This is a genomic window from Nitrosomonas sp. Nm33 (assembly GCF_900107265.1).
In the GTDB taxonomy this organism is placed as follows: domain Bacteria; phylum Pseudomonadota; class Gammaproteobacteria; order Burkholderiales; family Nitrosomonadaceae; genus Nitrosomonas.
The window spans coordinates 57,672-102,704 of record NZ_FNPJ01000002.1 but is presented as its reverse complement, the minus strand read 5'-3'; the positions used below and the strand labels follow the sequence as shown (position 1 = coordinate 102,704).

Here is a 45,033-nt window from a genome sequence, read left to right as displayed (position 1 = left end):
CACCAAAGAATCAATCGGGTTGCCTGAACCTGATTAACTTTATATGTCAGAGCTTAACTTTCTTTCAGGTTGTCCAGTTACAGGGAGCCACATCAACCTGTTTGGAAGAGCTGGATCATTTTAAAGTAGGAAATGAAACAAAAAACTTTGAAGCAAGAGAAGCGATTCGATTTCTGGATAAACTTTCAGGGGATTTTGGTCTTAACAACTGGATTCCGCTGGGAACCAAAAAAGGAAAGCTGAAAATTGTAATGTCCAATCTGGTTAACGGAATGGATGCAGAAGAGATCTATGGGAAAGGAAAGAATGATCATAAGATCATTAATGCTGCGCTGACACTGTCACATTCCGAAAAGTCTGCCAAGGTTGTTTTGGTCACCAAGGATATTAATCTGCGCCTGAAAGCCAAGGCCATAGGGCTGCCTTCAGAAGACTATGAAACTGGCAAAGTAAAAAACGTCAAAAATATTTCAACCAGTTTCCCGGTAATTGAAGGTGTTCCTCCAAATACGATCAATGAACTTTTTAGAAAAGGCAGCATTCAAGAAATAGAGCTCCTCGGTAACCATAAAATTGCCAATGGTTATTACATCTTTAAAAATGGGAGTGACTCAGTTCTGGCGCGATACAATGAAGCCTTGGATACTATAGAACGGGTCGAGAAAACTTATGTTTATAATGTCAAACCCAGAAATGCCGAACAGGCTTTTGCTGTAAATGCATTATTGAATGACAATATCAAGCTCGTCGCTCTTCAAGGTGTGGCCGGGACCGGAAAAACCCTATTGGCACTCGCATCCGCACTAGAACAAAAAAATAAATACAACCAGATCATTCTCGCCCGACCTATTATTCCGTTAAGCAATCGCGAGATCGGATTCTTGCCAGGTAGCGCTGAGGATAAGATTTCTCCCTACATGCAACCATTGTGGGATAACCTGAAATTCATCAAAAGTCAATTCCGTGCTACTGAAAAGAAATCCAAGGTTTTGGACGAAATGGAAGAAAGCGGCAAACTTTCAATCACTGCGCTGGCTTTTATCCGTGGACGAAGCTTATCCAATGTAATGTTTATCATTGATGAAGCGCAGAATCTGACGCCACATGAAGTTAAAACGATTATCACTCGTGCTGGCGAGGGAACAAAAGTAGTATTCACGGGCGATATACACCAGATCGATACACCCTACATGGACGAACAATCAAATGGTCTCACTTACCTGATCGATCGTTTGAAAGGACACCCTTTGTTCGCACATATCCGGCTTGAAAAAGGAGAACGTTCAGCATTGGCGAATCTCGCAAACGAGCTGCTGTAATTGTCATGAAGTAAGAATTAGTTAGGCAAGGGGCTTTTAACCTAATACTAAATTAAACCTGATTTTGTCAGCTTCTCCTTGCCGTATTATTTATACTGTCTGCGGCTCGCCTTCGCATCATGTTTGATTTAGAAATGGAATAAGAACCGCAGTTTGGCGGGATGGGACATGTGGTTATCCAGGCGCGAAGTGGCGTTGCTCTTCATTGCAGGGGATGGCCCTGCGGCCTCATCGCGCCTTGTCTCGCAATATGTATACCACCAAAAACAAGTTTTTATGGGTACGCGCTTAAACTAATAAATCCAAATATTTAGTCAATCATAAAATTATTTATTATGCAGAGTTCAGATTTTCAATAACCTTTGCATGACTTTCAATATAGCGTTGGTATTTTTTTTCCTTAATGCTATCGATATGTACAAGAATCAAAGCATCCACACAATTAGAAAAATCAGGATCAATATTAAAACCTAGAAATTCGCAGCCTCCTGGGTGACATAGTTCTACATATTGCTTATATAGGATAGGTATCTTTACACCTAAATCATCCAGTCGTTCTTTAAGAATGGCAAATGCACTCTTGTATTCAATTTCGTCTGATACATTCTTAAATGCTATAAAGTCCTTAATCTGTGTAAAGTTGAATGGAAGTCTGGGTATGGAAAGCATTTTGTCATTGCCAAAAAGCTCTGTGTAAAAACTTGCAATGACTTTTTGTGCGGATTCAGGCATTGAGGTGCTCAATGAAACAGGCCCAATCATATAATGTATCTCTGGATGCAGATAAAGATAAGCGCCAATCCCATACCAGAGATAATCCAGACTACGTTTTCCCTGATATCTGGGCTGGATAAAACTACGCCCCAGTTCTATAGCATTTTCAAGGTAAGGAATGAATGACTGATCAAATTTGAACAAGCTGTTAGTATACAGACCTGTTTCCCCATATTTCCTGAGAATCTTGGCCGCCTCCCCTATACGGTAGGAACCAATAATTTCCAGCTCATCTTCATCCCATAAAATAAGGTGTCGGTAATATCGATCATAATTATCGATATCTAAAGAATTGCCCGTGCCTTCCTGCACCTGCCGGAAGGATAATTCGCGCAGACGCCCAATTTCACGCATTACACTGGAATTGGAAGCATAATCGAATAGATAAATATGCTTGCCATCCTGTGTTTTGCCTATTAATTGTGAAGCTTTGAGTTCTTTACGGATTAGCTTAGTTTTAACCGGATGGATAATATTCTCAATTGGCTTAAATAGTTCCTTTTTCTTCTTTTTACCTAATAAGTAAACCTGTTTGCGCATTAATTTCGCAATGTTTTTTTTAGGTATATCCATTGCTGCTATGGATTCCCACGGTATAGGTTTGCCAATCCTGAATGAAATTTCACAGCCTTTTTGATTGAACATTTCGTTGACCAACATCATTGTGCCCAACGGTTTGTAGATACTCGAAAGACCATAAAAAAGCATTGAATTTTTGCCGCCAATATACACAGGAACAATCGGTGCATTTGTTTTTTTAGCCAGAGATAAAAAACCAGTTTTCCACTTGCCATCACGAATTCCAAGGGGAGATATACGTGAGACTTCTCCGGTTGGAAACATGATGACAGCTTGTTCTGCTTCCAGTGCTTCAACAATTTGAAGCATACTATCGCGATGCTTCACTGTTTTTGATAAATTATCAATCGAGAGAAATAAGCCTTGCAGGGGATCAATACAGTCCAGCAATGTAGTTGCAACAATTTTAACGTCGGTTCTGATCTCCGATATCAATTTAAGAAGTGCCAATCCATCCAGAGAGCCAAGCGGGTGATTGGCAACGATCAGTACACGACGCTGATCAGGTATATACGCCCGGTCTTTGCTAGAAACTTGAAATGTAAAATTAAAATGTTCAAGAACGGCATCATTGAATTCTAATCCTTCCAGGTATTTGTGAGTTTCAATAAAAAAGTTAATTTCATCCTGATGGAAAAGTTTTTTTAATACAGAAGAAGCGACCTTCATCAGAGGTTTATCAATGTTTTCATCCACATTCTGAAAATAATCTTTCAGCAAGGCATCAACATCAAGCATATATCTGCTCCCCATTAACATAAATTAATGCTAGATAAGATATATGATCAATATGACGAAGAAATGACGCAGAAATTACTCTAAGAAAATGAGCTTGAAGGATTGAACCCAGATCCTCAGTTGGTCGCTCATGTTGGCATTAACATTATGAATGTTATAGCCTTTTCTGTGATTTTTTACTCTCACCTTCCGAGTGTTTACGCTCCGGTGCGGATTGTACGATTTTGCAAGTACATGATTATGTTGCAATTCCTTAGAATGGAACAACTATTCCGCGCCGTAGCACCTTGCCCTGCACTCGCGAAACCGCATACGCCTCCCGTCAGCACAGAATAATTGCGCCATGAGAGTTGAATTGATTGATTGATTTATTTATATTTCAGCAGCTGAAGAAAGATCAGGGTTAAACCATTGCTTGATGACATTTGCCAGCCACTCCGGTTCATCCAGTGGCAAATCATGGCCTGCCGTATCATGTTGCACATAGTCTGTTTGCCAAGCCTGCGCCAGTTTCAGGCTACAGCGATAATCAACCAGGCGATCAGCTTGACTGGCTACAATGAGTACTGGTTGCTTCGGTTTGGAAGTTACCGAAAATTTTAACGCAGCCAGGAATTGATTCCTGGCACTGACAGTTGACACTGGGTTTTCTCGTTGCCATTGCTGCCAGGACTCAAGCAGTTTGCTGTTGTGGCTGTGACGGTTTGAAGTCAGGGTCAGAATATCTGACTCCTTCTGCAAAGCTGACCGAAAAATCATTTTTATAGCATGGGGATAAATCGTCCAGCATAAACGGTGGTAAAACGGAGACAGCGGTCTTGCGCTGGTATTGATTAAAACTGCTGCTTCCACTTCATCCGGATAGCGCATCATCCAATCAATAGCAATCATTCCTCCCATGGAAAGTGCGATCAGTCTGAGTGGCTGACGTATGAGCACTTGTTCGCGCAATGCTTCTGTCATGCCTGCAATCGTTTCTGGGCTAGTGGCACGATGCAATCGGCCATTACCAGGAATATCCAGCATAATAATATTAGCATTGGGAAACTGTTGCTGCAGATACTCAGTAAATCCTCCCCAGTGTCTTGTTTCACGCAACAACCCTCGAATCAATACAAAGTGCTCGCAATACTTCATGTGTACCACAGCGTTCGCGCCTGTTGCTCTAATTCCAGTGAGTCACTCTTAACAAGCCAGTTTTTATAAGATAAAGTTGCGTGCAACAAAAATTCCATCAGTATTAAATGGCCTCTCAGCACCCGATTAAGACGGTGTGGCTTTATCGGGTGATAAAGACCCTGTAATTGACGTAACTGCAGCGGATTCTTGCGAATCCATCGCCAAGAACCCATTTCTAGAGTTAATGGCAGAAAAATATTATCACTTGCCAACGATTTCAGATAAAGAAAATCCCAGAGATCACCATGTACCAGGTAATGTTGTGATTGTGGCTCAAAAAGATAATCTTGATAGGGATAAGTCTGCATAAAAAGCTTACGCAGATAAAAAACTTCTTTTAAATGCTTAATAGGTTCAAGCCGGCTTCTGGCATAAGGAAACCAGATCTGATTACGAGAACCAAAACCGGAATGGCAATCCAAAACCAGGCTGAATGGTGCAGGGAAAACTTTCTGTACAATAAAATCACATAACGCTTGCGCTTCAAGTTGCATCGCCTCAGAGGCTTTCCCACGGTACCATGGCAAATAAGATGAAATCCGATGCCCCCCTGCCAGCCAGACTGTCTTTTCATGACTATCTACTGGTGCATTACGCATCAAGTCGACACCTCGCCCATTCGCGCGGGTATAGTTCAACATGCCAACCGGGTTGATGAGCGGTAAAAAATTGATGCATACCCGTTCCAGAATATCAGCCAGGACCTGATCCCACTTTAAACGTTCTAACAGACCTTCCAGAAAAGCAATGACAACTTGTGTCCCAATGCGCTCTAGTCCGTGGATACCTGCAACATAGGTAATGCAAGGAATATCTCGTGCCCTATTACCGAGTGTTATGGCATAAATTGGCAACATACCCTCATCACAGGATACATGAGAAAGCACTTGACTACATAAACCTGTTTTATTACCCAAATGAATAATTGCTTCAATTTGTTGTAGTTCAGGTAATAATTGTTTCAAGGTAGATGTGCCGTGCATTGGATATAAGGTACTGTGATACTAGAGAGTTACTATTAATAAAATAAATATTACACCAGATCATTAAGATCTTGTCTGTCATCGATGTTACATAAGTCTTTAATAGTCATTAAAGGTTCATTAACCTGTCAATTATTCCTTTCGTGATACATCATCTTTCTTTTTTCTAATAAAGATTTCATCAATATTTAACAAATAATTCAAAGAAGTTTAATAAGTTATCTTTAAGCTTTATTTCCATTCCTAGTTTACTTAAAAAGACACTTATAGGGTGATAGTGAAGAACATAGTTCTCCTTCAAACATTTAGCTGCGCTGAAGAATTCAGCAGGTATGAGTTCAAAAATACACCACCCTTGCAGCTAATAACCTATTTCTCATGCGTAACATAAATCCAGGAGAGAGCTGTTGTGCAACCAAAATATGTTTTGAGTTTGGATGGAGGCGGTAGTCATTTGTTAATTCAACTTAGCGTATTAGCTTGTCTGGAAGAGGATAGCGGTTCTTCAACTTACGATTTATTTGACATGGTTGCCGGCTCATCATCTGGGGGACTGATTGCATGTCTAATTCTGGGTCGAACAATGACTGCCAGGGAGATCATTCATACTGTTTTACAAGAAAAATTACTAGAAAAAATGATGACAGAACATAGGATGAGCAGGTTGCTAAATATCCTGCAAATTCGCCCTAAATATAGAGGTACTACAAAAAGCCTGGTATTAAAAAAAGAATTAGGAAACTTAAGGCTTTCATCACTTAGCAAACAAATATTGATTCCTAGTTTCAATCTTAACCGGGATCAATTAGAAATTTTCACCAATGAGAGTCAACCGGATTTTCTTCTTAGCGAAGTGGCAGATGCTTGCACTGCTGCACCAGCATATTATCCTCCAGTACAAATGGAAGATGGAAACTGGCGAATCGATGGAGGTATAGGTATGAATAATCCAGGCCTTAGTGTCTATCTTCGTGCTAAGAAGTTTTGGAAGGAATGCGAGATAAAAGTGCTTTCCATTGGATCAGGTTGGCGCAGTTTCGCGATAAATGGCACTAAAGCCTGTGGATATGGTGGGGTTCAATGGTCGGTAAAAGGGGTAGCTTCATTAATTCTCAGGGAGAAAATGATTACAAATGTCAAAATTACTGAAGAGATGTTGGGCAATCGTGTGTTATATATCAATCATTATCTAAAAGACTTTGATATGCCAGGTGATATGGATTCTGCAAACAATCCAGTATTCCAGCAAAAGGCATTAGAAATCGGCAGAATCTGGTATGCGCAACATCGGGAACAGATTCAACAATGGCTGCAAATCTGATTGATCGCAAAAACCATAATCCTAAAAGCGGTTTTTAGGATAAATATTCTTCACTTGATTTTAGCAATATCTTGGGCTGTCACCTCATCGTTTGATGCTAATTGGACACAAATGACCATTCTCCCTGCAAGAATCAAATCCCGCTCGTTTTATCCAATATGTTTGATGCGCCCAGTTGATGTTCGGGTAAGTCAGCGATCATGACATCGGCAGTAAGGATCAGACTAGCAATCGAAGCGGCATTCTGTAAGGCACAACGTGTCACCTTGGTGGGATCGAGAATTCCCATTTCCAGGAGATCACCATATACCTCGGCTGCGGCGTTATAGCCAAAGTTACCGGTATTTTCCAATACCTTGGCAAGCACGATTGATGGCTCACCTCCCGCATTGGTGACGATTTGCCGTAAAGGTTCCTCTAAAGCCCGCACTACAATCCGGATACCGGCATCCTGTTCATGGTTGCTGCCCTTCAGTACACCGATGGCCGTTCTGGCCCGTAATAATGCGACACCGCCACCCGGCACGATGCCCTCTTCCACAGCAGCGCGGGTCGCACGCATCGCGTCTTCAATCCGGCTCCTTTTCTCTTTCATCTCTGTTTCGGTAGCGGCACCAACTTTGATGACTGCCACCCCGCCAGCGAGCTTGGCAGCACGCTCCTGTAGTTTTTCCTTGTCGTAACCGCTTGAAGCTGTTTCAATCTGTTTGCGGATTTCTTTGACACGGCTCTGGATCTTTTTGATCTCTCCTGCCCCGCCAACGAGAGTCGTATTTTCCTTATCCACTTCAACACGTTTTGTCTGACCGAGATCATTCAGCGTAATCTTCTGGAGGGAAAAACCGGTTTCTTCGGCGATCACGGCACCACCAGTGAGAATAGCAATATCTTCCAGCACAGCCTTGCGTCGGTCACCAAATCCTGGCGATTTAACGGCTATGGATTTAAGAATGCCGCGGATGTTATTGATCACCAGCGTCGCCAGTGCTTCTCCCTCAACATCCTCTGCAATGATAAGTAACGGCCGATTAGCCTTGGAGACTTGCTCCAGCAACGGTAATAGATCATGGATATTGCTGATCTTCTTTTCAGACAGAAGGATATAGGGATCATTCAGTTCCGCCGTTTGCTTGTCCGGGTTGTTGATAAAGTAGGGAGACAGGTAACCACGGTCAAACTGCATTCCCTCTACTATCTCCAACTCGTTCTCCAGGCTCTGGCCATCTTCGATCATAATGACACCTTCCTTGCCTACTTTCTCTATGGCTTCAGCAATGATCTCGCCCACCACGGTATCGGCATTGGCGGAAATAGCACCCACCTGAGCAATCTCTTTCCGGGATATGCAGGGTCTGGATACTTCCTTGAGCGCCTCCACTATAGCCGCAACCGCTATGTCAATGCCGCGCTTCAAATCCATAGGATTCATTCCTGCTGCAACAAACTTCATTCCCTCGCGGACAATCGCCTGCGCCAGTATTGTCGCGGTGGTGGTGCCATCTCCTGCCACATTGGATGTCTTGCTGGCAACCTCTCTCACCATCAGCGCGCCCATGTTTTCGAATTTATCTTCAAGCTCGATTTCCTTCGCCACCACAACACCAGAATTAGCGACCAAGGGTGGACCATAAGCACGTTCGAGAATGACATTGCGGCCTCTCGGGCCAAGTGTGACCTTGACGGCATTGGCTAGAATATTTACCCCCCTGAGAATCTTGGTGTAAACAGCATCATGAAACAGGATTTGCTTTGCTGGCATTGGAGCCTCCTGAATGAACGCTTTGTAATCTTGGCAGGAAAATTTCCTTAATTACATGATCTCAAGCTGCTTGATAGCTTTCACATGTTTTTTTGGCATTGTCAATCTTAGTACACCATTTTCATACTTGGCTTGAGCTTTGTTCACATCTATTTCCGCGTCCAGCCTGATAGAACGGGAGATAGATTCCAGAGAACGTTCTCTAGAAACGATTCTTTCACCCTCTTTTTGTTCCACCCCTTTCTTTTTCTCGACACTGATGGAAACACGGTTACTTTCTAAATCAACTTTTATGTCCTCTTTATTTACACCGGGAATATCTGCAAGAATAATATACGCAGTATCACTTTCTGATAAATCGACTTTTATCACGGGTATTTCTCCTATACGACGTATGCCTAAATTACAGAGCCAATCTTCAACAGTAGCAAGGAGATCAGATGGAGTAACAATACCAGGCTGAATTGAAGATGGTTGCGTAGTATTTGATTCACTAGAAGAAGGTGTAGATGCTTGTCCGGTACTTGTTTCACTATGCAGAAATGAAGGTGATTGCGGGACATTTTTCATGATAGTTCTCCTTATCTAAAGCAGCGAAATTTCTTGAAAACTTGGTCAACCAGTTTCCAGAACTCTAGCGACTGGTGAAACCTGCATAACTCAATCGCTGTCCTATCAGTTAGCAGCGTAATCTTGACTGAGTCCCTTGTTATCTACTTTCTCTCTCACCTGCTTCATACGATATGCACTGCATGGTGATAGATGCAAGAAAGATCAATAACCTACGGAGTAATTTATCCTAGGCTATCAATAAGAAAAAATAAATAAGTAGAAGCACGTATTTCTGATTAAAAAATACTGAAACTTCTTTTCATTTCAATTTATCGTTAATACATGAGACTTTAATAATTCTGTCATTTGTTTGTCATCATCAGCTGTTAGCGTTCCGACAGCAATTTCCTGGAATCAACATACCAAATCTTCAATGCAACATAGTATCCATCATGCGAAGCAATTAAACCTAGATTCCTCAGTTGGGCAGGATGGAGTGTGTGATTTTGCGAGTGCAGGGCAAGGCGCAACGATGCGGAATGGTCGTTCCATTCCAAAGAGTTGCAACGCAGCCATGCGCTTGCAAAATTGCGCAATCCGTCCTGCAGCGGAAACACCCAGAGGGTGAAAATGAAATATATAGGAAAAATTATTATATTCATAGTGTTAACATCAGAACGAGCGATCAACTGAGGAATCTAGGTTAAAATATTTGCCATGCTCAATCTGACAAAATGGGAATAATTCTTATCAATGGTTTAAACGGAATAAGATCTCGCCATGATTGATTCACTCATTAACTTATTAAAAAACTAAACTAACAAAGTTTTTAACTCATTAGATCATTATTAATTTTTCGTGAAAAATGAAAGCTCATTTCAGCAAAAGGGAACATGATTAACATTCCCTCACCCCAAAAAGTATTGATTATTTTCAATCCTATCTCTAGTGCGGGAAATACAGAATCGTTAGCCCATGAATATGGGGAATTCCTTGCTAATCATGGGATTGCTGTGGAAGTTAGCGAGTCAAAGAAAAAAATGAAATCTTACAAGCTTCTCGAGACAGACATCACAGGACATGATCTTTTAGTGGTGATCGGGGGGGATGGAACAGTTAGAAAACTCCTTCCTTTGCTTAGTAAAACAGATACTCCCGTTTACATGGTTCCCGGTGGAAACGAATCCTTATTTGCCCGTTCCTATGGAATGAGTGCAAACACAGAGGATTTGCTTCAAGCTATTACCAATGGAAGATGCCTGGAGCAATTTTATGGTCTGATCAGCGGTAACGGGATTCAGGGAGAAAAACCATTCTTTATTATGGCCTCGATGGGTTTTGATTCGCTCACAGTCAAGCAGATTGGCAAACGAATAGGGCCGATCAATGATTCGACGTACGTTCGGTGTGGATTTAATGCCTTAGTTTCTTTGCACCATCCTACCGTGACAGCTTATATCGATGGACAAACTGTCATTGATCGCAAATCAGGCTATGTCATTGTGGCTAATAGCTCAGCTTATGCAAGAAATTTACAACTTGTTCCTACTGCTAACCCATCAGTAAAAAAGCTTGTCCTTGGTTTTTTACCTGGGGCAAAGCATCAACATGAATTGATCAAAGCATTGAGAATGCTTCAACACAAACCTGCAGGGCTTCCCCTGCAGTATTTTTCAGGAGAGAGTATATCGCTTACATTACACGATCCATCTTATCCTCTGCAGGTAGACGGTGATTATTTTCGTAACCGCGATATTGAAGCAGGAAGCACAATAAAATTCAGTATCAGTCAAAAACCAATCAGAGTATTGATTTAAGCAGCTCTGCTTCCATGCGCTTAGCCAGCCTGTTAGGGGCAAGCAATCAGAATAGACTTAATATTCCCAAGAGAGAAACAACCTCCTTTTCATCAAATCCTTACCTTCCCTTATCTTCCCCTTACTTTCCCCTTATCTTTCCTTGTAATGGCTTCCTTGCACCAAAATCTTGATTAACCCGGATATTTCAACGGTACAAATTGGGCTTGCGTAAATTTGTCCAGAAGCGCTTGTTCATTAGCGTTTACTTTATGGTACAGGTCCGCCTGGTGAAATATCCGGGTTAACTACCTTACCTTAACTACCTTACCCTTAGATAGCCGTATCATAATAATCAATCGCTTATTCAAATGGTTTCCATTTGAAATTAAACCTGGATTCCTCGGTTGGGCAGGATGGAGTGTGTGATTTTGCGAGTGCAGGGCGCAACGATGCGGAATGGTCGTTCCATTCCAAAGAGTTGCAACGCAGCCATGCGCTTGCAAAATTGCGCAATCCGTCCTGTAGCGGAAACACCCACAGGGTGAAAATCAAATATGTAGGAAAAATTATTATATTCATAATGTTAACATCAGAACGAGCGATCAACTGAGGAATCCAGGTTTAATAATCATGGAAGCTGAGTTAGAAATTGACTGAAATTAATCAACTCGTCATATGAATTTCATAAAAGCGACATAATAAATTCATGAAATTCCTAAAGAATGCTAGGTAATTAGTGCGCTAAAACCCAATAACCTAACATTGAAGAGGAGTCAAACATGAATACGTCACTTAATATCCAGCCATATATTTCCCCACAGAAACCACTTCAAGCTCCCAAGTCTGCTTTGCTCATTCCTACTGATAGAGTGAAGAAATCAAATATCGTGATCACATGGGCAAAACGTCAAAGTGAAATTCGTGAAGCACAAAAACTGCGATATGAAGTTTTTGCTGATGAAATGGGTGCAATTCTTCCAACCTATATTCCTGGTTTTGATATAGATGATTTTGATGATTATTGTGAGCACTTACTAGTGCGAGATCGTGAAACTTGGCAAGTAATTGGAACTTGCCGTGTGTTGACGCCGGGACAAGCCCAGCTTGCAGGAAGAACATACATCGAAGGTGAATTTGATCTATCTTCTTTGCAATCGTTGCGAGAGCATATGGTTGAATTAGGCCGAAGTTGTGTGCACAAAAACTATCGTAATGGAGTTGTTATTAAAGCATTATTGAAAGCATTGATAAACTTTATGGTGCTTAAGAAGTTAAGCTATCTGATAGGTTGCGTTAGCATACCGATGAATATGAGCTCTAGTGGCAATAAGCGTATATGTTCGGGGGATGCTGCTGCAAGTATTTGGCGCCAAGTTCGGGATAAGTATATGGTGGATACTCACTATCAAGTTAGACCACGTTTTCCTCTGCCAGTTGATTGCTTAGATCAAACTTTAAAAATTAATCCCCCTTCCCTGCTTAAAGGTTATTTACGCCTGGGGGCAAAAATATTGGGAGGGCCTGCATGGGATCCTAACTTTAATACTGCTGATTTGCCCATGCTATTGCAAATTAAAGATCTACCAAACCGCTACTGCAAATATTTTCTGGGGTAATCATGAATAAGCTCAATGATTATTTATATGCTAATCCTGCTTTAAAAGCTTCAATTTTAAAAAACGAAGATTCCTCAGAAATAAATACTAAGCTAAGAGTTCGTACGGTTTTTATTTCTGATATCCATCTCGGTACTCCAGGTTGTCAGGCACAAGCCTTATTGGATTTTCTAAGAGCTTATCCAAGCGAACAGCTTTATCTGGTAGGAGATATTATCGATGGTTGGCAGTTACGCACACGTTGGCATTGGCCACAGGCTCACAATGATGTCATACAAAAGTTACTACGTCGTGTCCGAAAAGGTTGCAAGGTAGTGTACGTGCCAGGTAATCACGATGAATTTGCTCGTCAGTTTTTAGGTCACTCTTTTGGTGGTATAGAAGTAGTAGAGGAAGTTATCTATGAGACCGTTGACGGTCGTAAATTCTGGATAATGCATGGCGATTATTTTGATGGAGTAATACAGTGTGCTAAATGGCTTGCTTATGTCGGTGATAATCTTTACGAATTTACCTTAAAGCTTAATCGTTATTTGAGCTCGCTCCGTGCTCGATTAGGTTTACCTTATTGGTCACTCTCCCGATATCTCAAGCACAAAGTCAAAACAGCAGTTAGCTATGTAACTTCTTTTGAGCAAGCCGTTGCTACGGAAACACGTCGTCGTGGACTCGATGGTGTCATCTGTGGACATATACATCACGCAGAGATACGCGATATCGATGGTATTACATACTGTAACGATGGAGACTGGGTCGAGAGTCTTTCTGCATTAGTAGAACACTTCGATGGACGAATCGAGCTGATTCATTGGCCTCAGTGTCAACTAGAGCTGGAAAATCAATGTTCGACCAGGGTGGATGATGCGTTGGTTGCTGATAATATACCTGCTACGGCAAGAGTCGAAAAAAAAGACGAGGCACTGGCATGAGACTTGCTTTAATAACTGATGCATGGCACCCCCAAGTTAATGGTGTTGTAACTACTCTGGTAGAGTTGGTTAAAGAACTCAAAAAACTCAATCATTATGTAGAAATCATTCACCCAAATCTTTTCAGTACTCGTCCTTGTCCGGGTTATCCAGGAATTGATCTGGCTATTCGCCCTAAAAAGCAAATGTCACAAATTCTGGAGGCACTTGATCCTGACGCCATCCATATTGCTACTGAAGGTCCGCTGGGTTGGGCAGCTCGTTCCTTATGCTTGCAATCTGGCTGGTCTTTTACCTCTGCATTTCACACAAAATTTCCAGAGATCTTTAATGCATCGGTCAAAGTTCCTGTTTCTTGGGGATATGCCCTGCTTAAACATTTTCACCAACCTTCATCAGGTGTGATGGTTCCTACACAATCTGTTTTATCTGGTTTGCAAAAGCGAGGCTTCCAGAATCTCAGACCTTGGACGCATGGAGTGGATACTGATCTTTTTAGGTATCATGATCAACCTGTTTTTTTCCCAACTTTAGGTACTTTACCAAGACCTGTCGCATTATTTGTGGGTCGTATTTCATATGAAAAAAATATTGAAGCATTCCTGGAAATGGATTTTCCAGGAAGTAAGATAGTTTGCGGTGTAGGACCATTGGAGAAGCAGCTCAGGCAACGCTTTCCTGAGGTATATTGGTTGGGAATATTGCCACGCGATGAATTGGTTATGTTATATGCCAGCGCTGATGTTTTTGTATTTCCCAGTAAAGCGGACACCTTTGGGTTGGTTTTACTTGAGGCGATGGCAACAGGCACACCCGTAGCTTGTTATCCTGTTGATGGTCCGTTAGAGGTCATTGGTAATAGTGGAGGAGGGATCATGTCAAATGATCTGGAAGATGCTGTTTTAAAAGCCCTTAAAATTTCTCGGCAGGAAGCACGAGCAAGAGCTGAAGCCTTTAGTTGGTATGCAGCTGCGAAGAATTTTGTTGATTATTTACAACCTATTCGGTAGTAGGTAAGTGCAAGAATTTTTACGTTGAACCTTATCAAAAAAGAAAGCTGCGTTACCACAGCTTTCTTTTTATCGCGCGACCAGACATCTCAACAAAATAGAGCTTCCCAAAAAAAGGAAGTTTTGCAAAGGCCTCTGAATAGTTACGATTAAAAAAATCTGAAGGTCATATGCCATGAAAATCAGCATACCTCTTTCGCTATCCAGTGGATTATCACAGAACCCTCAATCTGTGACCAAAGCAACGATGAATTAATAAAACTTTAATTTATCGTTAATGAAAGCGTAATGTTCTTAAATCAGAATTCGCAGCGGCCAGATGAATTTAATCAGGTGCTTTCTAATTTATCCGACAAAATTTAATTTATTCTGCTAGGAATACAGTTATGAAAAATAAATCCTCTTTTATATTTGTGGTCGCTGCTTTGGTTGCCGGTTCTTCAATGAATACTGTTGCCGAAGGTGTTACCGGACCTTCTAGCTCTGCCTCCCCTTATCTGACACCCTTAACCAGCGGTGTAGAATTTTCTTCTATTCTGACGGTGGGCGACAGCGTCAAGCTCAAGCATAAAGGCAACGAGACCTATCGCATGGTCGGCATTCCGGATGGATTGGGTGCCTACGACAATGGCGACGGCACCATCACCGTGCTGATGAATCATGAATTGCGCAACACAGCCGGGGTGGTACGCAACCATGGCAGCAAAGGCGCGTTCGTGTCCAAGTGGCAAATCCGAAAGAGAGATCTCAAAGTACTTAATGGCGAAGATTTGATCGAGAAACTTGAACTGATTGATCCAGACCAGACTGCCATCAGCCGTCTATGCTCCGCCGATCTGCCAATGCCAAGTGCTTTTTTCAACAGCAACACCGGAAAAGGCTTTAGCGAGGGGCGCATCTTCATGAGTGGCGAAGAAGTTGATGCTGCAGGCCGTGCCTTTGCTCATATAGCGGAAGGCCGTCAGCATGGCACCTCTTATGAATTGCCCGCTTTGGGTAAAGCGGCTTGGGAAAACGTGGTGGCCAGCCCCTATGAGCAGGATAAAACCATTGTTGCCGGATTGGATGACGGCAACCGTCTCGCCAGCAAGATCTACTTCTATGTCGGTAATAAGCAAGAGAGCGGTAATCCGGTTGAAATGGCCGGTTTGACCAACGGTATCAGCTATCAGCTTCTGATTGGTTCTCATGTGACCGAGGCTACCATCCCGAATGGCCATACTGATCAATTTAGCTTGGTCGCATCCGGCGGTACCGGCACCGGTCTCAATCGCGTCGAAGACGGTGCATGGGACACAAAAAATCCAAATCGTTTCTATTTTGTAACCACTGACCAGTTTGATGGTAATAGCCGTCTGTGGAGCGCTACATTCCAAGACATCACTAAACCAGAATTAGGCGGTGAAATCAAGGTGCTGATCGACGGAGCCGTGAGTGGTCCACAAATGATGGATAACATGACGGTCGATGGTGCCGGCAATGTCTGGATTCAGGAAGACGTTGGCAATCAGGTTCACCTCGGCAAAATCTGGAAATTCGAGCCGACTACCGGTAACCTGACAACCATTGCTCAACATGACGCTGAGCGCTTCATCTCTGGCGCTTCAGCCGACATCGATGGTTCGGGCAATAAGCAATCTGACGAAGAGTCCTCCGGCATCATAGAAGTTACCGAGATGTTCAACGGCGTTGCTGGCTACGACACAGAGAATAGCCGTTACTTCCTGTTCGATGTGCAAGCACACTACAGTACCGTCAATGGCGTCGCACTCGATCCGGAACTGGTAGAGGGTGGTCAACTATTGATGATGAAAGCGCCCAAGTAAAAGATGGCAGCCATGTCAGGAAGGCTGTTCCCTGACATGGTATCTTATAGAATCCAATATTTCATAAAATATGAATATTAAATGAGAGGTAAAGATCGAGAGTTATCAAAAAGAAATCAATAAATTCCCGCCCCTGAAAAAACCATCATGATTCTGATAAATATTGCCATTGAAGGATACGGAATTTTCAGAAATCAATCTCCAAGCCTGCCAGTAAATTGATCTGGCACCAGAAAACAGTGCAGTCCGTCTTATCCATCAACAAGCACTCACGAATAAGTTAGCGGCGCAAACAGTCGATTTCCAGATGGAAACGCTCAATCTGGCTGCACAAGCCGCAATTGAAGAATGGCAGCAACTTGTGCAAGAAACTGGCAAGAAAAAGCAAAGCTGAATCAAGCATCATTTTGTTGGAAGAAAACCATTAATACTATATCTTTGTAGGTGGGCAAATGCTGAATTTACTGCTGACCCTGAGCGTCGCCTATGTGATGTTCTATAAAGTGTTTCCAGAAATTACGGCAAGAATTTGATTTATTTTCGTTTTCTTAGGAAATAATATGAAAAAATACTTATTTGCTTTGCTGTTCTTATTTCTGTCTGCAGCCAGCGTCATCGCTACAGAAAATATCGCACCTGAAGAAGTAATTGGGGCGGTTACCGTGGACACAGTGACCGCCAAGCGGCTATATGATCAAGGCTATATTTTTATCGATGTGCGTAAATTGGAATATTTCAATTATGAACATATCCGAGGGGCCAAGCATCTGGATGTCAATAGTGAGCTTTTCACTCCCGGCGATTTGAATGTCTTTGCCAATAAGGATCAACCGATCGTTTTCTATTGTAATGGAGCTCATTGCCTGGGCAGCTCCAGAGCCAGCAAAAAAGCAGTAGAATGGGGATGGCATAAAATCCATTATTATCGGGAAGGACTCCCGAAATGGAAAGAAGCTGGCTATCCTACCGCATCTTTCGAATTGAATTGATTTAGTATCACGTAACCTGGCTTCGATCTGGATAAGAAGAATTTGTTACGCCTACCCCTTGAGCAGCCCTGGCAGAGAACTGCTCAATTGACGGTTGAGTTGGCTACTTTGACGTTTGCTGGAGTGCTTGTTCGATCGTTGCCACGATTTCCGGATCAAACGGTTTCGTATGAGGACTAAATTGCTTAATCAGCTTGCCATCCCGGCCAATCAAAAATTTATGAAAATTCCAGGTGGGATAGGTACCTGAAACTTCCGCCAGTTGCTGAAAGAATGGATGAGCCTCTGCTTTCTTTACCGTTGTTTTCTCAAACATGGGAAATTTCACGCCATAAGTTAACCGGCAAAAATCCTGTATTTCCTCTTCTGTACCAGGCTCCTGTTCCATAAAATCATTAGATGGGAAGCCAAGCACAGCAAACCCCTGTTTCTCATACGTTTCGTGCAATTTCTCCAAACCATCGTATTGAGGCGTATAACCACATTTACTGGCAGTATTCACCACGAGCAGTACCTTACCGGAATAGGCATTACACAGATTCACCACCTCAGTGCCTGCCAGTTTTCTAAAATTCTGATCGAGTAAGCTATCCCGACAGCTGAAAACAGGTTGAACAAAAAAAATTAACATGAACAGCAGAACAATACGCATGGGTTTCTCCTTTTGTTAACAGTCAATCCACAAGGGAAGATCTGAATAAGCTCAGCATGACGCACTCCTCACCACAAATGATTGCGATCCTCATCCCTATCTTTCAGCGGGCCCAAACCGCCTGCGCTCTGTCTTAGGGTGTTGGGTAAGCTGGCAAGCAAGTCGGTAAGTACGAAGTGCTTTTTGCGCATACCCCAGCACACTGTCATGAGGATAGTAAATCACCTCGTTCAGATTGTCTTCAGCGGTAATACCAGCCGGAAAATCAGTCAGCAACTCAATGCCTTCACTCATATATTCTGCAGTATAAATATGAAATAAGCCATGAGAAACTGCTTCGATCACATGATGTGACAGCATGAGATGCCTGCGGTTGCGATGGGGAATCAATACGCCATGCGTGCCATCCAAGCCCGCTTTCTCACAAACATTAAAAAAACCTTCTATCTTTTCATTAATGCCCCCTACCGGCAGGACTTCACCATACTGATTAATTGCACCTGTCACTGCAATTCCCTGTCTAAGTGGCACCCCCGATAATGCAGAAAGCAAGGCGTATAATTCTGCACACGAGGCAGAATCTCCTTCAATGCCATTGTATTCCTGTTCAAACACGATGGAAGCATTGAGTGCAAGCGGTGCGATATGAGCAAACAAAGCTGATAGGTAATTCTGCAATATAAACATGCCTTTGTCGTGGATCGGTCCGGAAAGCCCTACCTCGCGCTCAATATTCAGCACCCCATTTTCACCTGCAAACGTATGTGCGGTGATGCGCACCGGCGCGCCAAAACAGTGATCACCCAAATCTATTTGCGTCAGCCCATTAATCTGCCCAACCTTTTCTCCTTTGATTACAATCGAGACATCACCATCTGCGATCGATTCCTGCAAGCATTGATCCGGATAATTATGACGATGGATGCGCGCCTGCAATGCATTTTCAACATCGGCCACATCAACCAGGCAGCCGGTATGGACTTTGCACTGGGCTGCGCTCTCTAATACCAGTGTTTCAGTACGGCTGAAAATGGCACTCTGACGGGATTGATCGTTAGCCGCCCGATGACAATCCTCCAGCAAACGCGCAGCAGCAGCTGCGGTAAAATGGGGCAAACCCGCTTCATGACAGGCGTGTGCTACAAAAATGGAGGAAGCATGACGACTTTGCTCATTGGATACAAAGCTATCGGCAAAATCAACCTTGACGCGGAAACGCCTGGCAAGTTCTGGATTCTCTTCCTGTAAGAGATAGTATTGTTCCCGCGAACCGATCAAAATGATCTTAACCCGAATCCGTACTGCTTCCGGTTCAAGCGAAACAGCTGGAATCTGGGTCAAGGCCGTTCCAGGTTCCTCAATCTGCAACAGATTACTGCGCAGCAGGCGGCATAATTTCTCCCATAGCAGGCTATCCACTAATAAGTCATCAAGATGGAGCATGAGAAAGCCGCCATGTGCCTTGAGCAGACTACCAGCACGGATACGCGTAAAATCTGTCTCCAGCACCCCTTCCACTGATTGGTACTCGATACTGCCAAACATTGATCGAATAGATGGACTTTCTTCAATAATGACCGGTGCACCCTTCAAATCATGATTATCTACTGCCAGATTAATCTGATAGCGCGCCAATAAGGATTTGATCTCCTCCTTGCGTTTTTCTTCGTCTGAAACGGAGATTCTGAACAATGCAATATTGTTAAGAATATCCTCTTCCATCTTTGCCAGATAATGATTGAATTTGTTCCCATCCTCTGCAGATAATTTCAGCGCACCGGGGATTGCCTTTAATTCGCTTTCCAACAGAAATTTAACCTTATTGCGCTCTAACGTCATCAGAGCTTCATCTTTTATCCGCTCCAGTGGGCGCACCTTCTCAAAATAGCGTGCGATCTCAGCTTGCAAAGCCTGCTCGGCTTGCTCAATTTCGGCTCTTCGCTCCTTAGGTAGCGCTAGTACTTCTGGCTCAGTTAAAATTTTTCCTGATTTATCCAGCAGTGTAAAAACCATACGGCCAGCTTCCCGTTGAATGGCGAAATGGCGCTTCTCAGCAAACACGTCAAGCTCTGCAAAGGCTTTGGCCTCTTCCAGTTTAAAATTTTTTTCAATCCACTTACTTTCCGCTTTGAAATCAGGTTCCTCAAGACAACGGGGTATTTCTGCTTGCAAATATTTTGCTAGCTCTGTCAGCTTTTGACGTAACAGACGTCCCTGTCCTGCTGGTAGACGCAAGGCAAGTGGCTTTTCTGGCACTTCAAAGTGATGCAGAAAGCACAAATCAGGTGGAACAGGCTTGTTCAGGGCCACTTTCGCCATCGCCTGCCGTAGCAATGAAGATCGCCCGCTACCTACTTCCCCAAGCACAAACAAATTATAGTCAGGCTGTTCCATTTCCAGTCCGAAGTAAGCGGCCTTCTCGGCACGCTCCTGCCCGATCCAGGAAAGTGGCTGACCGACCAGTTCTGAAGTATCGGTAAATCCAAGTGAATCAGGATCAATCGTCAGGCGAAGCTCGTGCGGAGTCAGTTCAATAATTAGCATTTATCAGTATTTCTATTGTTGGAAAAAAATATAGAATTGTAACCGTTTAACCTGGATTCCTCAGTTGGGCGGGATGGAGTGTGTGGTTTTGCGAGTCCAGGGCAAGGCGCAACGATGCGGAATGGTGGCTCCATTCCAAGGAGTTGCAACGCAGCCATGTGCTTGCAAAATCGCGCAATCCGTCCCGAAGCGGAAACACCCAGAAGGTGAGAATGAAATTTATAGGAATGGTTATTATATTCATAATGTTAACATCAAAATGAGCGATCAACTGAGGAATCCAGGTTTAATCACTGTTCCTAACAGGAACAAAGGTGACAACAACGATATCAATAACGCGTTGTGCTATTTCGGGTTTTGCATGGATCACACTGAGTGCATTGGTAATTCATTGATCTTCTCGATTACTTTTTAATAAATGGCTTAAAGTATTGAGTCTTGATAATACCTGGCCAAAGGTTATTATTGCCATCAAGAAAAACCAGTTTCATTTCACAAAGATGATGCAGGTCACGCTGGCGTGTCTTGTCGCTCAGCTTCAAATAAAGGCTGGTGTACCACGGTATTTGACGAATTTCCTCAAGTGTCATTGAGCGCCCTCTCCCCAACAGCTGAGAAACAATGGTGTATTGACGAACATTGATTCGTTTCTCCTCAAGCATCCGGCGAAGTTTACTTTCAAACAACAACAGTGCTGTGATCTGGTTTACCCGGTCTTGCAAGGTGTTGATCGTCTGGCGCATGCCTTCCACATGAAACTCGACAAATGCGTGATTAGGCCACGACTGCTTTTTCTCCGCAGCCTTACGGCAGGTATTAAACAACGTGAAATAGCTATCGATATTGGCGAGATAATAGCGCGCCAAGGCAAAGGACGCATAGCGATAACCAGCAGCCTGCAGAAGTGTTGCTTCGATCACCCGGCCCACACGGCCGTTACCATCCCAGAAAGGATGAATCTGCTCATAATAGAGATGTACCAGCGGTGCCCGGATCAACGCTGGAACAGCTGCTGCTTCCAGTACTGCATGCCAATCGATGAGTGCATCCAGCAGGCGATCAATATCCTTACCATACTGAGGTGGCTTGTAACGACCACCGTGCGCTTCGTCACCCACATAAGTAACATGATGCTTGAGATTATTGCGAAGCTTACCAGGTTGATTATTGGTATGAGGAATTTCCTGCGTAATGAGACGATGCACTTCGAGAATGAACTCCCGATTCAGCGACCAACCTGCGGTCCGAGCGGCCTGTTGCGATAAGTCATAAGCAATCTTGATATTCACTGCGCGCCGCTGTTCAATTTCCTTGACCAGATCTGGGTCAAGCATCAAAGTATCTGCAATTTCATCCTCACTCAGTTTGCCTCCTTCAATGGTATTGGTACCGAACACACTGCTGACCACCACTTCTCGCTCCAGCTGATTGGCAACTTGAGAAAAAGGCGAAGCAATAAAACGGTCATGCGCATCTTCAGCACGTTGAAGGGTTAGTTTGATCTGAGCAGCTTCAACCCCTATCTCGAAAACAAACGGACCGAAACGATCAGTGTCAATACGGCGCGTAAAACGTTCCAGATCTGAAGCCAAATCGATGTCAGGCATGATGTCCTATATTCGGTTACCGTAAAGAATCAGGCGCCAGAATCAGGGATGGTTTATTAAACCTGTGACGGATAGAGTTAATCGCTTTCAATATACTCGGTTGGCTAACAATTCTAGCTTCCAACTCACGTTTTTTGGGAAAATCCAGCAGAGAAATGCCAATCAGCATGGTCAACACCCCCTGCCCTGGCAAAAAAAGCATTATAAAACCAGCCAGTAGGAATACGCACCCGACCAGGTTTTTGATGATTAAGCCAATTACTCGTAATGCCGGATGATGGTTTTTCATCCAATGGCGTGGAATGCGCAGATCAAAATAATCCGCTGGTAAACGGACCAGAATAATTGGAATGGCAATCACGGAACCGATCAAGCCAATAACCGAAGCTATGGTGATACCGATCAGGATATCGACTGGAATCCATTGTTGAATTATTTCAAGTACTTCATTCATGACATGCACATTTTAGCATTCCTTCGGGCTGGAATTAAAGGGAGCCAGCAAACCGGGCAGCGTCATCCGTGAAGACGTGCTGCAGTACTCATTTCATTTCCAAATCAGACATAACGCAAAGGCAAGCTGCAGACAGTATAAATAATACGGCGGAGAAGCCGACAAAACCAGGTTTGTTTTAAAAATGGAATAACACCATTGTGTGTTGTAGTTGCGATCAAAACAAGTAGATTGTTCCCGGTAAACTCTTTATCGCTCGCGGTGAGCCTGTCGAACCGTTCGCAATGAAGCAGTAAGCTTGCCGAACCGTCGAACCGCTAAAAAACTGATATCGACCTTCGACCTAGATATCTACCTTTATTTCTTTAATAGTGACCGCTTCCAAAGCATCGAATTTGATGGGATTCATCATTTCTTCCAATAATTTCTTGATGTCTTCCAGATTCGCTTTAGATAGATTGATGTCTAATTCAACTGTTACTTCAATTTTCATTAATAGCTTCCTTTAACAATTTCTCTGCATCTGCAATGGTACTTTAAAGCTTTGATTAACTATATACCAGACACATCCTGCAGCAGTGTCATGCCTGAATCACTTCTTCATGAACAAAATGCAAGCGAATAACTTCTGGCGTTTCACCTTCATCAAAATGACAATGCCCAGCATCACACACCTGTTGATGCAGATCCATTACTTGGCAGACTGACTGGTTCTAGCCATCAGTCAAGCTTTTCGTCTTGAACTGTTAGCGGATCGCCGATGGCGTAGAAATGCCCTCCCGCAATATAGTGGAGGCTTCGCCATGCCGGATCGGCGTTCTCGAAGTTCCAATGGCCGTTCTTGAAAACACGGGTATCAGACCATGCCCCGACAACCTCGCCGATGAATAAGTCATAGATTTCCTGATTGTGACGCTCCGGGATAAGCTTGCAGGCGAGCCAGGCCGAGCATCCCGCGACGAACGGCAGATCGTAGCCATCAATACGGAAAAGTTTTACGTCGGACCGCTCCAGCTTGTTCGGTTCGTTGAATAGACTCCTGGTACCCGCCTCGTGTGTTAGCCGTAGCTGTGCCGCCGTAGGCACCTGGATAACGAAATAGCCACTCTTCTCGATGAGCACGCGCGTCTTTGCGGTCTTGTCCAGGACTACGGTCAACTTGGGCGGCGAGAAATCCAGCGCACATGCCCAAGCCGCCGCCATGACATTGTCCACACCATCATGACGGGCGGACACCAGCACTGTGGGACCGTGGTTGATCAGTCGGCAAGCCTTCTTCAGCTCGACCGGGAAAATATGATTATCCATTCAACCTGGATTCCTCAGTTGGACGGGATGGAGTGCGTAGTTTTGCGAGTGCAGGGCAAGGCGCAACGATGCGGAATGGTCGTTCCATTCCAAGGAGTTGCAACGCAGCCATGTGCTTGCAAAATTGCGCAATCCGTCCCGGGACGGAAACACCCAGAAGACAAGAATGAAATTTATATAAAAGATTATTATATTCATAATGTTAATACCAGAATGAGCGATCAGCTAAGGAGTCCAGGTTCAGACTCCTCGAATCAAAAAACCGCACAAAACAACGCACCCTGCCTCAGACCAGGCGATCGAATGCAACGACGTAAATCCCCTCCTCAGGGTTGGTCACGGCCTCGATTAAAGCGCGCGAGCAGCGGTGGTCGGCGCGCTCGCTGGGGTGTGGAATTTCACGACCTCGTCAAGATATACTTCAAGGATTCCAGACAATACCTCTGTGCCGTTAAACAAGCATTCTTTGATAGTCTCGCCTTCCGTAAACGCTTCTTCAATATCGACAAATTGCACAGCAAAGCCGGGGGGAATTGCAGGATAGAGCGTATTCATTTCAATTTCACCCTTGTTTGTTTCTCGATTGCTGATAACGTGTCTTTTTAATACCTCTAGAACCATAAACAGGAACACTCACAGAAATACCATCTTTATGCATGATGTGATAGCTGCCATTGATTCTATCGAGTCTTCAGTTTCCAGTTTTCTGATGATTTATTTTCCATTCATGTTTTAACATGATATACCGACATTGATATATTGTTTTCTAAGCTGCCTGTGCGGCAGCGAACGGAACACACGCCCCTAGTTCATCCCCACGCTCGTGGGGAACAATTCGAGACGGTCACCCCAACGACAGGTCCGACCGGTTCATCCCCACGCCTGTGGGGAACAGATGGTTTTACTCTGAGTAACGCTCGCACCAGTCCGGTTCATCCCCACACTCGTGGGGAACAGATAACCGTTCCGTTTGCGGCGGAATCAACCCAGCGGTTCATTCCCACGCTCGTGGGGAACAGCCATCAACCTGGCGCGTGCAGGCCATCGCGTGCGGTTCATCCCCACGCCCGTGGGGAACAGCGGTCAGGATTTTCCCTGGCCCATTTGGGGATCGGTTCATCCCCACGCCCGTGGGGAACAGTCGCGCCAGATAGCGCAGCCAGACAAACCCGGCGGTTCATCCCCACGCCCGTGGGGAACAGAAAGATGGAACCAACCCTTTGCCGGCGGGAAGCGGTTCATCCCCACGCCCGTGGGGAACAGATGTAGTAGGTGATTGACCAACTGGCATATCCTGGTTCATCCCCACGCCCGTGGGGAACAGTAGAATTGAAAAAAATATCAGGGACTCCGAGTCGGTTCATCCCCACGCCCGTGGGGAACAGTCCTAAACAGAGCGGCCGATTCCTCAGCATCCCGGTTCATCCCCACGCCCGTGGGGAACAGCCGCTCAGAACAAAACGGATTTAGAATGAATGCGGTTCATCCCCACGCCCGTGGGGAACAGTAATCTTTCTGGATCTGGCTATTCGATTACTGCGGTTCATCCCCACGCCCGTGGGGAACAGTGATTCGCTTTCTTGAGCCCGACTCGAAGCGCCGGTTCATCCCCACGCCCGTGGGGAACAGGGCAACTGAGCGGGGTCTCTTATCAGTCATTACGGTTCATCCCCACGCCCGTGGGGAACAGGTCTCAAGAGTGGCGTGACGCAACAGGGGATTCGGTTCATCCCCACGCCCGTGGGAAACAGTTGAAGCCTATCAGGTTCTATCGAATCAACGCCGGTTCATCCCCACGCCCGTGGGGAACAGTGTAGTTGTTGAAAAAATCGGGCAAATAGATGCGGTTCATCCCCACGCCCGTGGGGAACAGTAAGAGTTCTCGGCTAGATGCTGTAAAAAGACCGGTTCATCCCCACGCCCGTGGGGAACAGGTGCAATTCACGTTTTGTACGTGTAGTTCCGGTCGGTTCATCCCCACGCCCGTGGGGAACAGATTTCCCTCGAAGAACAGACGATTACTGCAAACGGTTCATCCCCACGCCCGTGGGGAACAGAGGTTTTCCTCGATCTTGCCAACCTGCAGATTCGGTTCATCCCCACGCCCGTGGGGAACAGGGCGAAACAAACCAGGAGATTATTTATCGCATTGGTTCATCCCCACGCCCGTGGGGAACAGGACAAACATTTAGAATCTTTCCGTAAGTTACACGGTTCATCCCCACGCCCGTGGGGAACAGATGGCACTCTCTAAATACTAGCACTATGTTTTCGGTTCATCCCCACGCCCGTGGGGAACAGTCATCAGAATGACGCCACAGGATATCCAATTTCGGTTCATCCCCACGCCCGTGGGGAACAGGGAGGAATCAAGAACTAATCTGCTGATCAGGGCGGTTCATCCCCACGCCCGTGGGGAACAGCACGCGCGTACTGAATTGGTCGGTGGACATGCCGGTTCATCCCCACGCCCGTGGGGAACAGCGATAACCTGCCTGGATACTTTTGCCAGCTCACGGTTCATCCCCACGCCCGTGGGGAACAGACAGCAAAACCAAGCTGTAAAGGAGGGGCAAACGGTTCATCCCCACGCCCGTGGGGAACAGGGACTATGGGCAAGGAGCTTACTAAATCACATCGGTTCATCCCCACGCCCGTGGGGAACAGAAATAGCAGCTAGCCAGGATAATCACTCGATCCGGTTCATCCCCACGCCCGTGGGGAACAGGCAAGTCTGTAAACCCGCATAACTAGCGCGACCGGTTCATCCCCACGCCCGTGGGGAACAGTTGTCCTATTGTTAATAGTAGCGGTAGTCATTCGGTTCATCCCCACGCCCGTGGGGAACAGGGTTATGACCACTGTTTTAAGTCAGGCATTGTCGGTTCATCCCCACGCCCGTGGGGAACAGACTTCCCCTATCCCGCTGATTTTTCAGCGGTAAAAAGGAAGGCAAAATTCTACCAAATTTTTAAGGAGCTTCTCCTGTTTCTTCAGGCAAAAAAGAAACCAACTTTGCACCATCTATTTCATTCGGTATCCTTCGATTAGCACCTAATGTCACAAAATCAAAGCCGGCTTCATTATTGGTACGCCATGCCATCACGGCATTGCCATCTTCAATTCCTTTTTCGACCTGACTCCAGATATAGTCACGTACTTTTGCTGAATAGTTTCCAACGTAAACACCTGCACGAATTTCCAGCAACCAAATAGCCAGTCGTCCACGCAAGCGGGGCGGAGCGTTTTCAAGCACGATGACCAGCATCGCCTAGACTCTCAGGATTTGGTATGGCTGGCTGCACAGCGTTATCCGGCGCAGCAGGGGGTTGAATCTCACCAGCAGAAAGCATCTCCTCGATGCCTGGTATGATTTTTTCAAGCAATTTGCTTTCACGAAATACATCCCGACAGCCAAGCCTTACTTGCTGTTCTGGATTACTCGGGCGTTTTGCAGCAATTTTAAATGCAAGCGGAACAACAGTATTAAATTTATAGATATCAGCCACATCGTAAACAAAAGATAACGGCTTGCCGGTATGAATAAAACCCACCGCCGGAGCATAACCCGCTGCTAGTACAGCAGCTTCTGTTACACCATAAAGACAGGCAGTAGCCGCACTTAGGCAACGATTGGCAATATCTCCTTTGTCCCAATCATCTGTATCATAATTTCTGGCTTTCCATTCCACCCCATACTTTTTGGCAATCAGTTTATACGTTTCCCGCACCCGAGCACCTTCAATACCACGTAATTGTTCAACGCTACGCCGAGCGGGAGGTTCCTCTCCGAAACGCATCGCGTACATCTTACGTACCACTTTCAATCGCAACGTTTCATCCAAAGCCAATTTAGCCTGATACAACAACCGGTCTGAACGTGCACCTCCTGGCTGCCCTGAAGAATAAAGCCGCACTCCTGCCTCACCAATCCATACCAGAAGCGTACCTACACGTGCCGCAAGAGCAGCCGCCGCATGAGAAACCCGTGTACCCGGTTCCAGCATCAAGCAAACAATACCACCTATTGGAACATGTGTGCGCACGCCTGTTTTGTCAACTACAACAAAAGCCCCATCCAGTACATCAAGATGACCTTTCTCAATAAACAGGATAGACAGCCGTTCTTTTATTGCCAAGGGTTTGAGAGGAGGAAGTAGCTCTGACATGGCTATATTACTTTAGAGGATGCTGATTTTCTGGAACGGATGGCGCATCGTAATTGCAAGAGTATCAAAACCATCAGATCTAAACTCCTTAAATGAAGCAAGCGGGATATTCTCATTTGCAAGCAACAGCAAGAGCTCAAGGAACCATCTCTAACGGCAAAAATTCTTCATCTTTAATCAGCGCACCGGCAAAAGCATAAACTGCATGCAAATCATCCGCCGTCAACTGCAGATAGTTCTCAAGAATTTGTTCATCAGACCAACCCGCAGCCTTAAATCCTAAAAAAAACTCAACGGACAATCTCGCCCCTTTTACGACAGGTTTGCCGACGAGCACACTGGGACCGGTTACGATACAATCTTTACAGCTCATCTATTTCTCCTTAAATGCATATTCTAAATTTTTAAGGAATTTTGTAGTCTGCGTACTAACAACAAGCCACATCCAAAGGCTTTGGCCGGACCGATGCCATTTTCCATAAGTGTTATAAGAATATCCGGATTAAGCACACACATAACTCCTTCAAAGGTAGCTGTTACCAATTTGCCGCCTCGATTACCCTTGCGAAAATAAACAGGTGCATGGGGCAAAACATTGGCCGCTTCAATTTCGCCTGCACCAGCAAGTTTGCGCGCAATCCATTCGCGCTGGTCTTCTTCCTTGATTAATGGCACACGGCATTTCTCGGATTTTTTGCTCGACTTGGCATCGCGTTGCACATCGGTAATAGTCTTGACCGGGTTGGCGGTAAGAAGAAATGCCAGCTGCTGGCCTGCTATAGGCTGGGGTTGAATTTCTCGCGTACCGATTAACACAACACCAGATGCAGCTTCTGGCGCACGCCGTGATTGCACCAGCAAGCGCGCTGGGCGCCCCATCGGGTTGTCCTCGATACGAAACAGAAAACCCTGCCGCAATTCATCACCATTGCTGCGAGTTTCTTTTTCCTCACCGGGAAACAGTCGCCAAAGTTGACGGTGCAGATTATAAGAGTTGCGGGCAAATTCCCACGGGATTTCGACACGACTCAAGAACATGGCGTCTCCTTATGCACATACACTTGCCGGGTGCCAAACTGACGGTTGTGCCCATGCATTGGTACGTCACGAATACGCAGTGGCTGTGTGGATTCCAGATCACCCTCGGCATAAATCAGCCCACCAACAGGTAACACGCTTGCCAGCGCGGTCTTGGCATCGCTGGCTTCAATCGGCGCACCCTCCAACAAAGGCCGTGTTATAGGACAAGAACGCCGCCCCAGGACAGGCGTAAAACATGGACGACGTAGGGCTTCGGCAATCACTTCCAGCGTAACGGGCGCAACTGGTTTTGCGCCAACCGCTACGGTAAAAGCAGCATCAAACAAGTATTCACGCCGTGAAACCACAGGGTTTTTATTGACCGATCCATCCACTTTGCGTGCTGCAAGCACTGTGTGGAAATCAGGAAGCTTTATAGCAGCTTTCGCCATAGGTTGTTCAGCATTCGGACGTAACACCACACGATCCGCGCGTACTGTAAACTCAACACTGGCAGCAAGTTGTTCCAGTTCTGCGTGATTATGCCTGTCTATGCCCAGACAAGCCCCAAGTAAACCCAACAAACCGCTCCGGGTAGGAAACAGATTGGAGGGACGAAAATCCTCAAAGGTATGTGTTCCCCATGCCTGCATGGGGCCATCCAGCCGTAAAATAAGGTAGTGCGGCATGAGAGACTCCTTATGCTTGCCCACCGTTAGCAATCCAATCTTCCATTGCCTTAAGCGAGTCTAGTGCAGGCTTATTGTTTAACTTTATGCCATCTTCCACCGCAAAGGCAAGCGCCTGTTCTTCCAGACCATAAGCACGGTGGATACGCGCCCAATAGTCAGACAGCGCGTTGATGGACGGCTTGAGAAATCCGGCTTCTTTGTAATCACACTTCACCGGCTGCTCGAAGGCATTAGCAAGCGAAATGGGTTGATCGGAAAAGCTGACAATGGCGAAATCCGTTAGATTATGTGCGGCAAAAGATTGCTGTTTGGCTGAAGGTACAACAGTAGCAAGTAGATGGAATATATGCCGGGCGATATCCAATGCACGTTGGCGCGATTCAGCAGTTTCTGCCGCCTTGATGTTATCGATCAATCCCAAGTTCACTTGTAACTGTTTCAGGTTCAGGCTGGCATAGCGATAGAATACGCCGGAGGAAAATTGCTGGGTATCCAAATGTCCCGCTCCGGTTTCGCCTGCGTCAATCGTCAAATCATCCACGGCGGTGAACCAATCGACGTCTTGCGGTTCGACAGCGTGTGTAGTGATGGCATGAGCGACAGCGAGTGCGCCATCAACTGATGTCATCAGCCCTGAAGTTGCCATGCGTCCGGATAGGACAATATCTAATGCAGAGGCCATCGCTCTACGAACTGAATCTATTTTTTCCTGAACTGCTTTAACACGTTTCTTTGTTAAGGCATCGTCAATGAATTCCTGCTCGGATTTCTTTTTCTTGCCTTTACCCTTTGGTTCTTTCTGCTTTGCTGCTTTTTCCTTGGCTTTGCTTACTTCCTCTTCGGTCAAGGAAGTATCCTTGACGATACCACAAAGAACTTTAATTTCTTCCAGTACCCAAGGAGCAACCGCAAGTTTTTTGCTCTTGCCATCATCACTGGCACCCTCCCCTTGTTCATCTGTGTCATCACTTTCATCATCTGCGATTTTTGTTCTAACAAACAATTCCATTGTTTTTTCGATCAAATCATGATCAAACTCATCACGTAGCTTTTCAACGAACAACGGAATCAGTTTCTCGAGTTCGCGAGTACGTATGGATGCAGGACCGAAATTATCTTCATAGTAGCTGCTTTTGCGCATCCAATGTTTCTGTGATTGACTGGAAACCCTCACCCGGTTTACTCCGCCAAACACAGCTGTTTTCTGCATGTTCATGTCGTCGCGATTCAAACAGGACGGGCTGTGGGAAATCAATACATGGAAGTTGACGAAATTCTTGGCGATCATTTTTTATCTCCTTTAGCGGGGTTAAAGCGGGCAATGTAATAATCTTCGATAAGTTGACGTTTGGCTCTATCATTCCTATACCAATACCAGACCATGCGACCAAACTCTGACCAATCCACTGTAGGTTCCACATGCGCCAGAAGCCGTCGCAACTGCACCATATCGAGCGGCGCATGAGCGCGAGCCACTTGTAAAACACGCGCTTCGGCGACATTAGCTTCAGCTAATTGCGCGCCCAGTGATTTGGCTTTGGCCGCGTGTTTACAGCATGGCAACAAGAAAGCCAGACACAAGTGGCGATCATCCGGCTTTTGTCCAGGGAAAAGCCGGTAGAGCGCAGGCGTAAGTGCAATATCATCTGGCTCGGCGGTACGACGTAGCTCGGCGCGCGCGCCTGTTGGAAAACTTTCATTGTCGTAACGCATTTTCAACGCGACAAAATCTGGCAATTCGGCACTCATGCTTCCTCCATTAGTTTTTTAAGATCGTTATTTAGGCTACGCCTTGCCCATGCGATGACCGGAATCAATTCTGGCCTCATCAAGTAAGGATTAGTGAGTTCTTCGAAAATGGCACAGCAATGTTCTGCAAGTCGCTTCGCGAAAATCGAGTAAGCGGTTGCCCATTCTCTAAATGTAAGATCGTTAGAAAATGTCTCGTGAATTAAACTTTCTGTTCGTGCGTAGAACATCTTTTCAGCGATTTCATGGATGGCTACACCAATGCCCTTCAGCCTTTTTTCCTTGCTCCCCTGAGCTGCAGAGTAGAGTTTGCCACGTAAAGCTTTCTTTGCTTCATTGCCAATTTCAACCAGTTTAGATAAGCGGCCTTGGTCATGCCAACCTTGCGCCAAACTTATCATTTCATGGCGACGTTCCAGCACCGATGCCTGCTTGGTTCGATAGCCACCTATCAGCAAATGCAATTCGCTATCACCAAGCTCATTGGCTTGGGTAATTGGTCCGGCTGGAACAGATCCTTCTTTGACGTTCTCGTCGTTTATGCTTCTGGGTACAAGAAACTCGGACAACTGTGTCCATGCTGGAGCAGTCGTAGTAAAGCTAGCAAATTTTTCCTCCCGCTTTTTCTCAGATTCACCTTTTTCTGGATCTCCCTTTTTAATTGAAATTGCCATTGCTCCATGTGGATGCGGCCAGACGCCTTTAACAGTAAAGCTGAACTTCTCACAACGAAAACCGGTGTACACTGGAGCAGCCTCACCACCAAGCACATCACAGGGGACAACCATTTTTGATTTCACCAACTCTATCTGGGCCGGCTGCCAGAATAACCCGCGCATAAGGCCTATTTCGTTCCAAGGAATAGTTGAACCCTCCAAGATTGGTTTAATCCAGGTGGGCTGATCGTACTCAAAACCCGGTATAGCTATTTGTCGTTTTGCTATATGAGGCCGCGTCAGTACATTGCGCCAAACCATTTCACGTAAATTATTTCCATACACCAGCGTGGTAATGGGTGCCCCCCCGCGCAAACTACCTTTGAATCCACCGCCGAAACTTGGGCAATTAGAAGCCTGATTAAATAACGTGATTGCAGCAAGTGTTCCGGATAAGTTGCGCACTTCGCCCGCTTCGTTGAAGAAAGCATGGTTGTTGCCTTCCGGTAATCCAATCAGCAATTTCTGAATAGGAGTATTTTCAGCAGCCTTTACTCCTCGTGACTGCATGAACGGCTGGGTTGAGTGGTCGAGGTCGAACCAGTCATGGCAGGGCTTAATACCGGCAGCAAATTCATCTGGCGATAGCGGACTCTTCAGTCGCTTTTGCCATGTTGGGTTATCCTCTGGCAGAAACATGACTTGCGTCATGCACACCAACAATTGCACACAGGCCAGTTCTAGGTCGTCACGCGGCAGGTTGACTTGCCAGTTGCCCGGCTCGCACAAAAGCTGCTGATAGGTCAGCAAATGAAAAGCTCCTGTACCACCATTGGCACGTACAGGAATCCATGGGTCTTTAAGTAGATTCATCGTTAATCCCCTCCAATCCAAAATCTTCCGAATAGCGAAATTTTCCACCTGTCGCCAACCAGCCGCCATGCTCGTCAGCGCACATTTCTAATTGCCGGTAGCCCGCCAAGTTGCCTTCCTTTTCAAGGCGGCAGTCTTTTAGCCACTTCTCCCAACTGGCAGGTACGGGCGTAGCGTGCAGGTTAAGCGTTTCCGCGAGATCACGCTCGTTTAATGCACTTAACACTTGTCCATTCAACAAACGCTTATCAGGTTGGATAGGCAAAACCGTTAAGCTCATTTCGCCGTCACGGGTAAGTCCAGTAACTTGTGCTTCCTCATCGCGGAATGCTTTTGCTGTCATCGTGATAAGCTGCAATGCATTCGCCTCGCGAGTACGCTGCATCACACTGAATTCGTCGTACCCTAATGCAATTTTTTCTGGTTCGTTAATCCAATCATCGCGCTGATAGACTTGCTCGATCCAATCTCTATAAGCCTCTGGGAAAACAATCTTGCTCGCGCCAGCAAGCAATTGCTCGGTGCGCCACAGCACTCGAGTATTACCGTAAATGAGTTTGTGTAGCCCATAATCTTCACCCTCTACTGACAGCACAGTACATCTAGGTAACTCAAATCCGGCAGGGCGGCTTTCACGCCGGTGACGATGCAAACGGCCAAGCCGCTGGAACAGTAAATCCACCGGACAGATCTGCGTAAGCATCCAGTCGAAATCCAGATCAAGACTTTGCTCAACCACTTGCGTGGCTACAAGGATGCGACCTTTGTCACGCTCGGCATTGCGTCCGTAGTGTGCAAGCGTAGCAGTTTCCTTTTTCTGCCTGTCCATGAAGCGGTAGCGCGCATGGAACACATCCACATCAATTGTGGTTTTGCCGCGCAGTTTGCGGGCAAGTTGCTGGGCATCATCCACCAAATTCATCACCACAGCCACCTTTGCGCCGGACTCAGCAGCGGCGATGATGCGCCCCATCACATCATCATTCGGGATTGCGCCGGGAAGTTTGATGCACTCGGTTATCACCTCACGCCGTTCCGGGCGGTGTTCGTCAGGCACAGTGGTACATAATGCATTATTTTGTGTGGCGTGCCACAATGCAGGATATGACGCTTTTTCCACCCCGCAGGATTCCCATGCCTCCAGCAATTTTGTACGTATACTTACAGGTAATGTGGCAGACAGCAGGATTGCACTTCCGCCAGTAGATCTTTGACGGCGCAATACTTCGCCGAGCAATCCATTCATGTAAGCATCATAGGCATGAACTTCATCCACAATGAGCACAGATTTATTTAAGCCAAAGCCACGCACAAATTTGTGCCGCACTGGCAGCACAGACAACAACACTTGATCCACCGTGCAGACACCTATTTGACCGAGAAATACACGCTTGCGGCTACTGGCAAGCCAAGCAGCACATTGAACAGATGCTTCTTCTTTACCTTGAGCAGTTCTCCGCTGTCCGGCAATCACCATGCGGCCAAATTCAGAATTCAATTTGCTTTTGCCATGGGCCAGTACCACATTGGCATTACCAAACACCTTTTCAGCAAAAACCTCGACACGGGTAAGCATGGCGTTGGCTGTAGCTTGTGTCGGCAGCGCAAATACGATTGAATTTGCCATACCTTGATCCAGTAACCGCCAAGCATAAGCCAGTGCAGCTTCGGTTTTACCGCTACCGGTAGGTGCCTCAATTAGTGTTAAGCCGGGAATGGTTGGTAAATTATCCACTTGCACCTGAACGCCACGCGGTGATTCTTCTGGCATGAGCAAATCACTTACGCCTTTGTAGCCCACTACTTTTACAACTAGGCCAAAGTGATGCAACACATCGCCTGCTTGGATTTTTTCTACCCTTGCGACAAAGTAATCGGTCAATACAGTAACAGGCTTTTGATACTCGAATACATCGGTATTGGAGCCTATCCAGTCGCACACAGCACAGAAACCGGCCAGCAAATGTTGTGCGCTCGGTGAGGTAAATGGAAGCGAATCCTGAAAACCAAGTCCCTCAGGTGTGAGAAAAATATTGGCCAATGCAAAAATAAATCCCTGGCGCGCATTGCGGTCATGAGCAATGATCGCGGCATCAGCCTCTGGCGCATAAATTTTCGTCGGCTCGCAAAAATCTCCGTGATGTCCAGTTACAGCAGCCAGCCAAGGTTTCCATATCTCCCAAATTTCGCAGTCTGCATTATCATGGCTGACCCACTGCCGATATTCCTGATTCGCCCAAGCCATGCCCGCCCAACCATGATCGAAACCTGTGATGTCTCTTGCTGAAACTCCGTGATCTTCCTTACCGAGCGGTCGCCATGCGGCAGCAAGCGCATTCGGAGCCTTTAGCTGAAATCGCAGGTCAAATTTTCCAAGATCGTGCAAAGCTATAAAAAAGAGAATCCATGCACGTAACTTGTTTTGCTGAATTTGAGTGCAACCAAAAGCAGCAAGAAAAGTTCGTTGTATGGTCGGATCAGTATCCCACCATGCTGCAGCAACCGAAGCTACATCCAAGCAGTGATAAGGTAGCGGATGCCACTTCTGTTCATCCGGATAATTAGGATCTGCCTTACCCCAGTAATTAAAAATCGTATTTCCTGACTGTTCCATTATTTTTAAATCGAAGTGTAATCGGATTTTCTAGGATTATAGATTTATGACAGGCTCAAAACCTGACCTTACCCTCACTGTATTTTTCCATCGCTGCTTGCAGCCGCTTAATAACTTCCTGCCGTAATGCGGCGGGTTCCAATACTTCTACGCCGTCACCGTGTTTCAGAATATCCATTACGAGTTCTTTGCTATCAGCATAGGGGATGCGCAGTTCATAGCTGCCATCGGGTAACAGCTTGCCTTGTTGCTGGGGGTGCCATTGTTCATCGGCTACCCAGCGGGCGCGTTCGGCAGAAAAAAGCAGCACGGCGATTTCTTTGGGCTGGCCAGCAAAAATGCCGTAACTGGAGGCAAAATGGGCATCGAGTTCGGCATCATCGAATTCGAGCGCGGCCTGATCGAGTGGCCAGCTTGCGCGGATGCGGTCAACGGCGAAGCTGCGTAGCGCATTGCGCTTATGGCAGTAAGCATCCAGATACCAGTTGTCGCGATAATGGGTGAGGCGCTGAGGTGAAACCTCACGCTGGCTGGTCTGGTCATTGCTGCGGCTGTGATAGTGAATATGCAGACGCTTCCTTTGCAGCAAGGCACTGGCTACCGACTGGAAATGCTCGCTGGATGTGTTTCTGGCTGTCATCCGTAGGATACGGATGCGTTTGGCGATTTCACCTTTGTTGAGCTGGGCAGTGGCCAGAATTTTTTCGAGGCGATTTTTTATCGGCTTGAGATGGTCATCCAGTAAACCAGGTTGGGTTTGCTCCAGTAATTGCTGCACGGTTAACAGTGCATACAGTTCATTGGCATTAAACCAGAGTCCCGGCAATTCAAAAACTTCTCCCTGCCGGGTATCGTAAAAATAGCCATTACGCTCTCGGTCATATTGTAATGGTGCATTAAAGTACAGCCGCAATTCGTCAATCATACGCTTGACCGTAGCGGTTGAGCATTCGAGCTTTTCTTCGAGTACTCTCCGTGAGATGGGGTAGCGCGCGGAGGAAAATATTTGATGTGATTTGTAAATACGCTGCAGGTGATCCATTCTGTTTTTTTATTATTACAGCATAATCTAATCCATACACGAATCAACTTGTTCTCGCGCTTTGCCGAGATTTTATCCTGTTACACGGAAAAGCCAGGGAATTTCAAGATAGGCTATCATCATACTAATTCTAAGCGAATGTATCATCCAATTGTCATTTTACAAAGCTTGTCATCGACTCAGACCGGTGTGGCTGGAATCTGGTAATTTCCATAGTGAATATCCATCCGTTTTCACGGTTATGACGTGAAATGGTTCGGTGTTTATAGACACGCACAGGTGAGCCACAGACAGTAAATACCGTAAGGAGAAGCTGGCAAAGGCAGGTTGGATTTAGAAATGGAATGAGCGGTTCGACAGGCTCACCGCGAACGGTAAAGAACGGTAAAGAGTTGAATGAGCGATTCGACAGTTCGATAAGCTCTCTGCTCACTGCGAGCGGAAAAGGTTTTACTGGAACGATCTACTCGTTTTTATGAATTAATTCAGATTATCCACAAATTCCGTGGATAAGGTTGTGGGTAACTGCTTTATGTCACAGGAAAGTAATGTTTATTCCGGGTGCTTCAAAAAGAAGCTAAAGAGTTTGTAATTCTGGCCGAAAATAAATAAAAAAACCTTACCTTGATACTCCTCATTAACCCGGAGAGTTAGCTCAATCACTCCCCGGGTTTTTTATCTCATCTAACAAATCAATTGAATCTGAACTGATTTACTGATTCTCCCTCGCAGTTAATCGCTTATGCCCCAGGGTATAACCGGGGGGTCATGTCAGTAGTCAGACGTGCTCTTCTCAATTTCATCTTTCTCTTTTAGATACTCTTCGGCGGTGATCTTACCTGCCTTGAAGTCCTCTCCCAGCTTATCCAACTGCTCCTTGCTCTTGTTCCCGTAGGCAGCACCACCGGCGCCGCCCAGCGCCCCACAGCCCAGGAGCGAGCCGAGCGCCAGCAATATAACAATCAATCTGAATAGGTCGCGCATGCTGATTTCCTCCTCCATGAGTGAGATGTCGTTCAGGTGAGCACGGCTTCAACCGTTAAATGAGTACATTCTGAGCACATTCGCTTTCTGTCGCTCGACTTCCGGTTCTGCCCCACTAACTGACACCAGCCGATCATCACTTGTAATTAGGAAAATAAATGCTCTATTTGTTAATCTTTGATACTTCAATAGCTTATTCCATTTCCAAATCAAATCTGACTTTGTCGGTTTCTCCACCGTATTTATACTGTCTGCGGCTCGTTCTTGCGTCATATTTGATTTGAATATGGTGTTAAAAGCTTATCGAGATGCGCTGACCAATAAAATACGTGCAAATACTTAGCGCCTAGTGCCTGGCATAGGCGAGAAATAAGCAATAAGGATTGATCGAATGAGATAGTGCTGCTATGAAGCTGAAACAGGTTCTGATTTTATTTACTTCAAGATGCTTCAAAAAGAAGCTAAAGGGTTTGTAATTCTGGCCAAAAAATAAAAAAACCTTACCTTGGTGTTCCTCACTAACCCGGAGAGTTGGATCAATCACTCTCCGGGTTTTTTTATCTTATCTAGCAAATCATTTGAATCTGAGTTGATTTACTGATTCTCCCTCGTGGTTGATGCCGCTTGTGTGCTAGCTATTTACTGCTCAAAATTTCATTAATTTGTTAAAGCCACACAAATCTGTGGAAATTTCTCAGATTTATATCTGTTCTGCGCAAGAACCCTCCAGGATATAACCAGAGGTTATGTCAGTAGACAAGCGAGCCCTTCTCGATCTGCTCTTTCTGCTTTAGATACTCTTCGCGGGTGATCTTACCTGCCTTGAAGTCCTCTGCCAGCTTATCCAGCCGCTCCTTAGTCTTGTACTCGTAGGCACCACCGGCTGCACCGGCGCCGACCAGCGCTGCACAGCCCGGGAGTGAGCCGAGCGCCAGCAGTATAACAATCAATCTGAATAGGTCACGCATGCTGATTTTCTCCTTCATGAATGAGTATTGTTCAGGTGAGCACGGCTTCAACCGTGAGAATGAGCACATTCGCTTTCTGTCGCTCGACTTCTGGTTCTGCTTCACTAACCGCCACCAGTCAATCATCACCTGTAAATTAGGAAAATAAATGCTCTATTTGTTAATCTTTGATGCTCAATAGCTTATCACAAGATACACTGATTAATAAAATACCTATAAATACTTAACGCCTGACACTTGGCGTTGGTAAGAAATAAGCAACAAAGATTGATCGAGTGAGATAGCGCTGCTATGAAGCTGAAGCAGGTTCTGATTTTATTTACCTCGGGGTGCTTCAAAAAGGGGCTAAAAAGTATAAATATAATGAACCTAATTCCATTTCCAAATCAAATATGACGCGAAGGCAAGCCGCAGACAGTATGAATACGGCGGAAAAGCCGACAAAGTCAGGTTTGATTTAGAAATGGAATAATAGATCATTCTTGTATAACGCTTACCAAAGCGCCGTTCGGACTGAGCTGTGAGCAGCGAATGGTTCGACAGGCTCACCACGAACGATTCGACAGTTCAACAAACTCACTGCTCACCGCGAGCGTGAGAGGGTTTACTGGAACGATCTACGAGGTTAATTGAAATGTTCTCAAGGAGTCGTTGATGAATCTCCGAGCACCAAGTATCGTGCAAGCCAGCGAATTCAGCTGTTAGGCCGCAGCAGATGAAATTCTCTTCTCATTTCTGCGAAGGTCATCTTCCTATTGCCTTTGTCTTCAGCGCTCCCGGGGAAGAAGAAAAACGTAAAGGGAAGCCTGTTGCCGGGGAGAGCGGAGCAAATCTGGAAGCAGCTTTGGTTCATCTACACTCCGCTCAGCCAACACTATTCTCATCCTTGCATCGCTACGACTATCGAATCACCAATAGTTTCGCCGAGCCGATCGCGGTTGCACTCGGTCATGGCAAGTCAGAGGCAGATAACAGAGAAATACAAAAGCCGCAAAATGTCCAGCGAGTACTGAGTGAGTTGGAGGGTTGTAATCTCGTCATCTTGTGCGGTAACAAGGCAAGAGTGCTTTCCCAGGCTATCCGAGAATCTGGCAAAACAATCATCGAAGTTCCGCATATTGGCAATAAGGGATTAAATAGCAAATTCAAAATATCCAACCAGATTAGATCGGCCTCGTCGTTCGATCGCCGGCAATATCGTATTAAGTTATGGGCCGAGGCTATATTGCAGGCTATTGCGCGCGAAAATGCAACTTGAACCTGGATTCCTCGCGGCAACATACCGAAACTTACACATTGGCAGCGCGATCGACAGCAAAGTTCAACCTCTATTGCGAGCAAAAAACCTCCGTTTGTCGAGGTGGTTAACACCTTGCACTGCGGCATTAATCAAGGAGAAGTTCCGGCGGAGATGATCGTGTCTTATATCAGTATGATTGATACGCCGACCACTGTTATCGAATCGCGCTGATTGGGTGATTCGATCACTCGTCAATCAAGCTGAATATCCATAAACAAGGGTGCGTGATCAGATGCTTTGGGGTTGTCTTCACCAACATGGGGAAATCTTTGGCCAGAATAGCGCTCTGCCCGATAAGGCAACCCCATTCTCATAACTTGCGGGGAAGAGGGGTTATGGTTGGCCAGCGATGAAGACAACAGAAGATAATCCAGCTGGCGATACTCGTTACCGCCCGCATAGAAATGCGTCCATTGTTCATCTTTGGGAAGTCGATCTATCACATTTACCAGACCCTCATGGGCAAGCAGGACGTGAAGCGAGGTGTCATGACTTGGGTAATCGTTAAGATCACCAAGGACAATATAGTTACCTTCATAACCTGTTTCATGCCATTGCTCGGATATTACTTCTGCTACCCGTTGAGCTTGCTCTACCCTTTTTACTCTGGTTGCATCGCGCCCACCTACCATAGATTTGAAATGATTCACAAAAAGGGTCAGCTCTTTGCCATCAATATCAATATGAACTTCCAGGCAGTCACGTGAGAAAAGTGATGCGGTGTTAGCTGCATTTCTCTCGTGCCGGTATGACCTAATCGATGTTAATGGATATCTGCTTAGCAACGCAACATCAATTCCCCTTGGATCATGGCTATCGATCACGACGCGATGTTTATAGCGCAATCCACCCAGATATCTTAAGTTAAAACGATCTAAAACTGGCAGGCTTTCCACTTCCTGTAATGCGATGACGTCAGCATTGACTTCTCGAATCGCTTGGGCAGTAATCTGCTTTGCAGTTTCGTCATAGTTCTCAAATGCGAGATTATTGATGGTAAACCCATCGTCCTCCCTCGGGTTAAAGTTATTTCGGAATCTATAGCGGGCAAAGAGATTTTCGCAGTTGAATGTCGCAATTCTCATCATTTTTCCTTATCCCCTGATAAAGATTTATGGGCTTTAACGCTAGAGAAAGATTAGGTTTCTCAAATAATTGAGATTATTCTGTACAACATTCGAAGCGGATTAGAAGCAACGGTCAAACCAATTCAGCTTTGTTACATGATGATGCTAAAAGATAACAAATAGGCAGGCAATAATGCATCTGCATACAATTGTTATCCATGAGTTCTAGGAGCATCGAAAAAAATGGTCCTCTAATCCGCATGCTAGATTTTATTATCCACAATTTCCGTGGATAAGGTTGTGGGTAATTACTTTATGTCATGGAAAGGTAATATTTATTTCAGATGCTGCAAAAAGATGCTAAAACTTTTGCAGCCCAGATTGATACAAAATTTGTAAATGCTCTTTGGACAGAATCCGCTTGTCATAGTAGCAGGTTTATTGAACAGTCGAAGGTGAGCAGATTTGCTTCCCTTTCACCCTTCGACAGGCTCAGGGCGAACGGCATGAGAACAAGCAAAGTCATGATACCTCAGGTCAATCACCAAGCATCATCGTTTCCTTTTTTTACCTGCTCTAGCTCTTGATTCACTATTTTTTACCGCTACTCATTCTCCTTACCCAAACCCGTTCGCCCTGAGCCTGTCGAAGGGTGAACGGTACGGGAGCAAGCAAGGCGTGATACTTCTGTCCAATCCCCTCGCATCATTGCTTCTTTCTTTTTACGACTCCAGCCTTTGATTTGCTGTTCAGCAGCGAGCGCTTCTTCGCGGGAGAAAAATTCTTGTGTGAACACTAATTCGACAGGCCTGCGCTTGAATGTGTAGCAGCTAGGAATAGCTCCTATCGTATGCTGATCGAGACGATTCTCTAAGTTATCAGTGTGACCAGTGTAATAACAGCCATCGGCACAGCGCAGTATATAAATCCAGAAGCCCATTAAATTACCTTATCCTTTCCATTAGCGCTGCCAGGATACCGAATACCGCTGTCGTTTACATTCGTCCTGAGAGGGAGATTCTTCCATTTTACTTATTCATTTACCGCAAACGTCCACTCCCGCCATTTCCCAAGCATTGGAAAATACAGCCCCAGACGAATAGGTCGTTGTTCCATTTGTTGCAGCAAAATGGCATAGCGTTCCAGTTGCGGGCGATAGCGCTGTTGCTCACTATCGAGAAAGGCTTCGATGTCTCTCCCCATGTGAGTACCTGTTTTATAATCGATGATCCAGCGTGTTCCCGTTGCATCGACAAAGGTTCTGTCCATGACAATATGATCGAGTCCTTCTTTGCGCATACCGCTTAATGCCCATTCACAACGCGCCTCGGCATGTTGCCTGCTCAGAATCCAACGGGCTCTTTCATCCTGCCATAACCTCTTAAGTGCAGCAGACAGTTGTGTTCGCGCCTGCTCAAAATGGCTCTGCGTGACACCTATTTGCAGCAGTAATGACTGACCAGCACGTTCAAAGCGGGACAAATCCTGCGGTGCAAAATGTTCGATACCGATACTGCCGACATGCTGCAGCAATCGATGGATCACTGTGCCAACCTGCCGGGCGGTTTCGCCCGCCCAATCAAATTCAATCGATTCTTCCGGGATGGAACAAGCCGCAGCAATAGCCACCTTGACCGTCTCAGGTGGCGCAGGCAGCTTCCAGTCGGTCGCCAGCCGGAATCGCTTGCTCGAGCGAAATGACGATTGCGTGACCACTTCTTGCGCAGCATTTTCTGCTGATTCTTTAGCCAGGGTGTTAGCATGCAGCAGAGCCTGGAAATGTGCTGCGGCAACCGGCCATAACCGCGCCAGCAAGGTATTTGCCGGTGGATCCTTGATTTCCCTGCTGTCAGATAGCACCGACTGATTCACATGCCCGAAGAGATGCAGTTGATGTTTGGCACGCGTGGCTGCAACGTACAGCAAACGACCATCTTCCCGATAGCCTTTTATTTGATCCAGTTGCCGTAGATAGGTAGTAATCGGATTGGCCTCATCGCCCACCGCATTGATCGGTGCGAGCAGCAATGCTGGCTGACCTGATTTAAATTGATGTTTCATCCAGTACAATAATCTGGCTTCATCATTTTTACCCTTATGACCAAGGCCCGGTAGGATCACCGTGTCAAACTCCAGCCCTTTTGCCTTATGAATGGTCATCAGTTGTAACGAACCATCAGCCGTTACATCCGGCAAAGCATAGAGTTGCCCCACATGCTCACTGAGGGTTTGAACATCCGGCGGTTGACCTGCTTCCTCCAGCTTTTCCAGCAACTGAAAATAAACTTCCGCATCATCTAGATCTGTTTCATCCGTCACGCAGGCAGGCCCGCCTAGCGCAAGCCAGGTCCCTTCCACATTTCTGCGCAACGAGCGTTTGACCTGCTGAAAGATCGCGCTCTCAAGAATAGGCAACACACGGCTAAGTCGCTGCTGACCATCTTCACTGAACTGCGCAAGCTGAGGTGGATGGCGCAGCAAGTCAATGATGGTTTTTTGCCAATCCTCACCCGCCAAGACATATAAATCCTGCAGAGTCAGTCCACACCAAGGTGCGCGCAATACTGCCAGCCAGGCTATGCGATCGCCATGGTGCAGCAAGGCACGGGTTAACGCGAGTAAGTCCTGAATCACGGGACGATGGGTGAGTTGTTCGATTTCGACCGCTTGAAAGGATAATCCTGCCTGCTTCAGTTGCACAATGATCTGCATAAGATGAGCACGGTTACGCACTAGAATGGCGGTAGTCCCATTCGGAAGCGCGTCTTTGGCCCGCTGCACTATGGACACAATCTGTTGCGCTTCAGCAAGATCATCGCGCTGCAGCGAGGGATAAAAAATCACTGCCTCTCTGTTTGAGTTTGCATGAAAGGCGACTGACGGCGCATAGGAAACGGCACCCAAAGTCATATCATCCTTCTCTGGCAAAATAAGAGGGAAATGCTGATTGATCCAGTCCACGATGCCTTGCTGAGAGCGGAAGTTGACCGATAAGCGCAGGAATTCCAGTGGAATCTGACCAAATGATCCATGATCGCGAATTTCGAGAAATAACCCGACCTCGGCTTGTCGGAATCGGTAAATGGATTGCATCGGATCACCCACCAGAAATAATGTGCGCCCATCGCTTGCTTGCCAGCCGGCGGTCAATCGTGTCAATAATTCAGCCTGATTGAATGAGGTATCCTGAAATTCATCTACCAGCAAATGCTGGATACGATAGTCCAGTGCCAGGGCTAAATCGGTCGGTGCCTCAGATTCTCCCAGCGCTTGAATTGCAGCCCGGGTCAGCGCTGGAAAATCGACCCGTCCCGTTTGCCGGAAAGTGATTTCCAGATATCCTGCTGCCAATCTAAGCAATTTGAATAATGCCTGCAGCGTTTCCCATTCTTCCTCTCTGTATTGATGTGCAGGCAATGCCGGGAGCTGAGCTAATTGCTGAATAAATTCACTTTCAGCCGCCAGTGTTTCCAGCAAAGCCTCCATGCGTTGCTTCATTGCTCGATAGCATGCCTGCTCTTCCCGGTTTTTTGTCTGAGTAGGCGAGGGAAAGCCTATATTTTTGGTAACCGTCTTGCGCAAACTGCCTTCTTTCGTCAGCAGCAAGGTGGCCAGTCCTTCCCATTGCACAAGATCAGCAATTTGCGGGCCTGGCAACGCTTGCATGTTCTGGCAATGAGTGATGGGAGAATTGCTCTCTGCACCTTCAAGCTGACTGGCAGCAAATCTTGCCAATGTGACCATTTCTTCCTTACACATTGCCGGAGCATGATTGGTCAACTCCCGCAAGGCATCGATCACGAGCTCAGCCAGCGCACCTTCTAGTTGGTCACGCATGAGTCCTGCATGATTGGGGTCGGCAAGATAAGGTAACCACTGATCGCGGCGCGCGAGCATGCTGGCAAGCAACTGCTGCAGTTTGTCCAGTTGGTTGTCCAGATGTTCAATCAGATGAGCAATG

General features: G+C 45.8%; 37 protein-coding genes and 1 CRISPR repeat array (1 of these 38 cut by a window edge). Of the genes, 11 read left to right on the top strand and 26 right to left on the bottom strand.

All coding sequences use genetic code 11. From position 1 onward, the window contains the following. Positions 1-1,319: PhoH family protein (locus tag BLV54_RS00975; RefSeq protein ID WP_218132283.1), on the top strand; the 1,319-nt coding region annotated here is incomplete at its 5' end. Between the two features lie 333 nt (positions 1,320-1,652). On the opposite strand, the gene BLV54_RS00970 is transcribed toward BLV54_RS00975, so the two are convergent. From BLV54_RS00970 to BLV54_RS00960, 3 genes are all read right to left on the bottom strand, one after another. Next, positions 1,653-3,410 (bottom strand): bifunctional ornithine lipid synthase OlsF, encoded by a 1,758-nt coding sequence (locus tag BLV54_RS00970; protein WP_090566445.1) that lies wholly within the window; start codon positions 3,408-3,410, stop codon positions 1,653-1,655. A gap of 372 nt (positions 3,411-3,782) precedes the next feature. Beyond that, positions 3,783-4,547, bottom strand: a complete 765-nt coding sequence (locus tag BLV54_RS00965) for an alpha/beta fold hydrolase (RefSeq protein WP_090566442.1) — start codon at positions 4,545-4,547, stop codon at positions 3,783-3,785. Beyond that, entirely contained in the window at positions 4,544-5,554 is a 1,011-nt protein-coding gene (locus tag BLV54_RS00960) for a M14 family zinc carboxypeptidase (protein WP_256329010.1), read from the bottom strand. Before BLV54_RS00960 ends, BLV54_RS00965 begins: the two co-directional genes overlap by 4 nt. Before the next feature lie 427 nt (positions 5,555-5,981). Here BLV54_RS00960 and BLV54_RS00955 point away from each other — a divergent pair, with 427 nt between their 5' ends. Next, positions 5,982-6,893: a patatin-like phospholipase family protein gene (locus tag BLV54_RS00955; RefSeq protein WP_090566436.1), complete on the top strand. Its 912-nt coding sequence runs from the start codon at positions 5,982-5,984 to the stop codon at positions 6,891-6,893. Between the two features lie 133 nt (positions 6,894-7,026). Here the strand turns inward: BLV54_RS00955 and groL are convergent, their stop codons facing one another. Together groL and BLV54_RS00945 are read right to left on the bottom strand one after the other, a co-directional pair. After that, complete coding sequence (gene groL, locus BLV54_RS00950; protein ID WP_090566433.1) at positions 7,027-8,652, bottom strand: chaperonin GroEL; 1,626 nt, start codon at positions 8,650-8,652, stop codon at positions 7,027-7,029. A 51-nt stretch (positions 8,653-8,703) separates the two neighbouring features. After that, on the bottom strand, positions 8,704-9,222 hold the full coding sequence (locus tag BLV54_RS00945) for an Hsp20/alpha crystallin family protein (protein ID WP_090566430.1): 519 nt from the start codon (positions 9,220-9,222) through the stop codon (positions 8,704-8,706). Positions 9,223-9,637: 415 nt separating this feature from the next. On the opposite strand from BLV54_RS00945, the gene BLV54_RS00940 reads away from it, so the two are divergent. From BLV54_RS00940 to BLV54_RS00910, 7 genes are all read left to right on the top strand, one after another. After that, a complete protein-coding gene (locus BLV54_RS00940; RefSeq protein ID WP_090566427.1) occupies positions 9,638-9,832 on the top strand; it encodes a hypothetical protein in 195 nt (64 codons plus the stop codon). A gap of 265 nt (positions 9,833-10,097) precedes the next feature. Beyond that, a complete protein-coding gene (locus tag BLV54_RS00935; RefSeq protein WP_090566422.1) occupies positions 10,098-11,021 on the top strand; it encodes a diacylglycerol/lipid kinase family protein in 924 nt (307 codons plus the stop codon). Positions 11,022-11,872: 851 nt separating this feature from the next. Further along, positions 11,873-12,619 (top strand): GNAT family N-acetyltransferase, encoded by a 747-nt coding sequence (locus BLV54_RS00930; protein ID WP_218132282.1) that lies wholly within the window; start codon positions 11,873-11,875, stop codon positions 12,617-12,619. 2 nt (positions 12,620-12,621) lie between these two features. Beyond that, entirely contained in the window at positions 12,622-13,548 is a 927-nt protein-coding gene (locus BLV54_RS00925) for a UDP-2,3-diacylglucosamine diphosphatase (RefSeq protein ID WP_090566417.1), read from the top strand. Continuing rightward, positions 13,545-14,558: a glycosyltransferase family 4 protein gene (locus BLV54_RS00920; protein WP_090566414.1), complete on the top strand. Its 1,014-nt coding sequence runs from the start codon at positions 13,545-13,547 to the stop codon at positions 14,556-14,558. Before BLV54_RS00925 ends, BLV54_RS00920 begins: the two co-directional genes overlap by 4 nt. A 386-nt stretch (positions 14,559-14,944) precedes the next feature. Continuing rightward, positions 14,945-16,384, top strand: a complete 1,440-nt coding sequence (locus BLV54_RS00915) for an NHL repeat-containing protein (protein WP_090566411.1) — start codon at positions 14,945-14,947, stop codon at positions 16,382-16,384. Between the two features lie 560 nt (positions 16,385-16,944). Continuing rightward, positions 16,945-17,373 carry a rhodanese-like domain-containing protein gene (locus BLV54_RS00910; protein ID WP_090566408.1) on the top strand — a complete coding sequence of 143 codons (429 nt, stop codon included), beginning with the start codon at positions 16,945-16,947 and terminating at the stop codon, positions 17,371-17,373. 103 nt (positions 17,374-17,476) lie between these two features. Here the strand turns inward: BLV54_RS00910 and BLV54_RS00905 are convergent, their stop codons facing one another. The 6 genes from BLV54_RS00905 to BLV54_RS00880 form a co-directional block, all read right to left on the bottom strand. Next, positions 17,477-18,025, bottom strand: coding sequence for a glutathione peroxidase (locus BLV54_RS00905; RefSeq protein WP_090566405.1), 549 nt, complete (start codon positions 18,023-18,025; stop codon positions 17,477-17,479). 96 nt (positions 18,026-18,121) lie between these two features. After that, positions 18,122-20,569, bottom strand: a complete 2,448-nt coding sequence (locus BLV54_RS00900; protein WP_090566402.1) for a Lon protease family protein — start codon at positions 20,567-20,569, stop codon at positions 18,122-18,124. Positions 20,570-20,973: 404 nt separating this feature from the next. Next, positions 20,974-22,176 (bottom strand): Fic family protein, encoded by a 1,203-nt coding sequence (locus BLV54_RS00890; protein WP_090566396.1) that lies wholly within the window; start codon positions 22,174-22,176, stop codon positions 20,974-20,976. A 16-nt stretch (positions 22,177-22,192) separates the two neighbouring features. Beyond that, positions 22,193-22,630 carry a PGPGW domain-containing protein gene (locus tag BLV54_RS00885; protein ID WP_090566393.1) on the bottom strand — a complete coding sequence of 146 codons (438 nt, stop codon included), beginning with the start codon at positions 22,628-22,630 and terminating at the stop codon, positions 22,193-22,195. Between the two features lie 343 nt (positions 22,631-22,973). Next, entirely contained in the window at positions 22,974-23,123 is a 150-nt protein-coding gene (locus BLV54_RS15905; RefSeq protein WP_176969631.1) for a hypothetical protein, read from the bottom strand. A gap of 227 nt (positions 23,124-23,350) precedes the next feature. Continuing rightward, on the bottom strand, positions 23,351-23,938 hold the full coding sequence (locus BLV54_RS00880; protein ID WP_090566390.1) for a flavin reductase family protein: 588 nt from the start codon (positions 23,936-23,938) through the stop codon (positions 23,351-23,353). Between BLV54_RS00880 and BLV54_RS16365 the strand changes: the two genes are divergently transcribed. Then, complete coding sequence (locus BLV54_RS16365; protein WP_218132281.1) at positions 23,927-24,544, top strand: hypothetical protein; 618 nt, start codon at positions 23,927-23,929, stop codon at positions 24,542-24,544. The two genes, BLV54_RS00880 and BLV54_RS16365, sit on opposite strands and share 12 nt — an antisense overlap. A gap of 199 nt (positions 24,545-24,743) precedes the next feature. Beyond that, a CRISPR array of direct repeats spans positions 24,744-26,849; the repeat unit is 28 nt; unit sequence GGTTCATCCCCACGCCCGTGGGGAACAG. Positions 26,850-26,909: 60 nt separating this feature from the next. Here the strand turns inward: BLV54_RS16365 and cas2e are convergent. The 12 genes from cas2e to BLV54_RS00810 all read right to left on the bottom strand — a co-directional run bounded on the left by cas2e (position 26,910) and on the right by BLV54_RS00810 (position 38,705). Then, complete coding sequence (cas2e, locus tag BLV54_RS00870) at positions 26,910-27,194, bottom strand: type I-E CRISPR-associated endoribonuclease Cas2e (RefSeq protein ID WP_256329008.1); 285 nt, start codon at positions 27,192-27,194, stop codon at positions 26,910-26,912. Continuing rightward, entirely contained in the window at positions 27,187-28,107 is a 921-nt protein-coding gene (cas1e, locus tag BLV54_RS00865; RefSeq protein ID WP_090566381.1) for a type I-E CRISPR-associated endonuclease Cas1e, read from the bottom strand. Before cas1e ends, cas2e begins: the two co-directional genes overlap by 8 nt. 136 nt (positions 28,108-28,243) lie before the next feature. Further along, positions 28,244-28,480 (bottom strand): DUF433 domain-containing protein, encoded by a 237-nt coding sequence (locus BLV54_RS00860; RefSeq protein WP_090566378.1) that lies wholly within the window; start codon positions 28,478-28,480, stop codon positions 28,244-28,246. Between the two features lie 23 nt (positions 28,481-28,503). Next, positions 28,504-29,145: a type I-E CRISPR-associated protein Cas6/Cse3/CasE gene (cas6e, locus tag BLV54_RS00855; protein ID WP_090566374.1), complete on the bottom strand. Its 642-nt coding sequence runs from the start codon at positions 29,143-29,145 to the stop codon at positions 28,504-28,506. Then, entirely contained in the window at positions 29,136-29,816 is a 681-nt protein-coding gene (cas5e, locus tag BLV54_RS00850) for a type I-E CRISPR-associated protein Cas5/CasD (protein WP_090566371.1), read from the bottom strand. Before cas5e ends, cas6e begins: the two co-directional genes overlap by 10 nt. Before the next feature lie 10 nt (positions 29,817-29,826). Further along, on the bottom strand, positions 29,827-31,107 hold the full coding sequence (gene cas7e / locus BLV54_RS00845) for a type I-E CRISPR-associated protein Cas7/Cse4/CasC (RefSeq protein ID WP_176969629.1): 1,281 nt from the start codon (positions 31,105-31,107) through the stop codon (positions 29,827-29,829). Beyond that, the gene (casB, locus tag BLV54_RS00840) at positions 31,104-31,568 is read right to left on the bottom strand and encodes a type I-E CRISPR-associated protein Cse2/CasB (protein WP_218132280.1); all 465 of its coding nucleotides are present in this window, start codon (positions 31,566-31,568) and stop codon (positions 31,104-31,106) included. Before casB ends, cas7e begins: the two co-directional genes overlap by 4 nt. Beyond that, entirely contained in the window at positions 31,565-33,097 is a 1,533-nt protein-coding gene (gene casA, locus BLV54_RS00835) for a type I-E CRISPR-associated protein Cse1/CasA (protein ID WP_090566368.1), read from the bottom strand. The genes casB and casA overlap by 4 nt, the downstream gene beginning before the upstream one ends. After that, the gene (gene cas3 / locus BLV54_RS00830; protein ID WP_218132279.1) at positions 33,084-35,711 is read right to left on the bottom strand and encodes a CRISPR-associated helicase/endonuclease Cas3; all 2,628 of its coding nucleotides are present in this window, start codon (positions 35,709-35,711) and stop codon (positions 33,084-33,086) included. The genes casA and cas3 overlap by 14 nt, the downstream gene beginning before the upstream one ends. A 55-nt stretch (positions 35,712-35,766) precedes the next feature. Further along, complete coding sequence (locus BLV54_RS00825) at positions 35,767-36,753, bottom strand: helix-turn-helix transcriptional regulator (RefSeq protein ID WP_090566363.1); 987 nt, start codon at positions 36,751-36,753, stop codon at positions 35,767-35,769. A 771-nt stretch (positions 36,754-37,524) separates the two neighbouring features. Next, positions 37,525-37,737: a hypothetical protein gene (locus BLV54_RS00820; RefSeq protein WP_090566360.1), complete on the bottom strand. Its 213-nt coding sequence runs from the start codon at positions 37,735-37,737 to the stop codon at positions 37,525-37,527. Between the two features lie 749 nt (positions 37,738-38,486). Continuing rightward, complete coding sequence (locus tag BLV54_RS00810) at positions 38,487-38,705, bottom strand: hypothetical protein (RefSeq protein ID WP_090566353.1); 219 nt, start codon at positions 38,703-38,705, stop codon at positions 38,487-38,489. Between the two features lie 715 nt (positions 38,706-39,420). Between BLV54_RS00810 and BLV54_RS00805 the strand changes: the two genes are divergently transcribed. Further along, positions 39,421-39,963: a uracil-DNA glycosylase family protein gene (locus BLV54_RS00805; protein WP_090566350.1), complete on the top strand. Its 543-nt coding sequence runs from the start codon at positions 39,421-39,423 to the stop codon at positions 39,961-39,963. Positions 39,964-40,196: 233 nt separating this feature from the next. Here the strand turns inward: BLV54_RS00805 and BLV54_RS00800 are convergent, their stop codons facing one another. From BLV54_RS00800 to BLV54_RS00790, 3 genes are all read right to left on the bottom strand, one after another. Then, positions 40,197-41,093 (bottom strand): endonuclease/exonuclease/phosphatase family protein, encoded by an 897-nt coding sequence (locus BLV54_RS00800; protein ID WP_090566348.1) that lies wholly within the window; start codon positions 41,091-41,093, stop codon positions 40,197-40,199. 583 nt (positions 41,094-41,676) lie between these two features. Then, positions 41,677-42,012 (bottom strand): GIY-YIG nuclease family protein, encoded by a 336-nt coding sequence (locus tag BLV54_RS00795; protein ID WP_090566346.1) that lies wholly within the window; start codon positions 42,010-42,012, stop codon positions 41,677-41,679. 92 nt (positions 42,013-42,104) lie between these two features. Then, positions 42,105-45,033, bottom strand: partial view of a UvrD-helicase domain-containing protein gene (locus BLV54_RS00790; RefSeq protein WP_090566342.1) — the 3' portion only. Its footprint extends 518 nt past the window's final position; the window shows 2,929 of its 3,447 coding nt (coding positions 519-3,447); the start codon falls outside the window, past its right edge; the stop codon is at positions 42,105-42,107.

What these genes read in the sequence shown, in the direction of transcription:
- cas3 (WP_218132279.1), bottom strand. Translation starts at nt 35,711, where the DNA reads ATGGAACAGTCAGGAAATACGATTTTTAATTACTGGGGTAAGGCAGAT.
- BLV54_RS00825 (WP_090566363.1), bottom strand. Translation starts at nt 36,753, where the DNA reads ATGGATCACCTGCAGCGTATTTACAAATCACATCAAATATTTTCCTCC.
- BLV54_RS00885 (WP_090566393.1), bottom strand. Translation starts at nt 22,630, where the DNA reads ATGAATGAAGTACTTGAAATAATTCAACAATGGATTCCAGTCGATATC.
- BLV54_RS00860 (WP_090566378.1), bottom strand. Translation starts at nt 28,480, where the DNA reads ATGAGCTGTAAAGATTGTATCGTAACCGGTCCCAGTGTGCTCGTCGGC.
- BLV54_RS00940 (WP_090566427.1), top strand. Translation starts at nt 9,638, where the DNA reads ATGCAACATAGTATCCATCATGCGAAGCAATTAAACCTAGATTCCTCA.
- BLV54_RS00905 (WP_090566405.1), bottom strand. Translation starts at nt 18,025, where the DNA reads ATGCGTATTGTTCTGCTGTTCATGTTAATTTTTTTTGTTCAACCTGTT.
- casB (WP_218132280.1), bottom strand. Translation starts at nt 31,568, where the DNA reads ATGAGTGCCGAATTGCCAGATTTTGTCGCGTTGAAAATGCGTTACGAC.
- BLV54_RS00970 (WP_090566445.1), bottom strand. Translation starts at nt 3,410, where the DNA reads ATGCTTGATGTTGATGCCTTGCTGAAAGATTATTTTCAGAATGTGGAT.
- BLV54_RS00925 (WP_090566417.1), top strand. Translation starts at nt 12,622, where the DNA reads ATGAATAAGCTCAATGATTATTTATATGCTAATCCTGCTTTAAAAGCT.
- BLV54_RS16365 (WP_218132281.1), top strand. Translation starts at nt 23,927, where the DNA reads ATGATTATCCATTCAACCTGGATTCCTCAGTTGGACGGGATGGAGTGC.
- BLV54_RS00935 (WP_090566422.1), top strand. Translation starts at nt 10,098, where the DNA reads ATGATTAACATTCCCTCACCCCAAAAAGTATTGATTATTTTCAATCCT.
- BLV54_RS00810 (WP_090566353.1), bottom strand. Translation starts at nt 38,705, where the DNA reads ATGCGTGACCTATTCAGATTGATTGTTATACTGCTGGCGCTCGGCTCA.
- BLV54_RS00800 (WP_090566348.1), bottom strand. Translation starts at nt 41,093, where the DNA reads ATGATGAGAATTGCGACATTCAACTGCGAAAATCTCTTTGCCCGCTAT.
- BLV54_RS00965 (WP_090566442.1), bottom strand. Translation starts at nt 4,547, where the DNA reads ATGAAGTATTGCGAGCACTTTGTATTGATTCGAGGGTTGTTGCGTGAA.
- BLV54_RS00915 (WP_090566411.1), top strand. Translation starts at nt 14,945, where the DNA reads ATGAAAAATAAATCCTCTTTTATATTTGTGGTCGCTGCTTTGGTTGCC.
- BLV54_RS15905 (WP_176969631.1), bottom strand. Translation starts at nt 23,123, where the DNA reads ATGAAAATTGAAGTAACAGTTGAATTAGACATCAATCTATCTAAAGCG.
- BLV54_RS00890 (WP_090566396.1), bottom strand. Translation starts at nt 22,176, where the DNA reads ATGCCTGACATCGATTTGGCTTCAGATCTGGAACGTTTTACGCGCCGT.
- casA (WP_090566368.1), bottom strand. Translation starts at nt 33,097, where the DNA reads ATGAATCTACTTAAAGACCCATGGATTCCTGTACGTGCCAATGGTGGT.
- BLV54_RS00820 (WP_090566360.1), bottom strand. Translation starts at nt 37,737, where the DNA reads ATGCGCGACCTATTCAGATTGATTGTTATATTGCTGGCGCTCGGCTCG.
- BLV54_RS00900 (WP_090566402.1), bottom strand. Translation starts at nt 20,569, where the DNA reads ATGCTAATTATTGAACTGACTCCGCACGAGCTTCGCCTGACGATTGAT.
- BLV54_RS00880 (WP_090566390.1), bottom strand. Translation starts at nt 23,938, where the DNA reads ATGGATAATCATATTTTCCCGGTCGAGCTGAAGAAGGCTTGCCGACTG.
- groL (WP_090566433.1), bottom strand. Translation starts at nt 8,652, where the DNA reads ATGCCAGCAAAGCAAATCCTGTTTCATGATGCTGTTTACACCAAGATT.
- cas1e (WP_090566381.1), bottom strand. Translation starts at nt 28,107, where the DNA reads ATGTCAGAGCTACTTCCTCCTCTCAAACCCTTGGCAATAAAAGAACGG.
- cas5e (WP_090566371.1), bottom strand. Translation starts at nt 29,816, where the DNA reads ATGCCGCACTACCTTATTTTACGGCTGGATGGCCCCATGCAGGCATGG.
- BLV54_RS00795 (WP_090566346.1), bottom strand. Translation starts at nt 42,012, where the DNA reads ATGGGCTTCTGGATTTATATACTGCGCTGTGCCGATGGCTGTTATTAC.
- BLV54_RS00945 (WP_090566430.1), bottom strand. Translation starts at nt 9,222, where the DNA reads ATGAAAAATGTCCCGCAATCACCTTCATTTCTGCATAGTGAAACAAGT.
- BLV54_RS00805 (WP_090566350.1), top strand. Translation starts at nt 39,421, where the DNA reads ATGAAATTCTCTTCTCATTTCTGCGAAGGTCATCTTCCTATTGCCTTT.
- cas7e (WP_176969629.1), bottom strand. Translation starts at nt 31,107, where the DNA reads ATGATCGCCAAGAATTTCGTCAACTTCCATGTATTGATTTCCCACAGC.
- cas6e (WP_090566374.1), bottom strand. Translation starts at nt 29,145, where the DNA reads ATGTTCTTGAGTCGTGTCGAAATCCCGTGGGAATTTGCCCGCAACTCT.
- BLV54_RS00920 (WP_090566414.1), top strand. Translation starts at nt 13,545, where the DNA reads ATGAGACTTGCTTTAATAACTGATGCATGGCACCCCCAAGTTAATGGT.
- BLV54_RS00910 (WP_090566408.1), top strand. Translation starts at nt 16,945, where the DNA reads ATGAAAAAATACTTATTTGCTTTGCTGTTCTTATTTCTGTCTGCAGCC.